Origin of the sequence: Pelagibacterium sp., assembly GCF_048264985.1 — a bacterium.
GTDB lineage: Bacteria > Pseudomonadota > Alphaproteobacteria > Rhizobiales > Devosiaceae > Pelagibacterium.
In genome coordinates this window covers 109,899-165,606 of the sequence record NZ_JBLXCL010000004.1, presented here as the reverse complement: position 1 = coordinate 165,606, position 55,708 = coordinate 109,899, and the positions used below count along the sequence as shown (strand labels likewise).

Here is a 55,708-nt window from a genome sequence, read left to right as displayed (position 1 = left end):
ACCCGAACCAAACCCGCCCAAACGTTCGTTGCGCTTGCGTCCATAAAAGCGGGTTCGTGAGAGAGAGTATGGGGGCGGATTTGAGTGGGGGGATAAGTTTTGGCACCAGGGCCGCAAGACGAGGGGCAAATAGTGTCGACGTGTTCGGATTCCGGCTCTAGCATGACGTGTCGGGAAAGGGAGCGGTTATGAGTCTGATCGGGTTTGAAGGGCAGGCGCCCGAGATTGCGCGCAACAGCGGCTATGTGGCGCCTTCGGCGATGCTGATTGGCAAAGTGCGTCTGGCTGAAGGGGCGAGTGTCTGGTTTGGGGCTGTCCTGCGCGGCGACAACGAATGGATAGCTGTTGGGCGCAATTCCAATGTTCAGGACAATGCAGTGCTGCACACCGATATGGGCTATCCGCTTGTCATTGGGGAAGGGTGCACGATCGGGCATCTGGCGTGCCTGCATGGGTGCACCATTGGGGATGGAAGTCTCGTGGGTATGGGCGCGACCGTCCTCAACGGGGCAAAAATCGGGCGCAATTGCATGATCGGCGCGAAGGCACTGGTCCCTGAAGGTATGGAAATTCCCGACGGTTCGATGGTGCTGGGTATGCCCGGACGCATTGCACGGGCGCTTTCTGCAGACGAGATCGGCCGGCTTTCCCAGGGCGCGAACGGCTATGTGGAAAAATCGGCTCGTTATCGGGACAGCGCAGTTTTTCTCAAATGAGATAGGCACAGACTCGATTGACTCTTGGTTCGATCTGAGTCCAAATAGAACAAAATAGGAACATTGAGCCATGAACAAAGCTCACCAAATTGGTGTGCTGCGGCAGGCTCTGGCCAGTCTCGATCCTTTTGGCGAGAGCGGGCGGCATGGCGTCTTCACTTTGGGCGCCGGCCCGGTCGATGCCGCTTTGGGGGGTGGGCTGGCGCGGGGCGCCGTGCACGAAATCTATCCTGCCCAGGCCTTCGATATTGCGGCGGCTGCGGGATTTATGACCGGTCTGACCCTTCGGGCAGCGCGGGAAAACTGTGTTGTCTGGATCCGTCACAGGCGGGTCGAGATCGAAACGGGCGGACTATATGCCCATGGGCTGGCGGAAATGGGTCTGGCCCCGAGAAACCTCGTCGTGGTTGTTGTCGATGATATCGTTGATGGGTTGCGCGCGGCGCTCGATGCGCTGCGCTGTTCGGGATTGGGCAGCATGGTACTCGAAAGTTGGGGGGCATCGCGCCATCTCGATCTGACGGCGAGCCGCAGGCTTTCGCTGGCAGCCCAGGAAAGTGGGGTGACGGGCTTTGTATTGCGGGCGATGGCCGCGCCAGAAGCAAGCTCGGCGATGACCCGATGGCAGATCGGGGCGGCGCCTTCGCTTGACGCGCCGGGGCTTGTGGGCAGGGGCGCGATTTATGCCCGCCTGCTGCGCCAGCGCAGTGGAAAGGCCGATGCCTATTGGACATTGGAGTGGAACCATGAGAGCCATCACTTCTCTCAGCAGGCGCTATCTGGCGCTCTATCTGCCCCTTATCTCGACAGACCGGCTGGCCCGCATCGAGCGTCAGGCTGGGCACGCGCCGGATGAGCGCCCGTTGGTTGTCGTTGCCCGGCGTGGCAATGTTCTGGCTGTGGTCGCAGCCGATCACGCTGCGCAGAAAAAAGGGCTTTATCCCGGCCTGACCTTTGCCGACGCCAAGGCGCGCGTGCCGCAAATTCGGGTGGTTGAGCACGATGAAGCCGCCGATGCCCAACTGCTCGAGGCGGTCGCAGATTGGTGCGAACGCTACAGCCCATTCGTTGCGAGCCAGGCCCCAGACGGCATTGTTTGCGATATCACGGGCGTCGATCATTTGTTCGGTGGCGAGGGTGGTCTTTTGTCCGATATGAGGCGTCGGCTGGGCGGACAGGGATTTGCCCTGCGCGCTGCCATTGCGGGAACGCCAGGCGCTGCGCGCGCCATTGCCCGGTTCGGCAGAAGCGCGATTGTGCCGCGCGGGGCCGAGGCCAGTCATGTTGGTCCATTGCCCATAGAGGCGCTCGAGGCCGAACCCAAGACGCTTGCAGCTTTGCGGCGGGCCGGGTTGATGACAATCGAGGACCTGGCGCGCCGGCCCAAGAAACCGCTTGCGGCGCGTTTCGGGCATGGACTTACCGATAGGCTCGCCCAGATGCTGGGCGCATTTGATCGTCCCATAACGCCGCGCCGGCCCTTGCCCCTGTTTGTCGCTGAGCAGCGTTTTGCCGACCCGATCGGGCTGCTGGGCGACATCTCGCTCGCTCTTGAAACGCTCACCGAACAATTGTGCGTCGAGCTTTCGCGGCACGGGCAGGGTGGGCGGTGTTTCGAGATCGTATTCTTCCGGGCAGACGGCAAGATCGTGCGGATACAATTGTTGTCCGGTCAACCGCTCAAGACGCCCAGGACACTCAAGCGGCTCATCGAAATGCGACTCGATGCGCTGGCCGATCCGCTCGATCCGGGGTTCGGGTTCGACATGATTCAGCTTTGTGCCCTGGCAGGGGATGCGGCGCCTGCGCTTCAGAATGCGCTCGATGGGCGTGCGGCAGCGGGCCAGGCTGTGGGAGAATTGATCGACAGGCTTTCGGCGCGCTTTGGAGCAGGCTCGGTTCAGCGATTCGTGCCCGAGGATAGCCATTTGCCCGAGCGGGCATCGCGCATCATGCCTGCAATTTCCGATGCCGCAGGGCATGGGGAGTGGCGCAGTGGTGGGGTGTTCGGGGTTCCGGCGCGGCCCCTGTTTCTGTTTTATCCGGCCCCGAAAATCGAGGTGATCGCCGAAGTGCCCCATAGCCCGCCGCGCAGTTTTCGCTGGCGGCAGATGTGGTTCGAGATCAAGCGGGCCGAAGGACCTGAACGGATTGCACCGGAATGGTGGCGGAGGACCTCCGATACGCGCACCCGCGATTATTTTCGTATCGAGGACGAAAAGGGGCGGCGCTTCTGGGTGTTTCGCTATGGGCTTTATGCTCAGGACATGGCGCCGGTCGAGTGGTTCTTGCAGGGCATTTTCCCATGACTTTTTATGCCGAAGTGGCCACGGCCACCAACTTTTCCTTTTTGCGCGGTGCTTCGCACGCTCAGGACATGGTGCTGGCCGCGCTGCTGCTCGGCCATGGCGGCATCGGCATTGCCGATCGCAATTCGGTGGCCGGTGTGGTGCGTGCTTTTGGGGCGCTCGAAGATCTGCGCAACGGCATAAAACCTGTCGAAAAGCTGCGCGAAGGCTCCGGGCCCGGAGAATATGTGGTGATCGACAGACATCCCGATCTCGACCTGTCCTTTACACTCCAGGAGCTCCAGGCGCGGGCCAAAGCGTTCAAACTGGTGGTGGGTGCACGGCTGGTATTTACCGACGGGACGCCCGATATCATCGCCTATCCTCAGGATATGGAGGGGTGGGGGCGGCTGTGTCGGCTTTTGACGCGGGGGAATCTCAAGGCAAAAAAGGGAGAGTGTCTGCTCAGTTTTCCCGATCTGCTGTTTTCTGCATCGGGACTGAGCCTTGTCATCATGGCATCCGATGATTTCGCAGCGCTCGATACCATCCTGCCCCAGCTCACCAAGGCGGCACCGGGGGCGGTGTGGTTGGGCGCAGCGATGAATTACCGCGGCGACGACGCCCGCAGGCTGACCTGGTTGGCTGCTGTTGGCCAACGTCATGGTGTGCCCCTGATCGCCACCAATGACGTGCTCTATCATGGTGCCGAACAGCGGGACTTGCAGGATATAATGACGTGCATCCGCGAAGGAGTGAATATCGAGACTGCTGGCGTTCTGCTCGAGGCCAATGCCGAGCGGCATTTAAAACTGCCCGGGGAGATGGAGCGGCTGTTTTGTAATTTTCCCGAAGCGCTGACTGAAATCGAGCGGTTGCTGCAGACCATCGATTTCTCCCTCGACCAGTTGCGCTACCAATATCCGGAAGAACCGGTGCCGCCGGGATGGGAGGCGCAGGACTATCTTGAGGACTTGACCTGGAAGCGGGCGCAGTTGCGCTATCCAGGGGGTGTTCCCGACAAGGTCACCAAACTGATCACTGGCGAACTCGCGCTGATCGCCGAGCTTCGATATGCAACTTATTTCCTCACCATCTTTGACATTGTGCGCGTGGCGCAGGACAAGGGGATTCTCTGCCAGGGGCGCGGCTCGGCGGCCAACTCGGCGGTTTGCTATGTGTTGGGGATCACCGCTGTGGACCCTGAAGAGCATGAATTACTGTTTGCCCGGTTTCTCTCGAAGAACCGTGGCGAGCCGCCCGATATCGACGTCGATTTCGAGCATGAGCGGCGCGAGGAAATCATCCAGCATATCTACACGACCTATGGTCGCGAGCGGGCCGGGATCGCTGCGACGGTGATCAGCTATCGCCCGCGTTCTGCCATTCGCGACGTGGGAAAGGCGCTGGGGCTGACTGAAGATATTACATCGCGGATTGCCTCGACAGTATGGGGAAGCTGGGGTGGGCAGGGCATTCCCGACCATCATATCGTCCAGGCTGGCCTTGACCCTTCAAACCCCAACATTTTGCGCGCCGTCAAACTGGCGATCAGGCTCCTGGGCTTTCCGCGCCATCTTTCCCAGCATGTTGGCGGGTTCATTCTGACCCAGAACAGGCTCGATACCTATGTGCCTATCGCCAATGCGGCTATGGATGCGCGCACCTTCATCGAATGGGACAAGGATGATATCGATCGGGTCGGCATGCTCAAGGTCGACATTCTGGCGCTCGGCATGCTCACCTGCATCCGCAAGGCGTTCGACCTTATCGAAAGCCATTATGGCCGGTCGGTTGCGCTGGCGGACGTCAATGCCAGCGATCCGGACAGTTCTGAAGTCGCCGGTGTCTTCGAGATGCTGCAAAAAGGCGATTCCGTCGGCGTGTTCCAGATCGAAAGCCGGGCGCAAATCAATATGCTACCGCGGCTCAAACCCAAAAAGTTCTACGATCTGGTCATTCAGGTGGCGATCGTGCGGCCCGGCCCGATCCAGGGCAATATGGTCCATCCCTATTTGCGCCGGCGCAATAAGGAAGAGGCTGTCGATTATCCCGAACCCGGACCGCCCCATGACCGGAACGAGCTGCGTGGCGTTCTTGCGCGCACGCTTGGGGTTCCCCTGTTTCAGGAACAGGCCATGCAATTGGCTATGGTCGCCGCCGAATTTACCGACGAACAGGCCAATGGGCTGCGCAAGGCGATGGCGACCTTCCGCAGCAAGGGTACGATCGGCCAGTTCCAGAAGATGATGGTCGAGGGCATGGTGCGGCGCGGATACAAAAGGGCCTTTGCCGAGCGCTGTTTCGACCAGATCAAGGGGTTCGGTGAATATGGCTTTCCTGAAAGCCATGCGGCCAGTTTTGCCAAGCTTGTTTATGTTTCGGCTTGGATCAAGAAATATTACCCCGACGTCTTTGCCTGTGCGCTGCTCAATTCACAACCTATGGGTTTTTACGCACCGGCCCAGATCGTGCGCGACGCGCGCGAGCACGGTGTTGTCGTCAATCCAGTCGACATCAATAACAGCACTCATGACAACATTCTCGAAGATCGGCCCGGCCAGACTTGCAGCTTGCGGATCGGGTTTCGCCAGATTGACGGCTTCAAGACGGAATGGAGCAAAAATCTGGTGGCGCAGCGGACAAGGGAGTACGGATCGATCGAAGATCTCTGGAAGCGCTCGGGCGTGCCTGTTCGGGCGCTTACACTGCTTGCCGATGCCGACGCCATGGGGTCGATCGGGCTTGACCGGCGCGAGGCGGCCTGGCGTATAAGGCGGCTGCCCCAGGACGATCCCTTGCCTCTGTTCGCTGCCGCCCAAGGCCATGAGCTGGGCGAAGAAGAGGATATGGAATTGCCCTCCATGGCGCTCGCCGAACATGTGATCGCCGATTATCAGACAGCGCGGCTTTCACTCAAGGCGCATCCGATGGTGTTTCTGCGCGAGACCTTTACCGAGCAGGGCGTTGTGAGTTGCGACCAGCTCAAATCCCTGCCCGATGGCAGACTGATCAAGGTGGCCGGCATTGTCCTGGTGCGGCAGCGACCGGGCAAGGGCAATGCGATTTTCATGACCCTTGAAGACGAAACCGGCATCGCCAATGGACTTATGTGGGCCAGCCGGTTTGAAAAATACCGGCGCGAAATCATGGCGTCGCGTCTGGCGGTGATCGAGGGGCAGCTGCAAAAGAGCAAGGAAGGGGTTATCCATGTGATCGCCACCGCTGTCCATGACCGCTCGGCCCTGCTCGATTCCCTTGCTGTCTCCCACCGCGCCACCCCCCAGCTGACACGGGCCGACGAAGCGAGCCATCCCGTGCCGCAGCGCCTGCATGGCCATCCGCGCAACAGCCGCGTCGTGCCTAAATCGCGCGATTTCCATTGATTGGCGGCAAGGATGTCAAACAGGTCGGCGGCCCCTGTGAAGCTGTGCGGGCCGGTGAAATTGACTTGCCGGAGCGCGACAGGTCAACACCTTAGGGGTTGCGCTGTTTCCGCGAAATGGTGGACTACTCTGGCTCAGGAGAGCGGAAACAAGGAGGGCGCAATGGCGAAAATGGTGGGATCGATTGACGGACACGCGGTCCACGAAGTGGTTCTGGCGTCAAAATCGGGGGTCAGGGTTTCCATTCTTAACTATGGCGCGCTGATCCGCGACTGGCGGGTGCCGGTGGGCGACGCATTGCGACCTGTCGTTCTGGGCTTTGACGACATCGAATCCTATCGCGCACACAGCCCCTATTTCGGCGCCATTGCCGGACGCGTGGCCAACCGGATCAGCGGGGCCCAATTCACCCTGGACGGGACTGCCTATCACCTGATGCCCAATGAAGGGCAAAACCAGTTGCATGGTGGCCCCAAGGGTCTGTCCCATCAGATCTGGACCATAAAGGAGGCGCGTGAAGACCAATTGAAACTGAGCCATTTCAGCGCCGATGGCGATATGGGATATCCGGGAAATCTCGATATCGAGTTGACCTATACGCTCACAGGTAATCGTCTCGAGATTGCGTTTTCCGCGCAAACCGACAAGCCGACACCGGTCAACATCGTCCAGCACAATTATTTCAACCTGATGGGCTCCGGTGATGTGCTCGATCACCGTCTTCGGCTTGCTTCAGGCGCATACACAGAAATCGATGACGCCCTGCTTCCGACAGGGGCCATCCTGCCCACCAAAAACACGACGCTCGATTTCCGGCAGGCGCGCGCGCTGCGGCAGGCCGATGGGTCGGGCCAGCCCATCGATCACAATTTCGTCCTCGACACCGGTCGTGACGTGAGCGAGCCGGTGGCCGTTCTTGAAGCGCCTGACGGCGCTCTGACGCTAAAACTCTATACCGACCAACCTGGCCTGCAGGTCTATGATGGCCTGAAACTGGACGTGCCGGTTCCCGGTATCGATGGCGTCAGCTATCCGGCCTTCGGAGGGCTCTGCCTTGAAGATCAGAATTTCCCCGATGCCGTGAACAACCCTCACTTCCCCTCGGCAATCGTGACCCCTGCGGTACCCTATCGTCATTGGTGCGCCATCGAGATCGGGTAGGCTGCCTTTGGCGCGCGGTTCCAACATCGCCGGGCGCAGCACAAGGTTGTGTCGCCCGGCATCGCGGCTACAGGCTGATCGCGTCAAGCCCGTTGGCAAGCAGGGTATCGAGCATGGCGATATCAGCGTCCTTAAGCGGAATGCCATGCGCGAGCGCCTTGTCGCGCGCCTGGTATCGGCGCTGGGAGGGCAAGCGGGCGCCTTGATCGAGAATGGCTGAAAAGATCGCTTCGGCGCGGTCGAACGGGTTGCCCGAACCGCCGCGGGCAAAAGTTTCCGGATCGAAGGCGAGAATCAATTCCCCATGATGAGGCGCCAACGTTGTGGTGCCCAGGTGATCGAGGGCTTCACGGCTGGTCATATCCCCGATCATTGCAGCGGCGAGAAGCTCGATCATCGTGGAGATCGCCGACCCCTTGTGTCCCCCAAATGGCAGCATGGCCCCGGCCAAGGCGGCTTCCGGCTCGGTCGTGGGGTTGCCTTCGGCATCAAGCGCCCAATCCTGGGGGAGTGGTTTCCCGGCACGGCGATGGAGTTCGATTTCACCACGGGCAGCAACGCTTGTGGCAAAATCAAAAACGTAAGGGGGTTGGCCCGGACGCGGCCAACCGAACGCCAAAGGGTTGGTGCCCAGAAGCGGTTTAGTGCCACCGGTCGGGGCTACAGTTGCGTAGCTTGGGCACATGGCCAGACCCGCAAGGCCCATATCGGTCAACAATTCGGCCTCGTACCAAAGGGCAGAGAAATGCGTGCAATTGTTGATGACCATAGCCGCCAGCCCGAATTTGCGGGCACGCTCGGCCAGAGCGGGCAGCCCCAGTTCGACTGCAGGACAAGAAAAGCCGTCATTGGCGTCGACGCGCACAATGGCCGTGTCGTCGGTCTTGATCGTGGGTTCGGCCCTTGGCGCGACCTTACCAGCCTTGACGGTTCGCAGGCAGCCTTCGATACGGTAAATGCCATGGGAGGCGCAGGCGTCGCGCTCTCCCGCCGCGATGACACGCGCTACGGCGCCCGCCTGGGTTTCGGACAGGCCGCCCTTTATGAAAATGGCTTCGATCTTGCGTGTAAGGTCCGCAATTGAGACGCTTTGACGTGTTGTCATCAATTTGCCCTCGGTCGGTGACGGTAAAGCTGAGCGCGCAGTGGCGCGACGTTTGCAAGCGGAGAAAGCTTGCCACCCGACCGCCTAGCATTTTGTATAATTTTTGTCGACGAATTGTCCGGGTTCCGAGAGCGCCTTTGGCCATGCCAACAAGGGCGCTTCGCAAGGAAAACCGACAATGAAAAAGACCGACATCGACAGCCCAACAGGGATTGAATCGGTCGGTAATGCTGTGCGCGCAGCAAAGCCGGTATTCAAGTTTAACTTCTACCCGCTGTAGTCATCGTCGCCAGTTTGCTGGGCAATTCAACTTGTGCGCAGTCCGATTTTTCAAAAATTACAGTTCGGAAAAAAGCCTAAGAATCAAAATCTTAATCCCGCACGGATCAAAAAGGTAAATACTTTGTTAGCAAGATGCTGGACACAAGTATAGATCCAGTGTAAAAATGCGTAGGGTTATAGTTGTAAGCAACTTTTTGGGGAATCCGTATCATGGCGACTCGGAATTCAGCGCTCTAGTAGCGTTCTCATAATATACCTTATATTTTATGGACTTGGAATGAAGTTGTTGGCTTTGTAGTCGGCAAGCGGCGCCTCTGTGCCGTTTCCAGGTCAATCCGGCCTTTATCCCTGATATCGCGATCGCCACTGGAGGCAATCTCCCTCATCTCGGATATTGACGCGCATCTGCTCAGCAGTGCGGCGGCGAATTCACGTCCGTAATTCCACGTTTTTCGGGCAATCCCGCTCGCTGCGTCTGTTCGGCGTTGCGCACCTAGACGTTTGCGACGGTCTGCAAGGGGCTCCATCTTAACGATGGCAGGCCAACGGGTACGGCTGCGCAAATACTTCAGCAATACTTCAAAGATGGAGAGTAAAATGAAGGTTCTATTTACAGCAGCTTTGGCCATTGGTGCGCTGGGCGCTTCTGTATCCGCGGCGCAAGCCTGGGATTGGAATTGGGACGATCCGGAATGCGATTGTGTGCCCAATGCGCTTGATGTGCTCCAGGATTTGTCAGCCGCACAAACAGCAAAGAACAAGATCGAAGGCTTCAAGTCGGTCAGCGATGTCACCCAGGAAGCCATCAACGTTGGCAACTCGGTCAGCTTTGATGACGATATTACGCTGCCCGATATGAGCAGCCTTATCCAGGATGCTACCGGCTTCCAGTTCGCAGCGAACTACATCGAGTTCGGCGCTGGCGGATATACCGGTCCCGAGTTCGCCTATGACGGCGAAACGCTGATCGACCAGACCCAGTCAGCGCTAAACGCTGTCAATCTGGTGAGCGTCCCGGCACTGGGCGCACCGGCAGAGCAGAACAGCTCGACTTGGCAGACGGCCCTCAATACTGCCGAATACGGCAGCATTCCGGGCTTCCCGTTCTATAGCGGCGATGTGACCAACATCTCCCAGTCGGCAACCAATGTTGCCAACTCGATCTCGGCGACCGAGTTCTTCACATTCGAAGATTGCGAATGCGTGGAAATCACACAGATCGCCACGGGTCCGCAATTAGCTGCCAATTCGATACTTGGCTCCGGCTACGGATTTGGTGCGATCGAAGGCGCCATCCAGAACGCCACCAACATTGCAAACTCGATCAGCGGTTCTATGCCCAGCGAGTAATATTGCAAATGCATCGCGCCGGCGGTTTTTGCCGGCGCGATGCCCTCAATGGAAATGGCCCGACCGGGCACGTTCAACGCCGAACACGAGGGGGAGGAGATGCGACGTACATTTATGCTGTCGATAGCACTGCTCTTCCCATCAGTGTCACTTGGTGCTGACGGGCCTTCTTCTCCGAGCGAGATGTGCAATCCCTCGCCTCAGGTGCAATCTTTCACAAGTATCGAAGCCACTGTCCGCGCTGCTGCCGAGCGTTTGCAGACCACATCAGTGGATATCTGTCAGGATTACGGTTCCGAACAGGCAATTGTTCAAACCATCGGGTTTGGCGGTGACCTGCCGGTCGCGGCCCAGGCAAGGACCGACACTGAAACGCCCGTGTTCGATATCGTTCAAACCGGCTCTAACACAGCCAATCTTGTCGATTACGAGACCGCCATCGGGTCTGTCGTCCAGCACTATCATGGCCTGCAACGGATCGATAATTTGATCGATCCGGGCGCGCCCGGACGTTGGGGCGCAGTTTCTCAAGAAGGTATCAACAGCGCCAATACGGCAAGCGGGGATACCATCAACCTGGCGATTCAAATTATGGGCGAAGGCGCCACACAGTCGATCGGCAACATTGCAGCGATTGGCGGCGCAGCCGAGAGTATTCGCCAGACCGGAACCAACATCGCAAACATGGCGGAAGCCGTGCATGCCATTGGTGTTGGCATTCAAGACATCGACTCAAGTTCGCAACAAACGATCGTCAATGAATTGGCGCTGGGCGCTGGCTCGGCCATCGATGGCGAGATTTCCCAAACAGGGACAAATATCGGCAATATGCTTCTGGCAGAGCGGGTCGATGAGGTCATTCGCCGGTTCAACGGCGCACAAGCAGTATCCAACACAGTCATTCTCAATGACGGCTACCGGCCCCATATCGTTCAATCGGGCAATAATATCGCCAATTTCATTGCCGCGGACTCGGTGGGCACCATCAGCCAGATTTCAAGTGGAACTCAGAGTGTCGTCAACAGCGTGCTCGGCGCTCGCGGTGAAAAGGTCACACACGCGAATTTCGACCAGTCGATTTCTGACGACATGGGCGCCTCGAATGTCATCAACTTGATGATTGTGGCGCCGCCCGCCGGTGCCAGCAAGAGCGGCGACCAAGATATGGTTATTACCCAGGACGCCAGCTTCAATCAGACAAGTCAAGGGAGTGGCAGTCCGTCGCAATCCGGCAACGTTCTTGTTGTAAACCGGTAGAAATAGCGCGCTTTGAACCAGTCATTGACAGCATCGGTCGCAGGTGAGAGGGTTTCACCCTCAATATGACAGCGAAATTATCCAGATGATGCGCAAGGCTGTTCTGCTTTCTTTTGTCTTCATGTTCGCGCCGTTTCAATTATCTGCCGAACAATTGCCGCAGGGCGAGACTCCTTCCGAACAACAGGCTGCAGAAGAGCTTGCCGATCAAGCTGGCGAGCCCGAATTTGATCCCGAGCCCTTTCTCAATTCAATGATAGCGCTGCGAAGCGTGACGTTGACCTGTGATCCGTTTGTCGGTGGAGACCCGGCGCGGCGGACCGATGGCCTGGTTGCCTATTTCGAGGCGCTAGGGCAGGAGCTGCCCGATGTCTCCGACGCTGAAACGCAAGCCAGCTTGCGCCGGTTTGTCGGATCGCAGGCGGCAATGCTCTGTCAGTCGATGCTCGAAGAGGCCTTTTCTCGATACGATGCGGCGGCCACTGCCTATGAAAACAATCGCCCCGATGTTTGGCCACCAGCGCCGGCGGCAACGCCCGGCCCCTGGTGCAGCGCAAACTACTGCCTGGACCGCTAAGCGCTGCCCGAAGGTGAGCGCGCTGGCGCGATCGGCGAAATAAATGCCAATATCCGCAATTACTTATCGGTCCTAAAAATGACCTGTGCCGTGCAAGCAACATCTCAAAATTAATGCAATTGCTGCAATTGACCATCCAGCGCGTTCAAGGTGATACTGTCTCTGCGTTGAATCGGAGAAGCAAGCTTGTGTCTTGGAACACGATTTTGATCTACGTCACAAGTTTTGGCGTGTTTGTCGCGTCAACAACCATTGCAGCCGCCAATGGAATTGGCGAAGGCTCATCGTGGCAGTTTCGAAGCGATAGTCAGAGACAAGTACTTTTGACTGTCGAGCGTACCCGGCTCGAATTGCTTGGTATGTTCCCCTCGACAGGGTCTGGCCTTGGGGGCGGATCGGGGCAGACCGGGAATGCGACGTCAATTGTCGTCAGTGGCGACAATAACAATATTTCGGTAACGCAAAGCAACAGCGGCGACCAGACGCAGACAAGTTCCTGCGACAGCAGCACATTTGACATTACCGGAGGAATGTACGGATGTTGATCTGGAAGACAGCAGGTTCCCTGGTCGCGCTGTTGGCGCTTTCGGGGTGTACGCTGTTTCCCCAAATGTCCCGGCCCTCCGCCCAGTTCTACGGTCCCGTCCCATTGGCGACCAAAACCCCTGCCGATGATGCGTTGTTCTGTCTGAGCCAGTCTCCCGAAGTGAAAAGACTCAATGCGGTATTTGCAGTTCACACGGTGAGCGATCAAACCAACAAGATTACGCAGGAAGAAGGTGGCGTTGTGCCACGCGATGCCGCGGGCATGCTGGTAACGGCGCTTCAGATGGCTGGCGTGGCGCAGGTCAACCGCTCAAACACTGTCGTTTCCGAATGGGAATTGGCGCGGGCGCGCGAGCAGGTGCTCGGCGATGGCGGTTCGGTGACCGTTGGCAATCAGACTGTTGATTTCCGGCCCATCACCCCTGGCTCGCTGCGCGGATCGGACTATGTGATTGATGGGGCGATCACCCAGCTCGATTTCAATACCTACTCGGGCGGTGCAGAGGCTACCATAGCCGGTATCGGCGGTGGGGCGCGAGTCTATGCACTGACGACAGCTGCCGATTTGCGAGTCACCGAGACGCAGTCCACTCGGATCGTGCGGGCAGGCACCTATTCAAAGCAGGCCGTCGGCACCGAAGTGTTTGCTTCAGTCTTCCGCTTTTTCGACAACAGTCTTTATGATGTCAGGATCGGGGACCGCTCCCAGGAGGGCCTGCATGCCGGCATACGCTGGCTTATGGCTGAAGCCGCCTATGACATTGTCTCATCAATTGCCCATCATGATGCCTCGTGCGACACGTTCCTGCCCGAAGCAACCCAGGAGCTCAGGGCTGAAGAAACCACACGCAGGATGACCATAGCCGCAACAGCCAGGTAACTCGGCATGCCAAGGCATACCAGGCCGAGCCGTAGGTCCCGTTAGTTTCGTCCGAACTCGTCCTCGATGCGCACGATATCGTCTTCACCCAGATAGGATCCGGTCTGCACCTCGATCAATTCGAGTACGATTTTGCCCGGATTTGAAAGTCGATGAAGGGCGCCTTGGGGGATGTAAACGCTCTCGTTTTCGCGCAGTGTTCTGGTCTCTTCGTTCACCTGAACTTCGGCAGTGCCGCGCACAACGACCCAGTGTTCGGATCGATGGAAGTGCTTTTGCAGGCTCAACCGCTTGCCGGGTTTTACGAACAAGCGCTTGACCTGAAACCGTTCGCCACTCAGCACCGAGGCATAACCGCCCCATGGCCGATAGCTGGTCTGATGGGTTTCCGTGAGCGGGCGTGTGGCCGGGTCGGATTTGAGGTGCTTGACCATCGCGCCCACCGATTGTGCCGACGACAGCTTGCCGACATAAACAGCATCTTCGCTGGCCAGCACCGCAACGTCATCAAGGCCATCGACGACTATATGGTGCTTTTCGGATATGACCAGCGATCCCGACATTGCGTTGAGCGTCACCGGTCCCAACTGCAGATTGTCCTGGGCATCGTGGACCCTGCTTTTCCAGACAGCATCCCAAGACCCAAGATCGGACCATGATATGGCAGCGGGAACGACTGCGGCCAAAGCGGTGCGCTCGAAAATGGCATAATCCACCGAGATATCGGGGGCCTTGCCGAAGGCTTCGCTGTCGAGGCGGAGAAAATCAAGATCCTTTACAGCGCCCTCGACCGCCGATTTGACGGCTGTTGCCGCTTCTTCAATCAGCGCCTCGCACTCAGTTATGAACACATTGGCTCCAAAGACGAACATCCCCGAATTCCAGAAAAAAGAGCCGGCATCAATCATTGATTGGGCGCGCTCCTTGTCGGGTTTTTCAACGAAACGCCGAACCGTTCTTGCTCCTGTCGCGTCTGCTATGCCTGCCTCGATATAGCCAAAGCCGGTGGCGGGTTCGGTCGGGGTAATGCCAAAGGTCACCAGCGCGCCGGCCCTGGCTGCGGCTTCGGCCGTATCGAGCGCGGCAATGTAGGCCGCATCGACCTCAATCAAGTGATCGGACGGCAAAACATGGACGATCCGGTCGTCATGCCCCTCCAGGGCGACAAGCGTGGCAGCGAGAATGGCAGGGGCTGTATTGCGCGCCACAGGTTCGAGCACGATCGAAGAGAGCGCCAGCCCCAACTCCGATGCCTGCTCGGCAACGAGAAACCGATAGTCCTGATTTGTCACAACGATCGGCGCATCATAGCGCGGATCCTGCGCCAACCGCAGCAGGGTATTTTGAAACAGGCTGTGTTCGCCAGTCAGCATCAGGAACTGTTTCGGTCGCGAGGATCGAGACATGGGCCACAGCCGAGTGCCGGTTCCGCCAGCCAGAACGATGGGCACAATCCGGTTTTTGCCGCTGGCCTCACTGTCGAATTCTGGCTCAGTCATGCGTTTCCCCCGGTGGACAAATGTCTTTCCAGCGCCGCCATCATGATCGACAGAGTTGCGCTTGTTTGATCGGCATTTGCCGTCTCGACATAGCACCTGAGTTCGGGCGCGTTGCCGGACGGTCGGAAATGGATAACATCTCCTGCTTCCGTCGTCAGCCGTGTGCCGTCTGTTGTGTCGATGGTGACAGGATGAGCCAAGTCCGCGGCAAAACCGGCCCGAAGCTCGGATGAACGGGCAAGGTTCTCGACGAGTTCAAGTGCATGATCGGGCACTATGTCTTTTAGACGAGCGGCGCGCATGACACGGCGGGGGAGTTCGGTAACCAGATCGGTGATCGAGACTCTCCGCGCCGCAACAGCGGCCAGAACCGCGACGATTGGGAGGACGGCATCTCGTGTCGGCAAACGCTTGAGCGTGCCGTGCGCCAACGCGAAATCGCTCTGCAACAGAAATCCGCCATTGGCTTCAAAACCTGCGATGGCGTCTGTGTTGATCTGCGCCATTTTCTCAACAACGAAGGGTGAGCCGATGCGGGTCCGGGCTATTGTATCGAACCATTGGCTCTGTTCGAGCGCGCTGGTGGACGTGAGGGGCGTAACAATCGTGCGTGCGCCAATGAACCGGGCAGTGAGTGCGCCAAGCAGATCGCCATTGATCTGCGTACCCGTAGCATCAACGATCAATGGCCGATCGCCATCTCCATCGGTGGATACCACAACGTGATATTGGCCCGTATCAAGTACGGCCTTGATCTGAACCATTGCTTCTGGTTCGAGGGCTTCGGTATCTACGGCAACGAATTCCTCGCTTCGGCCGACTGTTTTGACAATCGCACCCAGGGCCTCGAGCAGCTGGGCCAGCGCGTCCCGGCCAACGGCGGAATGCTGAAATACTGCGATGTTGAGACCTGCCAGCGCCGTGGGGGCGAAGGCATCGCGGTAACGCGCTCGGTACTCTGACTCTGCGGTTGGATCGGGGTCGGGGAGTGTAGGCTCGAGCGAGAGGGCGGCATTGAAACAGGCTTTGGCTTCAGCCTCGATTGCCGCCTCGTCGCTCTTGAGCAGTTCGCCATCCGGTCGATAGAACTTCAACCCGTTATAGTCCGCTGGAATATGACTTCCGGTGACCATGATAGCGGGGATGCGGCGCGCCAATGCATAGGCAGCAAGCGCTGGCGTGGGTACGGTGCCGCAATTGATCGGGTGCCAGCCCAGGGCGCTGATTGAGGCCGCAACGCGCGCCGCAATCAGTGGGCTCGAATCCCGAAGGTCGCGCGCGATAGCCACCTGGCGGCTATCGGCAGTGGCACAGGCGGTATCGAGAAAACCGCCGACGTAGGCACATACCAAATCGGCGCTGAACGCTTCGCTTCGCCCACGGAGCCCGGATGTTCCGAATTTGACGGATGGCACCGAAGAAAGACTCACGCCTCGACGTCCAGGTTCCGATCGGTGGCCTTGTAGGGCCCGTACCAGTCGATGAATGCCCTTATGCCATCATTGATGCCGATCTCTGGTTGAAACCCTGTTAGCGCTTTGAGCAGGCTGGCATCGGCGAATGTGGCGACCATATCCCCCTGCTGCATGGGCAGCATGTTCTTCCTGGCCGTCTTGCCCAAAGCGGTCTCGATCGATCCGATGAAATCGATCAATTCGACGGGTTGACCGCCTGCGATATTGACCACGCGCCATGGCGCGACGCTGGAGAGGGAATCGGTGATGCCGTCCGCAGCGATGGGCGCTCCTTGCTCGGGAACAGCATCAGCAAGTTGGACAATAGCTTCCACGAGATCGTCGATATAGGTGAAATCGCGCTGCATACGGCCATTGCCATAGACATCTATTGGGTCATCGTTTTCGATTGCATCAACGAATTTGTAGAGCGCCATATCCGGGCGCCCCCAAGGACCATAGACCGTAAAGAAGCGGAAACAGGTTGTGGGGATCTTCCACAGATGGGCGTAGGAATGGCTCATCGCTTCACCGGCCTTCTTGGTGGCTGCGTAAAGCGAAACGGGAAAGTCAGTGCGATCTGTTTCCTTGAATGGAAGCTCTGTGTTGCCGCCATAGACAGAAGAGGTCGATGCCATCAGAAGATGGCGTGCACCATGTTCGCGCACGGCTTCGAGCAGGTTGAATGTGCCGGCAAGATTGGAGTCGATATAGGTCTGGGGGTGTTCGATCGAATATCGTACCCCTGCCTGAGCGGCGAGATGGACGACAATTTCGGGGGCGAACGCACCGACGGTGTCGCAAAGCGTCGCCTTGTCCTCAAGCATGGCCTCAACGAATGAAAAGGCGTTCGAATTTCGCAGAACGCCGAGTCGTGCGCGTTTGAGAGCGGGGTCGTAATAATCGGTCATGCCGTCAAAGCCGAGCACTTCATGCCCATCGGCGATGAGGCGCTTGACGAGGTGAAAGCCGATGAAGCCGGCTGCGCCGGTAACAAAAATCTTCATTGCGTGGCCGCCGTTTGGTCGCCGTCATGGTCGCCGCTATCTGCGCCGCGACCGATCGAGACATAGCTTAGGCCAGCGTCCTCGATCTCCTTGCGACGATAGATGTTGCGCAGATCAACAAGTGCGGGCGTTGCCATCGATTGCCTGATGCGGTCCAGATCGAGCGAACGAAACTGGTTCCACTCGGTCACCAGAACGAGGCAGTCGGCGCCGGTGGCGACATCATAGGCGTCTGTAGCGTACTCAATACCCTCGATTATCGTCCGTGCCATATCCATGCCCTCGGGATCATACGCACGTATGGTTGCACCTGCATCGCGCAATGTCTGGATGATCGCTATGGAGGGGGCGTCGCGCATGTCGTCAGTATTGGGCTTGAAGGTCAGCCCCAAAATGCCGATCGTCTTGCCACGCACGTCGCCGCCGCAGGCCGCGATGACCTTGCGGCCCATAGCGCGCTTTCTTTGATCGTTGACCGCGACAGTGGTTTCAATCAGCCGCAATGGCGCATCGAAATCCTGCCCGCTTTTGACCAGCGCCAGGGTGTCCTTGGGGAAACAGCTGCCGCCATAACCGGGCCCAGCATTGAGGAATTTCGATCCGATGCGCTTGTCCAGTCCAATGCCGCGTGCCACCGCCTGCACGTCGCCGCCGGCTTTTTCGCAGAGGTCAGCCATTTCGTTGATGAAGGTGATCTTCATGGCAAGAAATGCGTTGGCAGCGTATTTGATAAGTTCTGCTGTGCGTCGCCCAGTAAACATCAGGGGCGCCTGATTGAGATAGAGCGGGCGATAGACTTCTTCCAGAACGGGGCGGGCGCGTTCATCTTCGATGCCCACAACAATGCGATCGGGGCGCTTGAAGTCTTCGATAGCAGCACCTTCGCGCAGAAATTCGGGGTTCGAGGCGACGACGAAATTGGCTTTTGGATTGGCTTGCGCGATGATGCGTTCGACATCGTCGCCCGTTCCGACCGGCACCGTGGATTTGGTAACGATCACTGTAAAGCCCTTGAGCGCGTTGGCAATTTCGGTTGCGGCTGCACGAACGTAGGAAAGGTCGGCATGGCCGTCGCCGCGACGCGACGGCGTGCCGACAGCGATGAACACAACATCGGCCTGGGCCACAGCACTGGCCAACGCAGTGGTGAAACTCAGGCGGCCAGCATTGAGATTATCAGCGACCAAGGCTTGAAGGCCGGGTTCGAAAATAGGGATCTCACCATTGTTCAACTGATCGATCTTGTCCTGGTTAACATCAACGCAGGTGACGTCATGGCCGTAGTCGGAAAAACATGCGCCGCTTACAAGGCCGACATATCCCGACCCGATCATTGCAATCCGCATTCCTATTCGCTCCGTTCGCCTTCTCGGCCTGTCTTGTCCCATTGCACGACAACTGTGCCTTGGAGGCTGGCGCTGTCGTTGGTTTGACCGGCAAGTGCCGCCTATGTGGTCACGTTCGCATTTACGTCTTGGGTGTCTCGTCAGTCACGCAGATCGTTTTGATCAAAGTGTCGTCACCGAATGCCCAGAAATGATGGTTTGCAAAATCACTATCATGGGACTGGTTACGCTTGCCGTAAACGAGGGGCGCGCCAGCGAGATCGAGCACCTGGCCACCCGCCGCGCGCAAAATTGCGTCTCCGGCCGCGGTATCCCATTCCATGGTGCGCCCGAAGCGCGGATAGAGATCGGCTGCGCCTTCAGCGATACGGCAGAACTTGAGCGAGGAGCCCATTGCGGCGAAATCGGTTATCGCAAGTCCGTCGAGCCGGGGGTTGTCTTGGCCGCTGCCATGGGAGCGGCTGCCCACCACCGTCAGACCCTCGGGCGGGGCGCCGCGCACAGTGATGGGCGTGGGTGCGACGAGAAGGTCTTGTTCTACCTTGGACACAAACGCCCCAGCGCCGACACGGCCCCACCAGATACATTTCAGGGCGGGCGCGTAAACGACGCCTGCTATTGGCATGCCGTCTTCGATCAGCGCTATGTTGACTGTAAACTCACCATTTCGCGCTATAAACTCCTTGGACCCGTCAAGCGGATCGACAAGAAAGAAAAATCGACCGCATTCGGGGACATTTCCGTTGGCCACGGCTTCTTCCGCCACAACGTCTATCTCAGGAAATGCTTTAGCCAATCGATCAAGGATCATCGCTTCGGCGGCCGTATCGGCCTCGGTCAGCGGGGAGTCATCGCTTTTGGTTGTAACTGTGAAATCGCGGCCGTAGATCTTGAGGATCAAGGCGCCCGCCTCGAGCGCTATGCGTGTCAAAACCTCGGTTATCGCACCGGCTTTGTCCCAGGACGCTGAATGGTTGAGAGACTTGGGCGTCATTTTTGAGGAGCTATCCGGTCGTTGTTTTCAGGCTGTCTTCAAGTGCGGCAAAGGCAATAGTGATATCTTGGGGTGTTCCGACGCTTACCCTGATGCAGCGATTGAGACCGGCAACTGCAGGTTTGCGGATGAAGACTCCCCGGCGCTGCAGGCTTTGCAAAAGTGCCATTGCGTAATCACTGTCGCCGCCGCAATCGATGGCGACGAAATTGGTTGCCGATAGGATCGGTTTTAGACCCAAACGACGGGCACGGCCAGCAATCTCGTCGCGTCCAGCGGCAATAGCTGCGATTGTGCTTGCGAGGTAGTCCTGATCGGCCAGAGCAGCGCCGGCGGCGATCTGGGACAGTTTGGTGACGCCGAAATGATTGCGGATGCGATCGAAGGCAGCGATGGTCTCAGTGATGCCGATGGCGTAGCCCACCCGCATTCCGGCAAGGCCATAGGCCTTGGAAAATGTGCGGTATCGCAAAAGGTTGGGACGCATCAGCGTTATCGGAGGCAGGGTACCGCCTGGCGCGGTTTCGCCATACGCTTCATCGAGGATAATCAGCGTTTCGGAGGGGATGGCATCGACGAATGCCTCGATGTCCGCAGCGCTCCACCATGTGCCCATCGGATTGTCGGGATTGGCCAGGTAAACGATTTTGGCGCTGTTGGCGCGAACGCTGTTCAAAAGGCCGTCGAGGCTTTCGCGATCGTCGTTATCATAGGGCACTGTAACCAGTTCCGCGCTCTGTGCTGCCACATGATAGTTGAATGTGGGGTACGCGCCGAGCGAGGTCACTACAACGTCGCCGGCTTCCAGAAAAAGGCGGCATGTGAGCCCAAGCAGGCCGTCGATGCCCTCCCCGATCGCGATGGTGTCCATCGGCGTTCCCAGATGACGCGCGAGGGCGTGTTTGAGGTCGTGATTTTCGGAATCGCCGTATGTCCAGACCGTTGGGGCTGCCGCTGCTATGGCGGCGATAACCTTGGGCGAGGGTCCGAAGGGGCTTTCATTGGCACCCAGCCGGGCCATGAACTTTTGGCCGCTATTGCGCTCGATAACCTCGGGGCCGACAAAGGGAACCGTTGCGGGGAGAGCTGCAATGTTCGGTGCAAGTTTTGGACCGCCATGAAATTCCTCTCTGTGGTGCCCATCAAACCCATGTGCCATGTCTGTTGATGTTCGGGCGCGCCTTTATTTACCGAAGCCGAGCATGGCGTCCTGGCGCTCTCTAAGTGCAAATAGTTTGGTTGTGGTGTCCGGTGTGGCATTTGCTGCGGTCAGCAATTCGCCCTTTTTGACCGGTGCGGTTATGCGCCCACCTTCAAGCAGGCCGACGGGGATGGCACGCGCGGCGCGGGCGTCTCCGACTGTCATCGTCCAGGAGCGATAGCAGGTTTCCCCTATTGCATCGAGTGCTTCACCCACAACGAGGTCGCGCTTGGCAAGCGCGCAGACCTCTGCAACGGGCGTGGCCAGCGGCACCATGTCGGGCTTGCCATAGAGCATGATGCGCGCTGCGGTGAGTGGAACTTCCAGGCTGGTCAGGTGGTAGGGGCGAAAGAACCCGTAATAGGGACCAATACCGACATGGAGATCATCCATGCGCTCGACGACGCGCGGGTGTGTGGCTTTGGCGACGACAAATACGCCCGGCGCTACACCTTTGCCGATCGTATAGTCGACGACACCGGATCTTTCGAGCACACCGCCATCGGCGCGTGGGATTAAAACCTTGGCCAGCGTTTCGCGGTCGGCATTGGGGCCGTGCATGCCCGGACGGTCTGGTATCAGCCCGGTCGCGTTGGCGATTGCGGCCATTTCCACCATGGTTTTCGAGCCGTCGATGAACTCGACAAGCATGCGTGGGTTCATGTTGCGACGAGTTGCTTCCTCGCGATAATCGTCGGGCACCGCATCGTGGTTGAGCGGATTGTTCTTGCCCTTTCCGGCAGCAACGATATCGAGTCCCAGCGCGGAGACGAACTCGATAAGTTCCATGCACGATGACGGCTCATCTCCGGCACCAACCGAATAGAACACGCCCAGTCTGTCCGCTTCGTGCTTGAGATAGGGGCCGATGGTAACGTCGGCTTCTACATTCATCATGACCAGATGCTTGCCGTGCTCCATGCCGAGCAGGTCGAAATCGGCGCCCACACCTGGCTTGCCGGTAGCATCGATGATGACATCGACCTCCGGGGCGGTGACCATCAATTCGGTGTCAGCGGTTACCGCGATCCGGCCCGTCTCAACAGCAGCGCTCATTGCCGAGCGGGTATTGACTTCGGTTGCATGGCTGGCGCCGTCGCCCGCGCCATAAGCAATATCCATGGCGGCCATGGCTGTGTGTGGGCGGCGCGTGGAGATGGCGGCAATCTCGATGCCATCCATTAGCGAAACCTGGGTCACCAGATCGGTGCCCATTTCGCCCGACCCAATGATGCCCAGACGCACCGGTTTGCCGCTATCCTTGAGGCGCTCGAGGTCGCGCGCGATACCCGTTTTGGAAATTGTCATGACCCTTTGGGGCTCTTTGTGCGTTTGGAAGTGTTTGTGTCGCGCCTGTCTAGATCATTTTGGCATGCATTGGAAATAGAGCGGGAAAGTCTTTCCTTAGCCGACACTTGGCATCAGTATGGATAATAAGGATAGGGGACAGGTTCATGGACGAGATTTCCATTTCAATCGAGGGGGCATGCGGGATTATCCGGCTGACCCGGCCCAAGACGATCAATGCGCTGACCCCGGATATGATCGGGGCGGTGCGCTATGCCTTGGATGAGTGGGATGAGAATGACGCGGTGCGCGCTGTCCTGATCGAAGGCGAAGGCGAAAAGGGGCTTTGCGCCGGTGGCGATGTCCGTCGCACGCGTGATATGGCGATGGCTGGTGAAACTCGCGCCGTCTTTTCATTTTTTGCTGACGAGTACGATATGAACGGGTTGATTGGCACCTATCGCAAGCCCGTCATTGCCCTCCAGCATGGGATTGTCATGGGGGGCGGCATCGGGATTTCATCCCATGCGCGCTATCGTATTGCCACGCCATCGAGCCGATTTGCCATGCCCGAAGGGGCCATCGGGTTCTTCTGCGATGTTGGCGTCAACGCCATTCTCTACAAGACCAGCCAAGCGCGGGCCCTGGCATTTTTGATGTCGGGTCAGACTGTCGGAGCGGCCGATGCGATTGCGCTGGGGCTGGCCGATACCGTGGTGCCGGAGGCAGCGCTAAGCGGTATACGCGCCCGCCTGATCGAGGCTGCCCAGGCCTCAGATCCCGACACTGCGATTACCACCCTGATCCAGTCGGAATCGGTGGACGCTGGAGAGGCTGATTTTTGTGAGCTTGCCGATTCTCTGGCGCCGATTTTTGCCGGCGCCGAGGTCAAAGATATCGTCGAAGGGCTGCTCGATTATTCCGAGGATGGCGATCCGGGCGCTGCTGCGCTGTACGCGTCGATCGGCCGGCATTGCCCAACGTCCTTGGCCGCAATTGTCCTTTCGCATCGGCAAGCGCGTCACAAACGGGATGTGCGCGCCATTCTCGAAGACGATCTTGGTCTGGCCCGTTACATGGCCATGCGCCCTGACTTTGCCGAAGGGGTGCGCGCTGTGCTCGTAGACAAGGACAAGGCGCCCAAATGGCAGCCTGCACGGCTGGCCGATGTGGATACCACGACGCTTCAACGCATTCTGGGAGAAGCTGAGTCCGTGGGCTAATTGCGCTCGTTGCGCCAACCAATTCTGGCTTGACCGGCACACTGACCGGTGGCGGATCGAATATTGAAATAGACGCCTGATTTCAGACCGACTGCCGTTTGCCGCGATGGTAGAGATGGACGATGTTGTTCGACTTTCCAGACCACGAAACCCTTTATCGGGCGCTGATCGAGCGTGATCCCGGTTATGACGGCCAGGCCTATGTCTGCGTGTCGTCAACAGGCATTTTCTGCAGGCTAACCTGCCCCGCGCGAAAACCACTGCCGGAGAACTGTACATTCAGGGCGACGATCGGGGACTGTATCGAGGCCGGGTTTAGGCCATGCAAGCGCTGCCACCCAATGCAGGCTGCTGCTGCGAACGATCCGACGATCAAGGACCTGCTTCGGGCGCTCGATGCGCAGCCCGGCCGGCGGTGGTCGGAGCGAGATGTCATCCGGATGGGGCATGACCTTTCCACAGTGCGCCGCAGCTTCAAACGTCATTTCGGAATGACGTTTCTCGAAATTGCCCGTCAACGCAGACTGCGAGAAGGTTTTGAAACGCTTGCCGATGGCGGCAAGGTGGTCACTGCGCAGCACGAAGCCGGATTTGACTCGCCCAGCGCATTCCGGGCCGCATTTGCCCGCATTCTGGGCTGTGCGCCAAGGGATTTGAGCAAGGATGGTCTGTTGCGCGCGAGTTGGATCGAGACCCCGCTTGGAGACATGATCGCCGTAGCGAGCCAGACCCACCTGCATTTGCTCGAGTTCGTGGATCGAAAGGCGCTGCCCAACGCACTCAAAAAGCTCAGGGCGGGAGCAAAGGGAAGTCTTGGGATCGGCCGTACCGATCCGGTTGAGCAGGCCCAAGTCGAGCTGAATGCATTTTTCACCGGGCGTTCCGCAAGATTTGACACACCGCTCCATCAGGAGGGCAGCGCTTTCACCCACGAGGTCTGGTCCCAGTTACGGCGCATACCGGCGGGTCATACGCGCAGTTACACTGACATCGCCATGGCGATTGGCAAGCCATTTTCGGCTCGGGCTGTCGCCCGAGCCAATGGAGCCAATACCATTGCGTTGATGGTGCCGTGCCATAGGGTGATCGGGGCAGATGGCGCGCTGACCGGGTATGGAGGCGGGTTGTGGCGCAAGCAGCGCCTGCTTGAGATCGAACGTCAATACCGGTTGGATGGACACGACCGGACGCCTGCATGTTCAGAGCAGACGCCGGGTCGCTGCGGTCAGCCGGTGTGCATCAAAGGCCCCAGCCCATCGGCTTGAACAGCATCCAGAGCGCCATAGCGACCATCATGAGATTTTCCGTCAGTGAAACAAATCCGAGGGGCACGTTGCTGTCGCCGCCGACGCAGGCGCATTTGAGTTCGCGCTTTTCAATGTAGACGGCCTTGAACACCGAGATTGCACCGATCGTGCCGATGAATAGAGCAACCGGGATCGACAGCCACATGAGCGCCCCCGATATCATCAACACACCGGCCAGGCCCTCGGCGAATGGGTAGATCTTCCCGTAGGGTACCCAGCGCTGGGCCAGCACGTCGTAATTGAGAAACATTGTGGCAAAGCCATCGACATCGCGAAGCTTCTGGAGTGCCAGGAGGGCCATGGAAAAAGCGACAAACCACTCGGCCGCTTCGAGCGTCACAAGGTTGCCGAACGCGGCCCAGCTTGTTGCCAGGGCCATGAGAAGGGCCATGGCAAACAGCGCGATAACCGGCGTGTAGGTTGTTGCGTTCTCGTCCTTTGGGGCCTTGCCGAAAAATGCCTCCAGATCGTCGTAGCCTCCGATCCGTTCGCCGTTGATGAATGTTTGCGGCGTTGTGGCTACGTCGTGGCTGGCCTTAAAGGCGTCGGTCTGCTCACGCGACGTCAATTTGTGGTCTTCGACCGCGTACCCCTTGCGTTTGAGCAGGTCGAGGGCCTTGAGTCCCCACGGACATGTGTGTTCGGGAGTAACCATTCGGTAGAGTTGCGCGTTTTTCTGGGCCATTTGAGCTTCCTGTTTTACATTCTTGATCGTGTCCGGGCCGACGTCGGTCGACTTTTGCAAGCTTGGCGATCGCCGTGGCGCGATCATCATGGAACCGATTTATCGATATCAGATAGGGCTTCCCATCATTGGAAGGTCAAGTGTGGCGCTTGATTTAAATGTTTGGCGCGAGCGCGGGGGGGGGGGCTGAGGCGGAAACAATCTGATCGGATGAGTGCGAAACCGGCGTCCTGTAACCGGTTTCATGGCTATGGTTAGGAATTCTTAAACGCTTCATGGACAAACTGCTCCAACCGAAAACCAAAGGGCGGGAGCCGGCCTTAAATGGCGAAATCGCAAGTTCAATCCGTAGCGCTGCCACGGATTGTCGATCTCGATGCACTTGACCACATCGCTGAGACGTTGATCGATGCCCTGTCGGCAGGGCCAGTCGATGTCGACGCTTCGGGGGTCGAACGCGTGTCCACAAACGCCCTGTTCATGCTTTTGAGTGCCGCGGAGACGGCCAAGAAAGCCAAGTTTGCCTTCACAATCTCGGGCGCGAGCGCATCAGTTGCCGCGGCCATCGAAAAGCTGGGTCTCAACCCAGCTTTCGAACCCGTTCTCAAGGGATAGTACCAAATGCGCGTTCTTACCGTCGACGATTCGCGAACCATTCTCGCGATGCTGCACCACACCCTCACCAATGCCGGCTTTGAGGTGCTTCAGGCTGAAAACGGCCAGGTGGGGCTCGATGTGCTGGGGCGTGAATCTGTCGACGTGGTCATCACCGACATCAACATGCCCGTCATGGACGGCATCGAGTTCATCAAAAACGTTCGCGCCACTGGCAAGCACCAAAGCCTTCCGATCCTGATCCTGACGACCGAGACAAGTCAGGACAAGCGCGACCAGGGGCGCGCGGCGGGTGGTACAGGCTGGATCGTCAAGCCATTCGATCCAGAAAAGCTCATTTCAGTCATCAACAAGGTCGTCCACTAAGTGAACGCGACCAATTCGCCAATGGGGGCCGTGGCTACAAGATGAGTGACCTCGACGAATTCAAAGCCACCTATTTCGATGAATGTTCGGAGTTGCTGCTCGAGCTTGAAGAGCAGTTTTCGGCCATCCAGGAAGGTGACAGGGACGGCGACCGGCTCAACGCCGTGTTTCGTGCAATCCACTCGATCAAGGGCGGCGGCGGGGCTTTCGGGTTCGATGCGCTTGTCAAGTTCGCCCACAGCTTTGAAACCCTGCTCGACTACGTGCGCGATGGCCGGGTCGAGTTGAGCGAAGACGTTGTTGTCCTGTGCATCCGCTCTATCGACATCGTTGCCGATTTTGTCACGGCGGCGCGCGAGGGTGAAACACTGGCTGCCGATTACGGCGCCGTGGAAAAAGCCCAGTTTGATGCCCTGGCTCGAGGCGAAGGGACAGGAGCTGCTTCGACGCTTGCCGAAGAGGAGTCGATGGACGATTTCGACATCGATTTTACGCCGGTTACGGTCAATTTCGACGCCGACAAACCCATGGCTTCGGTTGCGCCATCGGCCGATGGATCGAGTGTCTGGACCATCCGGTTCACTCCGTTTTCAACGCTTTACGAACGCGCCAACGATCCCTTGCTGCTGTTCCGCGAACTGAGTCTGCTCGGTGAGATGCGTGTTGAGCCTGATATGGCGCAAATTCCTGGCCTTTCAGCGTTCGAACCGTTCGGTGTCTATTGCGCCTGGACCATATCGCTGGTCTCGGACAAGGCGAGCGAAGAGACGATCCGCGAGGTTTTTGAATTCGTCGATGGCGATTGCGAAATTGCAATCGAAAAAGGCGAGGCGGCACCGTCGATGATCGAGGATGACCTGCCGAGCTTTGCCGCCCTGACCGAAGAGGCAGTCGCCGAGCGCAAGTTTGTGGCGAACGGTGAACCCGATGATATCGCAGTGCCCGCTACTGAACTTCCGGCAGATGCACCGGTTGCCAAACCGGCTGCTGACGCGCCGAGAGCAACTGCTGGCCCCAATGTCGTTTCGTTGGGTACGAAGCCTGCCGATACTGCTGAAGAGAGCGGATCGGGGCGACCGGTCGGCATGAGCTCGATCCGCGTCGATCTCGACAAGGTCGACCGCGTGGTCAACATGGTTGGTGAGCTTGTCATTACCCAGTCGATGCTGACCCAGCAGATGGATGACGCCATTCGCGACCGTTATCAGGAACTGGTTCGGGGCATTGAGGTTCTGGCCCAGACGACCCGTGGCTTGCAGGATGCCGTCATGGCGATCCGCGCCCAACCGGTCAAGTCGGTTTTTTCGCGCATGCCGCGCCTGGTGCGCGAGCTGGCGTCCAAGACAGGCAAAAAGATCAAGCTCGAAACGATTGGCGAAAACACCGAAATCGACAAGACGGTGATTGAGCAATTGTCCGATCCGCTCACCCACATGGTGCGCAATTCGGCCGATCACGGCATTGAAGGGCCTGAAAAGCGCTTGGCGCGCGGCAAGCCTGAAATTGGCACGGTTCGGCTTTCGGCTGAACAGGCTGGCGGCAATATCCTGATCATCGTCGAAGATGACGGGGCGGGGATCAACCGTGAGCGGGTGCTTGAAATCGCTCGCGATCGTGGTGTGGTGGGCCCCGACCAACAACTGACCGATGAGCAAATCGACAATTTGATCTTTGCGCCGGGCTTTTCGACGGCATCGGAAGTTTCCGATATTTCGGGGCGCGGTGTGGGCATGGACGTTGTCCTGTCCAACATCAAGAAGATCGGCGGATCGGTGCATGTGAAAAGCTGGATCGGCAAGGGAACGCGCATGACGCTGCGTTTGCCGCTGACGTTGGCCGTGCTCGACGTGATGTTGGTCAAAGTCGCCGGCAGCCCTTACGTCATCCCGCTCTCATCAATTGTCGAAACCATTCAGAATTCGCGGGCGGATTTTGGACACATGCCCTCCGGTGGCAAGGTTTTGCAGGTCCGTGGGGAGTATGTACAGGTCGTCGACCTTGCCGATCGTTTCCAGATGGCATCGCAGCAGGAAGACGCCGAGGGATTCGTCGTGCTCTGCGAAGCAGAAGGCAATTCCAAGATTGCACTTGTCGTTGACGATATCATCGGCCAGCAGCAGGTCGTCATAAAATCGCTTGAGGAGAATTTCGAACGCATCGATGGCATCGCGGGCGGCACGATCCTTGGCGATGGTAACGTTGCGTTGATTGTTGATGTGCAATCTCTCAAAACTGGAAATGCGCATCAGAATGCAGCATAGGGCCGCAAGGCTCGTTTTTTAGGGGGACAGAACGCTCCCCGGTCTTATGAGGTCACGGTATGGAAGCGCTTGGTCTTCGCGACGAGTATTCGGACACAACGGCAGGAGCCAGCCAGAATTCGCTGCAGCTCATTGCCTTTTCCATCGACGAACAGATCTATGGCGTCGAGATCACCACAGTGCGCGAAATCCGCGCCTGGAACGGGGCGACGCCTTTGCCCAATACGCGCGAATATGTGCGCGGGGTCATCAATCTGCGCGGCACCATTGTGCCGATCTTCGATCTGCGGGCCCGGTTCGGGGACGGCAAGACCAACCCCACAAAGAATCACGTCGTCGTGGTGATGAGCGTCGGTGACAAGTGGATTGGTATTCTTGTCGATGCGGTGTCCGACATCCTTACAGTTTCGAAAGACGACATCCACGCGGTGCCTGAAGGCAATTCGGTCGACACCGAACTCTTGAATGGGATCGTTACCCATGACAGCCGGATGGTCGGACTGATCGATCTTGCCGCAGTGGTTGCAGGCGCAAAGGTCGACGCCTAGACCCAACCGGCAATTCGCATTTGTCGTATGTTCAGTGCGCAAGCGAAGACGTTTTTGAGCCGATCATATGGCGAACGCCGTTCGCCTTGGCTGACAATAGACCCCGCCAGCGCTAGCCGGCGGGGGTTTTTATGCGCGATGTCCGCGCTCCCTGCTACGCGGGTGCCGCTTCCGCGCCTTTCTTTCCTTTTCGATGGCTTCGAGCTCATTGATGTCATAGCCGGTCTCTTCGGCATACAATTCGCCCACGACGCCTAGCGTTGCAGGCGCAATTGCCAGGGCGAGGCTTCCAGAGCATTCGGGGTGCGCCCGCAGGACATCTCGATATTGCCTCTTGAGCGCTTCGGCGGCCAATATGTCGCGTATGGCCAATATCCACTGAGCGGTAGTAGCGTTACGGCCTTCCAATGCTATTTCGATGCGGACAGACGGTTCTTGCGCTTACAGCGTTCGTGATTTTTTTCAGAGGATACGGCTATGAAGCAATATTTTATTGGTGCTACCGCGATGGTTGGGCTGGTGGCTGTGATGAGTCAGGCTGTCTTGGCGCAAATGGTCGTGGACACCGATCCTGTCGTATTCCCGGCGGGGGAAAACAGCGCGGTCATCGAGTATCGTCTAGAGGGCGAAGAGGTTCATGGCTTTACCTTTGAAGGCGCTGCGGGCGATCCGGTTTCGATTACTCTCGACGCAGGTACGACGTCGGCCAATTTCAATCTGTTGGTTGGAGGGGATCCGCAGGCGCTCTACAATAGTGCAATGGATGGCTGGTCCTATTCCGGTGTCCTACCGCAAGACGCCGAGTATGAAATTCGCATCTATCTTGTGGGGCAGGCCGCCAAGACCGGAGGCGCAGACGTGACGCTGAACGTCGCGGTGGGCGACGCAGCTCCGATGGCCTCAAGTGACATGAGTACAGAGGCGCCCGCTGCCGATTTCGCCGATGGCCTGGCCGGAGGGCCCGATTTTTGGGAAGTCCATGGTCTGAGTTCGGGCGACGCATTGAACGTTCGCTCAGGACCGGGCACCGATCACCGCGTACTCGGGCGTGTCCGGAGCGGGGATGTGCTGCGCAATCTTGGTTGCGAGCGGCCCAACACGACAGTCTGGTGCCAGATTGAAGCCACAGATGGCAGCGGACTGACCGGCTGGGCATCGAGTGCGTATTTGCGCGAAACGGGCATGCCGTCGCAAACCGGAGACGCTCTTGTCGAAGGCACAAATTACAACGCCGTTGGCGCCATTCCCTGTGCCATTGAAGCCAACAGTTCGGTATCGACCTGCGAATTCGGCGTGACCCGTGGCAGGCCCGGTCTGGCAACACTATTCATCACGCTGCCCAATGGCTTTGAGCGTGTGATCGATTTCAGCAACGGAGAAGTACGGCCGATGTCTGCGGTTTCGTCCTTTTCTGTATCAAGGTCGGGAGATGAAACCATCATCGATGTCGATCGGGGAGCTGAAATCTACACGGTGCCCGACGCCGTGGTCTTTGGGGGCTAGTGAACGCTCTACAGGAAAAACGCAGAAAAACGATGAAACTACGTGCATTCCTGATCCTTCTAGCCATGCCAGTGCTCGCAGCCTGCTTGACCAGCGGGGCGGCAGTTCGATTGATGTCGCCGGTTCCGGTAGCGCCATGAGTTCGAGCCAAATGGAGGCCTATTGCCGTGGCGAAGCCGCCGGCGATTTTGAGACCCGTCCCGATTACGTAGCTGTTGCTGCTGCTTTGCCGGCAGTTGGCGGCGGCTATGTCGCTACAGGTAGCGTGGACCGCGGCACCCAAGGCAATCCGCCGATTGAGTGCCGGTTCGATACGCTTGGCCGCTTCGAGATCTATCGTCGGATCTAGCTCAAGCAATCATACGATCTGTTTGTGCCGGGAGCCTTTGCCTGGCCCCGGCACATCCCAAGACCCATTTCGCAAACAGAAACGCACAATGACAAGCGGCGTGTCGGACTGAACGCGTGCGGTCTTCTTCAAGTATGCCTGGCCGAAATAGGGGGCGATTGTCGTCTCTTTCGGCGTGCGCAGCACCTTTTTGACGTGAGGGCGGACAGGCGCTTTCCGCTTCTTTGCAGTTGGGTGCGTCCAGCCAGATTTTTGCGATAGCGGCGAGCACTGAACCTGCGTTACGCTCGGGCGAGACACTACACAGGCAAGGACGCACATGCTTGGATTGAAAGTCGCACTGCCAAGTCATCTGTTTGTCTGCTTTATCGTAGCGCTGTCGCTCCTCGCCTTTCCGGGTTTCGCTCAGCAAACCCAGAGCAATGCCCTGCCCATGCTGACCGACGCTGAACAGGGCGCATGGTCCGAAGTCGCCGACCGGGCGGCGCAGCTTCTCGACGGCGGCGATGCGACCGAAGCCAATCTTGCCGATCTTCGGGCCGAGCTCGTCGAGCAGCGTACCGCTGCCTTCAATTTTGTACAACGCGGCAGCGCCGCCGTTCGATCGTTGCAGGCCCAGCTCGATGCACTGGGGCCACCTCCGGCCGAAGGGGAGGACGAAGCTGAGTTGATTGCGACGCAAAGGGCGTCCCTTGTCGATGCTTTAGCGCGGGCCAACGCTCCGCTCCTGGCGGCTCAGCAAGCTTATCAACGCTCGGAAGTGCTGATCCAGGACATCGACGGGCTGCTGCGGACGCAGCAATTTGATGCGCTGTTCAAACGGGCGCCGACTGCGATCAATCCGTTGAGTTGGGCGCCCGCTGCGCGCGAGTTGATCGATGCCTTCGGTGGGCAGGTCGATGCCGTGCTGACTGATCTTGAATCTCCAGAGCGCGCCGATGAAGTTTCCAGCGACCTCACGCAGGCTTTGATCCTTGCCGGTTTGGGGCTGCTCATAATCTTTGTTGTGCATCCGCTGGCGGCCCGAAGCATAGGGCGGCTGCTTCTTCGAACCGAGAGCGTGCGGCGCGCCGGCGGGCTGTTGTTTATCGGGCATTTGGAGCATTTGCTGTTGCCCTTTGTTGGCGGCATGCTGATCGTGCTCGGCATGACGGTGATGGGGCTGCCAGCTTCGGCGCCGGTTTTCGTGGCACTGGCCATTATCACACCGTTCGTTGTTGGCCTTGCCTACTGGCTCGGACACGCCGTCTTCTCACCATACTATCCTCCATCCCAGATCATTAGTCTCGAGCCGAAAAAGGCCTGGCTTGGCGCGCGGCTGTCGCAGGCCCTTGGGTGGGTGGTCGTTACCGAGATGCTCGTAGAAGCCATCGAGCAAGACATCACGCTTTCCCAAGTGACCCATTCGGTACTGGCGGCGGCCATTGTTTTTGTCGGTTGCGGATGTCTTTGGGCGCTGGGACAGACGATCCGGTCCCCGGCGCGGACTGACGATGAGTCCAGTCAAGTCTCGATCGGTGTTGGGCTGGCAAGACCGCTAGCTCTATTGGTGCAATTGGCAGCTGTCTCTGCGGCGTTGGCGGCAGCCATCGGGTATATCGAACTGGCGCGCCAGGCGATGATGCCGATGATCATGACATTGGGCATCGTTGCAGCAATTATCCTGCTTCATCGCGCCATTCTTGCGCTGCCTACGCTCGTTCTTGGCCGTGATCCAAGCCCGGACGGGGCCAAGGCGGCGCTAATCCCGGTTGTGCTGGGTGCGGCGCTAACCATAGTCAGCCTGCCGATCCTGGCGTTGGTGTGGGGTGCGCGGGTTACCGATATAAGCGAATTGTGGATGATCGCTATTCAGGGGGTGGAGCTTGGTGGCATCCGGTTCTCGCTGACCTCGACATTGCTGCTCATCGCCATCTTCGCCGTTGGACTGTTTGCAACTCATTGGCTCCAGGTTGTCGTTCGCACGAGCGTCTTGCCCAGGACGCGTGCCGATGTCGGTGTGCGCACCGCTGTCGTTACGTTCATCGGCTATATAGGCGTACTGTTTGCAGCTTTCATTGCGGCAGGCGTGGTTGGCCTGGACCTGTCCAACCTTGCAATTGTGGCCGGCGCCCTCTCGGTGGGCATTGGCTTTGGTTTGCAAGCGATCGTTTCGAACTTCCTCTCGGGTATCATTCTTCTGCTCGAGCGCCCGATCAAAGAGGGTGACTGGATTGAGGTGTCGGGCTTTTCGGGCACGGTGAAAAAGATTGCCGTCCGATCAACGCGTATCGAAACTTTCGACCGGCACGACGTGATCGTCCCCAACTCAGATATCATCGCAGGGGTCGTCAAAAACATGACGCTGGGGTCGCGAATCGGGCGGGTGACAGTACCAGTGGGCGTTGCCTATGGGAGCGATGCGGAACAGGTGCGCGACCTGTTGCTCGAGATCGGGAGGCGCCATCCGCTGACAGTTCACAAACCGCTGCCAGTCGTCCTGTTTCGCGGACTTGGCGATAGTGCATTGGAGTTCGAGCTGCGCTGCTACATTCGTGACGTCATGGAAACGATTACCGTCAAATCCGACCTGCTCTATGAAATCTACCGGGAGTTTCAGGCTGCTGGCGTTTCGATTCCGTTTCCCCAACGCGACGTCCATCTCCATGTCGAGGAGGCGAGCATGGCCCTCAAAGCCAGACCGTCAGATCCCTCCCAGATCCATGAGGGTTCCAAACGCTGATTCCTGCGACCGGCGATGGGCGTCCTTAAATCACGCCATTGCCTGCCCCCAAGACAACTCGAGGAGTAAGACAATGCGCGGCAAAAGATTACTCAAGCTTTCAAGGGCTTCGGCGGTGGCGGCGGCGTTGCTGTCGGCCACCGGGCCGGTCGGAATGGCTCAATCGGTCGAGGCGACCCCGCGCCTGCGTGCGCTCGATTTTTCGCCCTTTGAGGACGCGATGGCGACATTTCCAGCCGAAATTTACGCGGCGCTCGACCAGGTGCTGCCAAGTTCGTCTGTCATGGATGTGCAGGAGGCGCTGGAGGCAGGCGATATCAATTCGGAAATGCTCGTTACCTACTTCCTGCATCGGATTTCTGTTTATGACGATCGGTTGCGGACCTATATCGAGCTTAATCCCGAGGCGCTTGAGGACGCGCGTGAGGCCGACCGTTTGCGGTCTGACGGCACCATACTTGGATCGCTTCACGGTATCCCCGTCAGCCTCAAGGATAATATCGAGACTGCCGGCCCAATGCATACGACAGCCGGCGCCGAAGTTCTTTTCGACAATGTCGCGTCCGATGATGCCGAACTCGTGACGCAGCTGCGTGAAGCGGGTGCCATCATCCTTGGTAAGGCCAATCTTTCCGAATTCGCTGGGTCGATCGCCATCGGACCGATGCTGGGCGGGACGACCGCGGTCGCGGGGCAGGGCATGAACCCGTATGGCAGCTACCCCACAGGCGGTTCGAGCTCGGGATCGGCCGGCGGCGTTGCGTCAATGCTCGCCATGGTGAGTGTGGGCAGCGAAACCTCGGGTTCGCTGATCACGCCAGCGGCATGGAACAGCGTTGTTGGCATGAAGCCATCCAAGGGTGTGGTAAGCGGTGACGGCGTGATCCCGCTGCTCACCAATAATGATTCAGCTGGCCCCATTGCGCGTTCGGTTACCGACGCTGCCGTTTTGCTTTCGGTCATCGACACAGCCGAACACGATTATACCGCCGATCTTGCAGTTAATGCCTTGGATAGAGTTGCGGTTGGCGTACTGGCATCTGATCTTGCCGTCGAGGATGGAAACGCTGAATTGTTGCAGCGGATCGCAAGCATACTTGTGCTGACCGGAGCGGAGGTCAAACCCGCGCAAATGGAAGGTTCCGATGTTGCCATGGCGGATTTTTCCAAGTTTCTGGCGGGTGGTGTCCGGTACGACATGTTGCCCTACGTCGCAGCGGTCAATCCCGACGTCGTATCGCCGCAAGATCTTCGGGACTACAATGCCGCAGATGCCACGCGGCGCATTCCGTTCGGCCAGGATATTCTCGACATACAGGCCCAGGTGGCCGAGAGCGTGACCGTAGACGAGTTCGAAGCGCTAGCAGTTTCTTTGACAGCGACAGCAAAAAATCTGTTGGATACCGCATTTGAGCAAAGCGATGCTGAGGTTTTGGTCAGCATTGATAATTCGCATTCCATGATCTACGCGACTGCGGGCTATCCTGCGATTACGCTCCCTCTTGGTGCACGCCTCCGTGGCGGCTTTGCCGCACAGATCGGTCTGGATGCGGAGGGTATGCCGGTGGGCGTGACGCTGATCGGTAAGCAGGGAGAGGATGGCAAGCTTCTCGCATATGCCTATGCGTTCGAGCAGGTGTCCCACCTACGCCTGCAGCCAATGCTCGACGATTGATCAAATACGCTGGCCGTCGCGTTGAACCGATGAGCGCTTGCTGCATTTTCTGAGATGATCGGAAACAGTGGCGCTCGGGGCTAAGATGCCTGAACCCCTAGAAAAATTCGACTTCGCCCGAATTGGTGCGGGCGGCGATGCCGGAAAGCGATTCGTCGCGCAATTCGTCGAGCGCAAGTGTTGACCAGACGCCTTCTATGGCTTCTGCATCGGCGCCGTCTGAGATATCGGCAAGCTTGCGCGCGGCGTCGGCCATGTTGCGACAACGTTGCTCAATGCGGTCTTGCATTTGAAGCGCTACGACAATCTGGCGGATGGCTGTGGACCGCGCAGCGTTGCAGTCGATCGATGTGTCGCCCAGGGTGAGAAGGCTTGCTGTGATGCCGTCGACCATTTCTGCCGTCTGGCGAGCGGTTTCTTCCAACTCTCTAGCCAGTTTGTGCAAGCTCATGCACGTCACCCCATCTGATAATTATAGCGATTATACTGGCAGAGTTCTAAACCGATGCTTGCCGGTGTCCGCTATCCGTAGTCATCGCCGGTTAGGGTTAGCAAATGGCTAACGAATGACGGGATAAGTTTGGAAAAATTTCAATGGGCTCTCGGTTTGTACCGTAAGGCCACAAAAGCTCCAGGGAAGCGGTATATGCCGTTCGTATTGACTTGATGCCCGACACTTTTACCCGTGGCGTGGTGACAACAGTTCACCAGGGAGATTGTGTCACGTCCAACCAGCCCGACGCGACGTTGTCGACAATACTGGGGTCGTGCATTTCTGCATGCGTGCGCGATAAGGTGGCTCTGATTGGGGGCATGAATCACTTTCTTCTCGCCGCCCAGTCAGGGTCGTCCAAGGACAGGTTCGGCGAGTCCGCGCGCTATGGCGCGTTTGCCATGGAGCAGCTTATTAACCTAGTGCTCAGCCAGGGCTCCGGCCGAAAGAGCAATCTCGAATTTAAGGTATTTGGCGGCGGCAACATTCATGCGGGCATGCATGATGTGGGCATGAAAAACATCGAATTCGTTCGCGAGTTTCTCGCCAATGAAGGCTATGTTCTCGCCAGCCAGGACATGGGGGGCAGTTATGCCCGTCGGGTGATGTTCCAACCCCATACTGGCCGGGCGTTCGTCAAGCGGCTCGACTCGACCGACAATGCCCGGCTTGTGCGCGAAGAGCTGGCGATTGCCACCCAGCGCCCGGTCAAACCCGTACTCGACGATATCGAACTCTTTTAGAGGGGTGTTTCAGGCAAACCGGCGGGCCAGGGCGACGCACAAAACGATGACACCGGTGGCCACAAGCATCTGGGCGGCGATCGGTTCGCCCAGCACAAGGCCGGAAAGCGTCAGTCCGAAGAACGGTTGCAGCAATTGGAGCTGCCCGACGCTGGCGATGCCGCCCAGCGCCAGACCGCGATACCAGAAGACAAAACCGACCAGCATTGAAAATACGGACACATAGGCAAGGCCGAGCCATGCCGGCGTGCCGACGGCCAGCCAGGATGCAGGCAAGGCGATCAGCGCGATGAGCGCCATCGGCGGTGCGGAAAGCACAAGCGCCCAGCAGATCACCTGCCAGCCGCCAAGGTGCCGGGACAGTCTTGCACCCTCGGCATAGCCCAGCCCGCACACGATTATGGCGCCCAGCATATAGAGATCGCCCAACAGCGTTCCCGACGCACCTTCCGACATTGCGAACCCAATGACGATGGCGCTACCCATGCCCGAGAACAGCCAGAAAGCCGTGCGTGGTCGCTCGCCACCGCGCAACACGGCAAAGGCGGCCGTCGCGATCGGGAGCAGGCCGATAAAGACGATCGATCGCGCTGAGGTAATGTGCTCAAGGGCAAGTGCTGTAAGCAGCGGGAACCCTATAACCACGCCTATGGCCACGATTGCCAACCCGACGAGGTCTGAACGTTTTGGCCACGGCTGACCAAGCGCAATAAGACATGTCATGGCGAGCAGCGCGGCAATGGCGGCGCGGGCGGACGTGAGAAAGAGAGGCGAAAAATCGGCGACCGCAACCCGGGTTGCAGGAAGTGAGCCTGAGAAAATGATGACGCCAAGCAGCCCGCTCCCCCAGCCCTTGATTGAAGTTTTCACTGTGCAGCGTCCTATTGCAATTGTGGCATGAACCTAAGAGCACGGGGGTGGTCACAACAGATACAGAGCAGTACAATAACTTGAAACTGTATTGGTTTGATTGGGCATACATTGAACGTTATCGGGCAGGTTGGCAGGCGTACGGAAACTGTCATGCAGACGATCAAGAGCAGGGTGGCGAGCCGGGCTCTGGCCGCGGGCGAACGCTTGCCATCGATTCGTTCGCTCGCTGCCCAGGTCGGGGTTTCGCCGTCGACAGTCGTTGAGGCTTACGACCGGTTGGTGGCTGAAGGCGTGATAAGGGCGCGTCGCGGATCGGGGTTTTATGTCACTACATCGGCGGCGGCACCACTGGATTTGGCCCAGGAAATTGCGCCCCAAGAACGCGATATCGATCCATTCTGGGTCTCGCGGCAATCGCTCGATGCAGACCCAGTAGCGCTCAAGCCCGGTTGTGGCTGGCTGCCTCCCGAATGGATGCCTGCCGACGCAATTCGGAAAGGTATGCGGGCGTTGGCCCGGGGCGGGGCCGAAGCGCTAGTCGATTATGGATCGTCGCGAGGGTCGCCCGAGCTGCGCCGCATTATCGGAGGACGGTTGGCCGCCGATGGCGTGGATGCATCGCCAGATCAGATCGTTCTGACGCCATCTGGGACCAACGCCATCGATCTCGTGTGCCGGTTTCTGCTCAGACCGGGCGACACGGTGATTGTCGATGATCCGTGCTATTTCAACTTCCGGGCCCTGTTGCGCGCCCATGCTGTAAAGATCGTCGGTGTGCCTTTTACGTCGGACGGTCCTGATATTGAGCGTTTCGAAGCGGTGCTGGTTGCAGAACGGCCAAAACTCTATGTCACCAACAGCGCCCTGCACAATCCAACCGGGGCTATGGTTTCAGCCCGCGCCGCACATAGAGTGCTTTCGGCTGCGACAAGCCATGACGTTACGATTGTCGAAGACGATATATTCGCCGATCTTGCGCCCGAGCCTGTCCCCCATCTGGCCGGGCTTGATGGGTTGAGCCGTGTTATCCGTATCGGGAGCTTTTCAAAGACAGTTTCGGCGTCGTTGCGCTGCGGTTACATTGCTGCCCGGCGCGATTGGATCGAGGGTCTGATCGATCTCCAGATCGCTGCCGGATTTGGCGGGCCGAGCCCGGTTGCTGCACATTTGGTGGCCAGCGTTCTGGCCGGCGGGGGATATCGCAAGCATATCGAAGAGGTGCGCCGTCGGCTGGGGCGTGCTCAGGTCGAGACAGCAACTTCACTGTCTCGCATCGGGATCAAGCCATGGATCCGACCGCGCGGTGGGTTCAATCTGTGGGGTCAATTACCAGAGGGCGTCGATTCTGCGTTGGTCGCACAATCAGCGCTTGCCCAGAATGTGGTTCTGGCGCCGGGCAATGTATATAGCGCTTCACGGACGGCCGAGCGGTTTATGCGTTTCAATGTCGCCCAGTGTAGCGCCCCCCGGATCATGACCGTGATCGATGATGTCATGCGCAGCCAGCGGGCGCAGACAAAATCCTTCCCGTAATGTTACCGTGAAGGACGCGCGCTCACCAAGCGTTAACCATACGCTCTTAGGGTGACGCAACGCATTTGATTATTCGGCAGTCCCTTGGCTCGAACCCGCCTCGTTTCCGCATTGCTAGCGCTCTGGTCGGCCACACTGGCGGTGTGTGTGTGTCTGGCCGTCAATTTTTCCGCGCAATCATGGTGGCCGCTCGCGGTGAGCGGCGTCTGGGTTGCCGCAATGCTCGTGAGTTTTGCCAGCGCAATCTTTGCTGATCGGGCGCAGCGCCGTGTACTTTCGGCGCTTGGCGAGGCGGTGGGCAGCGGGCCGATCGGCAAAAGCGCCGAAATCGAACATATGCGCACAATTACCGCCAATCTGTGTCTGAGGCTCGAACGGGCAATGACTTATTGTACGGCTTTTGAGACGCTTGCGCGACCAGCCATGCTTGTCGATGGGCAGGGCAGTATCGTCAAAATGAGCGCAGGGCTGACCGCGCTTGCGCCGGAATGTGCAGAGACCGACACCGCCGCCGCCCTGCTGGGGGTCGCGGTCGCGCTCGACGTCAACCGTCAAAGTCATGCTGTTGCGCTATCGGGGCAACGCCATATGGCGATGGTCAGCCCGCTTGCGCCGGATCGTTGGCTCATTGAATTTGACCGTCCAGGACGCGTTGTCCCAGCGCACATTCTTGATGAAATCGGCCAGACACTGGCCGGTGGGCGAACCGGATACCGGATTGGGTCGGACCTTGTTGACGAGGTGCCTGAATTTGAACTTGTCAATTGCGGCCTTGCAACGCTCGACCAGGCGGCAGCTCGGCTCGATGCACTGGCGCAAGGCGAGCCGTTGGACCGGGACGGCGCAAATGACGGTCTGTCGGCGCGGATATCGGGGTTGGCGCGCCAGATGGAAAACATCGACACCGAACGCGAGAACGCTCTCGATTTGCACCGTCGGGCGCGGGAGCGGCTGGAGAAAGTAGGCGGGTTGGTCGAAGTTTGCCGGGAGGCGGCGCAGACCCTGACGCAATCGGCCAGTGACGCCCGTGCTCATATGGAGACGGCGCGCAGCGAGATCGATACTGGCAGGTCGCTGGTCGGCCGAACCGCAGCGGGTACAAACGGGCTCAGGGCCGATTTCGAGAAGGCCAGGGCATCTGCGGAGGTGACGAGCGAGCGCGTTGCTGCTGTCACCGGTCTTGTAGGGCAGATCGATACACTTGTCGCCAGTATCGAAGAGGTGGCTTTTCGCACAAATCTTCTCGCGCTCAACGCCGCGGTGGAAGCGGCGCGCGCCGGGGAAAAGGGGGCTGGCTTTGCCGTGGTGGCCAGTGAAGTGCGGGAACTGGCGCAAGCGAGCGCCAGGACATCCAAGGATATCAGGGCATTGGTCAAGACCGGTCTGGGAGAAGTCGACGCTGGCGCACAAGGCGCTCAGGCATTGGCAGAAACAATTGGTGTCGTCAGCACACATTTACTGAATTTAAGTGAGGAGACGGCCATGATCGGCGCCAGTCTTGCAAGCGGCGAAGAGGCACTGGCAGCAGCGCGCTCGGATGTCGATTTGATCGGTGATCGGGCAAAACAACAAGCCGAGGCGCTCAAAGCGCGGCCGGCAGGGCACTAAGCCGGCACAGCCTAGATATTTTCAGGGGCGCCGACCGGCATTGGGGAGTCGGAACTGGTATGGACAATTGTGAATTTCCGCTGAGCGAGAGAGAGTTCTCGCGGATACGCGAACGCGTCTATCGCGTGGCGGGCATCTCGCTTTCGGATGCCAAGCGCACGCTGGTCGTGTCGCGGCTTTCCAAAGTGGTGCGTGGGCTCTCTCTGGCCAGCTTTGACGCATACATCGACTTTCTCGATACACGCGGCCGGGCTGAGGACGATCAGGACTTCGTTAATGCGTTAACAACCAACCTGACGCGGTTCTTCCGCGAAGATCATCATTTCGATCATCTCGTCAGCCATGTTGCAGGGTTGGTTGCCAAGCCCCAGCGGATAACCAAAGTGGGCAAGCCACGTTTGCGCATCTGGTCGGCGGGCTGCTCGACCGGGCAAGAGCCTTACACAATCGCATTGAGTCTTCTTTCAGCGTTTCCTGAACTCAAACGCTGGGATTTTCGTATCCTTGCTACTGACATCGATTCCAATGTCGTGGCAAAGGCGGCCACAGGGATCTATCCGGCAAGCGAGCTTAACGGGCTTTCCGCGCAACGGAGTGCCCTATTCGAAAAGGCAGGGCCGGGCGAAGTCGCCATTCCGCGCGCTGCCCACGAGCTTGTGACGTTCAAGCTGCTCAATCTTATCGAACCCTGGCCGGTCAGCGGGCCGTTCGACGCGATTTTCTGCAGGAACGTGGCCATCTACTTCGACAAGCCGACCCAAGGCATGTTGTTCGACCGGCTCGGACAGGTCCTGGCGCCGGATGGGTTTCTCTATATCGGCCATTCGGAGAATCTCCAGGCCGTTTCCAAAGGTTTCAAGCTGGTTGGCAAGACGGTCTATAGACGCAAGGCCAATGCCGACGCAAAGGATGCAGCATGAGCAATATAAGGGTCCTTGTTGTCGACGATTCGGCGCTCATTCGAGACGTTCTTTCCAAAACTCTGTCTCAAGAGGGCGACATTACTGTGGTGGGCACCGCAAATGATCCGCTCGACGCGCGCGACAAGATCAAGGCGCTCAACCCGGACGTCGTGACGCTTGATATCGAAATGCCCAACATGAACGGGCTGGCCTTTTTGCAAAAGATCATGCGCTTGCGGCCATTGCCGGTTGTAATGGTCTCGACGCTGACCACCAAAGGCGCTTCTGAAACCATGCTCGCGCTGGAACTGGGAGCTGTCGATTTTGTCGCCAAGCCTGGCGCAGACATGGTGGGCGGGCTTGAAGCGTTCGGATCGACTTTGCGTGAGAAGGTGCGCTTTGCCGCGCAGTCCGATGTGCAGGCCCGGGCTCATCGCGCGCCGGCGCCGGACCTGCCGCTCAAGACGGCAGCTGCGCCAGAGGGTGCTCTGATTGCAATCGGAGCATCAACGGGTGGCGTGGAGGCAATTCGCCAGGTGCTGTCTTCCATGCCTCTTGATTGTCCACCAATCGTCATCGCCCAGCACATGCCCAAGGGGTTCACCGCCCGGTTTGCAGCGCGGCTCAATGAACTGATGCCGGTGCGCGTGGTCGAAGCCGCCGACCGCATGGTGCTTGAGCGTGGGACGGCCTATGTCGCGCCCGGTGATTTCCATCTGCGCGTCGAGAAGTCATCTGGCCAGCTGAAATGCCGGGTCACTCAGGATGAGGTGACATCGGGGCATCGGCCAAGTGTGGACGTACTTTTTGCATCGGTTGCAAAAGTTGTCGGCCCAATGGCCGTCGGGGCCATCCTTACGGGCATGGGACGCGATGGAGCGCTGGGCATGAAGGCGATGCGCGATGCCGGCGCCTTTACTATCGGCCAGTCGCAGGGCTCGGCACTCATCTATGGAATGCCCAAAGCTGCATTCGAACTGGGCGCCGTGATCGAGGAAGCGCCAGTCGAAAAGATCGCCGGCCGACTGGTTGCTGCATTGATGAAGGTCAGGGCTGCAGCTTGAGCCTTTGTATTGAGATTATTGTAACTGTTGTCGCCTAGTTTTGCAGACTGACCACTCCGGAAGAAGACCGGGATATCAAGGCGGAGAATCCATGCCAAAGGCCAGCGCTGTCAGCGTTCTCATCGTGGATGACCAGCAGTCTATGCGGGGCATCTGCAAATACATCCTCACTCAGCTTGGGTTCAAGGATATCGTCGAGGCCAAATCAGGTCGCGACGCACTTACCAAGCTTGAAAAAACCAGTGTCGATCTCATCATTTCCGATTGGAACATGGATGACGTGGACGGACTGACACTGCTCAAGGTGATCCGCAAGCATCCGCGTACGCAGGGCATGCCATTCATTATGGCCACTGGGCGCTCGGACAAGGAGCAGGTCAAGGAAGCCATCGAAAGCGGCGTAAACAACTACATCATCAAGCCCTACGATGCTGGCACCATGAAAAAACGCATTGAGGCGGTTATCGGCGCGCTGAGCTGAGCGATTCCGCAATCACATCCGCAGGGGCGTCCAATAGGGCGCCCTTTTGCGTGCCAGGTGTGGAGCACACCGGTCTTGGCATCCGGACGCTTGCGTGGTTGTACTAAAGAACTGTGCTTTTCCTGGAGTGGTCATGGATCATAAGACAATCGGGCTGGTGGCCCATGACGAAAAAAAGGACGATATGGTCGCCTTTGCCACTGGGCACAAGGCGCGATTGAGCCAGTTCACGCTGGTGGGGACTGGGACGACAGGAGGGCGCGTCGCTGCGGCGACAGGACTTGAGGTGTTGGCGCTGAAAAGTGGACCTTTGGGGGGCGATGCGCAAATCGGCGCTATGATCGCGGAAGGGCGGCTCGACGCCCTGATCTTTTTCATCGACCCGATGAGTGCACTGCCGCACGATGTCGATGTGAAGGCTCTAACCCGGCTGGCGACGCTTTATGACATCCCCGTCGCTTACAACAAGTCCACAGCTGAAGCCGTTTTGGCAGCGCTTTGAGTTGACCGAAAGGCGCTGTTGTGACCAGATGCCGCATCTTTTTTTGGGGCTTTTGGCCAGTCGGTTCAACACGAAAATCAGGGGCAGAGCACAAGCGTGGCGTTTGACGCGGTAATCGAGGTGCGTTCCGTTTCAAAACGGTTCGGCGGACTTCTGGCTGTTTCCAATTGCTCGCTCGAAGTCGAGCGGGGGTCGATCACGGGGTTGATCGGGCCGAATGGGGCGGGAAAATCCACCCTGTTCAATATGGTAGCTGGTAATTTTGCGCCCACAAGCGGGCAGATCATTTTCGACGGCCAGGACATCACGGGGCTCAAACCGCACCAATTGTTCGGCCGGGGCATGTTGCGGACATTCCAGATTGCCCATGAGTTTTCCCAGATGACGGCGCTAGAGAACCTTATGATGGTCCCTGGCGATCAACCTGGCGAAAGCCTGGCCAATCTCTGGTTCAAGCCGGGCAAGTCCGCAGCGCGCGAAACCGAAGTGCGTCAGAAGGCACTCGATGTCATCGATTTTCTAAAGCTCGGTCACGTCAAGAACGAGCTGGCGGGCAACCTGTCGGGCGGACAGAAAAAGCTGCTCGAACTCGGCCGCACGATGATGGTCGACGCCAAGATCGTGTTGCTCGATGAAGTTGCAGCGGGAGTCAACAAGACACTGCTCAACGATCTGGCCGGCAACATCGAGCGCATGAATAAAGAGCTCGGCTACACATTCTTTGTCATCGAGCACGACATGGACCTGATTGCACGGCTTTGCGATCCGGTGATCGTGATGGCGCAGGGCGAAGTAATCGCCAAGGGCAACATGGAAGAGCTGCGCGCCAACCCCATGATCGTCGAGGCCTATTTCGGCGGTCCTGTGGAGGCCGTGCAATGAGCCTGATCGACCTTAAAGACATTATAGCGGGTTATGGCGGCGCGCCGATTCTGAATGGCGTCAGTATGGCGATCGATGCGTCCGATATCGGGGTTATCGTTGGGCCCAATGGGGCAGGCAAATCAACGACGTTGAAGGCTATCTTCGGGCTTTTGACCGTTACCGGCGGCACAGTCACGTTCGACGGGCAGGACGTTACCAATTTCGAGGCCGACAGCCTGGTTCCGATGGGGCTGTCGTTTGTTCCCCAGGAGCACAACGTTTTCACCTCGATGTCGGTACACGAGAATTTCGAAATGGGCGCATTCGTGCGGCGCGACAACATCTCGGACAGCCTTGATATGGTCTATGAGATGTTTCCCGATCTCAAGGCAAAGCGCAAACAGCCTGCGGGGGAGTTGTCGGGCGGCCAGCGCCAGATGGTGGCTATGGGGCGGGCCCTTATGAGCCAGCCCAAGCTCTTGATGCTCGATGAGCCATCCGCAGGCCTTTCGCCGCGCTACATGATGGAAATCTTCGAGCAAGTTGTCAAAATCAACGCCGCTGGCGTGGGCATCCTGATGGTCGAACAAAACGCGCGTCAGGCGCTTGCGTTCGCGACCAAGGGGTTCGTTTTGACCAGTGGACAGAACAGGTTCACCGGAACCGGGCAGGAACTGCTTGACGATCCGGATGTGGCCAAGAGCTTTCTTGGGGGGTAGCCCGGGGAGCGAGACCTGCAAATCCGGCAACCGGCTTTGTGCTACGGTCGCGCGACGAGGACAAAAAGAACATGAATGATCTGATCTTTTTCTTCAATCAGGCGGTGATCGGCGGAGTGGTGCTCGGCTCGATCTACGCGCTGGGCGCCGTTGGGGTAACCCTGATCTTCGGCATCCTGCGGTTTGCCCATTTCGCTCATGGCGACATGATGACGATGGGCGCGTTCATCACCTTTGTTCTGGCCGGAGCGCTGGCGACGATGGGGGTCGTGACGCCCATCCCAATCGGGGTGCTGGTCGTCCCGCTGGCCATGGTGCTGGCGGCGGGACTGGCGCTGGGGATCGACAAGGGATTTTATGCGCCTCTGCGCGCAAGGGGAGCCAAGCCCGTGACACTGTTGATCGCCTCGATCGGCGTGACGATGATGATCCAGGGGTTGATCCGACTGTTTTTCGGCGTGGAAACGCGTTCGTTCTTTGACACAGAGCCCAAGCAGATATTCCGCATCGAATTGCCTTTTGAGGGCGTGACGCGGCCGATCACATTCACCGAGCCGCAGATCTGGCTGGTGCTCTCAACGGCGATTGCAGTGATCGCACTCCATTATTTTCTCACCCGCTCGCGACTGGGCAAGGGCATGCGCGCGATGGCCGACAATCCTGACCTCGCCAAAGTTTCGGGCATCAATACCAAGCTCGTCGTACGGGTCACGTGGGTGATCGCGGGCGCGTTGGCGTGCCTTGCAGGGACCATGCTGGCGCTTGACGTAACGCTCAAACCTGACCTCGCCTTCAATATTGTCCTGCCGATATTTGCCGCGGCCATTCTGGGTGGGCTGGGGCATGCCTATGGAGCGATCGCAGGTGGATTCGTGCTGGGATTTGCCGAAACGCTGGCTGTGTTCAACTGGTCGGTGTTGCTGCGACCGTTCCGCGATATCTTGTGGTTCGATATTCCCAGTTCGTTGACGCTGGTGCAGTCTGAATACAAGCTCACCGTGGCCTTCCTGATACTCGTCGTCGTCCTTCTGGTTCGACCCACCGGCATCTTCAAGGGAGCTTCGACATGACCGTGCGTTATATCGGACTGTTTGCCGGACTTTTTGCACTGATCGTGTTCGTGGGTGTGATGATGGGCACCCCTTTTACAGTGCGCTTGATGGTTGAGGCCTTCGCCTTCGCGCTGATCGCCATGGGTCTCAATATCCAATGGGGTTTTGGCGGACTGTTCAATTTTGGCATTCTGGGCATGCTGATGGTGGGTGGTTTTGCCGTCACCTTCATCTCGTTTCCGGTCAACGAATTGTTCTGGCAATCCGAGGGCCCGGCGCTTCTGGGACGCACGGCAATTGCCGCAGCCATCGGTGCGGTCATCATCTTCTTTGCCCATAAGGTGCAACGGTGGGGGATCACAGGCAAATGGCGCGGGGCGGTCATCGTTCTCGCTTGGTTTGCCGCCTATGTGATATTCCGTTCACAGATGGATCCGGCGGCCAATACGATCACCTCAACCGCAGGGTGGGTCGGCGGACTGGGGCTCCCGGTCATTTTGGGTTGGGCCTTCGGAGGGATTCTGGCTGGGCTTGTCGGCTTTCTGGTCGGCAAGGTTAGCCTGGGGCTGCGGGCAGATTATCTTGCCATCGCCACTATCGGGATTGCTGAAATCCTGCGGGCCGTGATCCGCAACATGGAATGGCTGACGCGTGGTACGCTGACGGTGTCGCCAATTCCCTGGCCAGTGCCCAATCCGCAATATTATCAGGCGCAAGGCGCATCGATTACCGACAGTTTCGTTTATGCGCGCGGTGGTTTTCTGGCGCTGGTCGTCGTGATCGTGATCATCGCGCTATTTTTGATCCACAGAGCCTATCAAGGACCGTGGGGCCGCATGATGCGCGCCATCCGCGACAATCACATCTCGGCAGCGTCGATGGGCAAGGATGTGACAGGTCGGCAGCTGGAGATATTTGTATTTGGCTCGGTGCTGATGGGCATCGGCGGGGCGATCCTCGTTTCATTCGTCGGGATCTATGATCCCTCGAGCTATCAACCTATCAATCACACCTTCATTATCTGGGTGATGTTGATCGTGGGTGGCGCCGGCAACAATTTCGGGGCGCTGTTTGGCGGACTGTTTATCTACATTGTATGGATGTTGTCCGAGCAGCTGGCGACTGGTCTATTCGGTACACTGAGCAATTGGTCTTCGGCAATCGGTTGGGGTGAAATCCCTGATATCGAAACCCGCGCCGTGCAAATGCGCATTTTCGTGCTCGGACTCGTGGTGACCATTGCCCTGAGGTTTGCGCCCAAGGGTTTGCTGCCAGAAAACATCAAACGCACAAGCTAAAGCAAAGGCCGTCGCTTGGGGCGGCTCTTTCTTTCGGACCTGCCCCTCCGCCCGTGACCATGGCGAAAGCGAAGTCGGTTTTGTGAGAGGGATGTGCTGATTGGCAAGGTAGATGCCGCGCGTTGCGCAGGAGCGACGGCGACTGCGCGCATTTGCATTGCATAATCGGTCCTGAAGGCGTCTGGCACTGACGACATGTGCTTTCGTGCGATGAACCATGCAGCGATCAGCCACGGGGAGCGCTAAAGTCCAATGAGAATGAAGACGTAGTTACTGACCGAAATTGTCTTTTTTCGGTGATTGGGTCGTTCGATCTTTTCTCCATGCGGCAAGAAAAAAGGCCCGGGATCGCTCCCGGGCCTTTCAGTGCCGTTCTGAGCTGATTACTCGATGACGCCGACTTCGACGAACTCGCCGCCTTCAACTGTCAATTCGACGATCACGCCGTCAACATCGCCTGCATCGTCAAAATCAAGGTCGCCGCCAGCGCCCTGGTAATCGATGTCGGTACCAGCTGCGATGAGCTCCTTGGCTTTTTCCCATTCACCCGGAAGGATGGTTTCGCCCGGAGCCGAAGAGACTTCGCGCAGCGCGGCGGATAGGCCTTCGCGGCCGCCTGACCCGTTCTTTTCAATGGCCAGCGCCAAAAGGAAAGCCGCGTCGTAGGACTGAGGAGCATACACATCGTTCGGTGTCAGGCCAGCGGCCGTTGCCAGGTCTGCGTAAATCGTGGCGCTTTCACCTTCGAACGCACCGGCGCGCGTGGCAATCATGCCTTCAACGCTGCCTGCATCGATGCCGGTGAACAGGTCGCTGCCGACCATGCCGTCACCGCCAGCGAAGGTGAGGAAGTTGCCCGACTCAAGAGCCTGGCGCAAGATTGTCTGCCCCGAGGAGTTGGCATAGGCAAGGACTACAAGGGTCTCGGCGCCCGAGGATGCCAGGTTGCCAAGCTCGGCACGGTAGTCTGCCTTGCCGTCTTCATGCGCCAGATTGGCTGCGATTGTGCCGCCACCGGCTTCATAGGCTTCAGCGACAGCGGTGGCAAAACCCGAACCGTAATCATTGTTGACATAAGTCAGCGCGATTTCGGTGATGTCCTTGGAGAGCAGCAGCTCGGCAAGTTTTTGGCCCTGGAAGGCGTCGGACGGGGTGGTGCGGAAGACAAGATCATTGTCCTCAAGGCTTGTCAGGGCCGGGGCCGTGGAGGCGGGCGAAATCATGACGACGCCGCCGGGGATGGCAGCGGAGTTGGCGCCGCCAATGGTTTCACCGGTGCAAAGCCCGCCAACAATAGCTGTGACCTGATCGGTGTTGACCAAACGGTCGGTGGCGTTGGCTGCTGCTGTCGCGTCGCAGGCGCCATCGGCTGAGACCAGCACGAGTGTGCCGCCATCGAGGATCCCACCTTGTTCGTTGATCTGTTCGACAGCCAGTTCGGCGCCAGAAAATATGGGGGGTGCAAGGCTTTCGATGGGGCCGGTAAAGCCGCCCATGAAGCCGAGCGTGACGTCTTGTGCGACGGCTGGCGATGCAGCGGACAGAACGCCTGCAGCGACCGCAAGGGTCAAAGATTTTTTGATATGACGCATGATATCCCTCAAGAGTTTGTTCGTGCCGTGCCCCTCCCGTGCCGCTTGGCGATCTCTCGGTCCGGACAGCCCAACAGGAAAAGGCCCAGTCTCTGGACCCGTTCCGGACGGTACCATTGCACAGGACAGTTTATGGAGTCACCAGATATTGAATCGAATTTTCGAGGGGCTGCAGTTGCTTAACCGACAGGCTTTTGCGAGTTATCGTTGTTTCCCCAATCCAAGGAGGCCGGGACAGCCGATGCGCATGAATATCGTCATTATCTCGGCTTTGGCGCTTGGCATAGCGCCGGTCGGCGCGTTGGCGCAGATACAGGTCCTCGATGCGATCGGCGGAGGCGAGCCGGTCGATGTGGCACCCTCGGTCGAGGCTAGCCCGGTTGCCGAGACCGAGCCGTCAACGCCATGTGGCACTGCGGACATAACGATTGCGGAGATGGGATGGCCGTCGGCAGCCATCCTTGCCAATATTCATGCCACATTGCTGCGTGTAGAGTATCAATGTTCAGTTCGCTTAGTGCCTGGTGAACCGGACGCAACATTGTCCTCGATGGCAACCACCCAGCAACCGGCAGTGGCGCCCGAACTCTGGGTGTCGCGGCAGGCCGAGGTGTGGAATGGGGCGATGCAGGCGCGCAGCGCCAGAGCGGCTGCCCCTGCTTTTGCAGACGGGCCGCTCGAAGCCTGGTTCGTGCCATCTTACGTCATCGCAAACAATTCCGGCCTTGAGGCCACAAGCGACATCCTCGATCATTGGCAAGTGTTTGCGCCAGAAGGCGAGAGCAGAGCCGAGTTTCATTCTTGCCCGTCGGACTGGGCGTGCGCGATCATCAACAAGAACATGGCTGCGGGGCTCGGATTGGGTGAGCGCTTCGATATCGTCGAACCGCTCGATCGTTTTGCAATGGACGGGGCTCTGACGGATGCCGTCAGTCAGCGGCAGCCCGTGCTCACCTATTACTGGCAGCCCAATGCGATCATCGATCGGCTCGATCTGGTACCGCTCGACATGGGCGGTTTCGATGCTGGCAACGCGCAGTGCATGGCGATCCGTGACTGTGTGCCGTTCGGCAGTTCGGGGTTTGCGCCAGACAGTGTGGTGATCGCTGTCGCTGAATGGGTCTTTTCCGATACCCCCGATGTTGCCGATTACTTTGCAAAAGCGTCGATGCCATTGCCTGAAATGAATCGTCTGCTGGCTTGGCAGGCCGAGAACGAGGCCGGCCCGGACGCGGTTGCGCAGCATTTTCTCATCACCGGGCGTGATATCTGGCAGAACTGGGTCGGCGATGACGGAGAGAACGAGGCGGACCAATAAGGCATTGCTAACCATGGCCGTGATGAGAGACGACATTGTCGCACGACTGTAACAAAGCAAGCAGACACTGAGCGTTTGACCGGTTTTTGATCTTTTGGTCTGTTAAGCTGTTGATTTCATGGAAATAATTTTTGTCTTGTTCACTTCGCATTAAAGCGGGGTTCGTAGTGTCTGGCCGAACAATCGGTCACGGCCAACATGCGTACTGAACTCTCACTCGACAACATACTTGCCGTTTATCGCGGCACAGCTCTCGGTGCTGGCGCCGCCGGCTGCCTTATTGTCTTTGCGGCGAGTGAGGCGATTGTGGCGCGATGGTTCGGGGTGGGCCATGAAAGCTTAGTGCTGCCGATTGTCGTCGGGAGCGGCTTGGCGCTCATGTCCATCGTCGTCTGGGGGTATTTTTCGCTACGCAGAGCGTTGGTAATTGCCGAGACAAGGCGGTGCGAATTGATCGCTTCGCTCAATCGCGATGCACTGACCGGTGCTTTCAACCGAAAGTATTTTCTCGACCAATTGCGTGAAATGGTCCGCGCGGCCGAGAGGATGCCTGTCGCCTACATGCAAATCGACATGGACCACCTCAAGGCCATCAATGACGGATCGGGCCATGCTACAGGCGACCAGGCTTTGGTTCGGCTGGTGCGAACCCTTCAGGAGCTTGTTCCGGGCGCCGTGATCGGGCGGCTTGGCGGGGATGAATTTGCCTTGGCCCTGACCGGGGTTAGCTCCAAAGCCGCCTTGAAGCGCGTTGGGGAGCGGGTGCTTGAAGCGCTTGATCGGCCTGGGCCGCTGGCGGGACGCGATGTGCGGCTGTCTGCCACCATGGGTATCGCTATCGCGCCAGCCGACGCCGGTGACGCAGATACGCTGATTTCCAAGGCGGATCTTGCGCTTTACAAGGGCAAGAATGGCGGGCGGGGACAGGTGATTGCCTTTGAACGGGAATTGCTGAGCGAGGAACGCTACCAGCGGTTTATCGAGCGCGAATTGCGCGCAGCAATCCTGATGGACGAACTCGAGGTTCACTATCAGCCCGTATTCGGGCGAGACGGTCGGAAGCGTTCGGTGGAAGCGCTGGTTCGCTGGCGACATTCGGTGCGCGGTATGATCTCGCCCGGTGTTTTCGTCCCGATCGCCGAACAGTCGGACCTGATCGCCAAGCTTGGGCAGTGGGTGTTGCGGCGGGTGTGCAGCGATGTTGCAAGGCTTCCGACCGAAATGGTCGCGATAAACGTTTCGGCGGCCGAGTTGCGCCAACCCGATTATGCTGCGCGATTTGCTGAGGAGATTGCCGCTGCCGGGCTTTTGGGCGCACGCTTTATCGTCGAAATCACCGAGACAGCTCCGTTGCACAAGAATTCGACCGAACGAAAGAATCTCGAATTTCTGCGAGCTTTGGGCGTGCTTATCGCCGTTGACGACTTCGGAGCAGGGCATGCGAGTCTTGGCTATTTGCGTGACCTCTCGTTCGACATATTGAAAATCGACAGGGTCTATGTTGCCGAGATCACCTCGCGGCCTGTGGATTCCATGATCGTTGAATCGATCTGCAAGATTGCCCAGAGCCTGGGGGTCGATGTGATCGCCGAAGGTGTGGAAACCCCTGAGCAGCATGCCGCTCTCCTCGACTTGGGATGTACGGGGTTTCAGGGCTTTCTGCTTGGCCGTCCGCTTTCCCTTGGCGCCGAGATCGCTGCACAGACCGGCGCGGTCCAAGCAGCCTAACCGAGATGGCTATGTTGCGCATGAGCGGACTTGATGGCTATAAGTGCGACAAGTGATGGGAACTTATCGACGTCAGGGAGACCGGGATTGGATATCAGAAAGATAAATGACCGCGTGAGTGTTTCGGGGCAGATCCTGCCGAAAGATGTCGAAACGATAAAACAGGCGGGCTTTGTCTCGATCATCAACAACCGGCCCGACGGCGAAGCACCAGATCAACCCACAAGCGCAGAAATTGCATCAGCGGCGCAGGCTGCGGGTCTTGGCTATTATGATATTCCGATGGGGCGCGAGGGTGTGACACCCGATATGGTGGCTGCAACGCGAACTGCGCTCGAACAGAGCGAGGGACCCGTCTTTGCATTTTGTCGCTCGGGCACGCGATCGACGACGCTCTGGGCCCTTAGCCAGGCTGGCAATGACACATCGGGTTCAATCATCGATTCAGCTGCCAAGGCTGGCTATGACATGAGCCATCTGGCTGCGCACCTGGACAAGCCCATCTCCTGACCGCCCGGTCGGTGGGGCTTTCCCTTTGACAGTTTTTTCCGGCCATATTCTGGCTGGTTTTAGTGACGGCAAAACGTTCTGCGGGCGCGTGTCCCGATGCGCCCGGCAACCGGCAAGCAGGGGGTCTCCCAGTCCATGGCCATCAAGAAGATACTCGTCGCCAACCGCTCCGAGATTGCGATCCGCGTGTTCCGCGCCGCCAATGAGCTTGGACTGAAAACGGTTGCGGTCTTTGCTGAAGAAGACAAGTTGGCGCTGCATCGTTTCAAGGCCGATGAGGCCTACCTGATCGGTCAGGGCAAGGGGCCGGTTGAAGCGTATCTGCAGATCGATGAGTATATTCGCGTGGCGCGAATTTCTGGCGCCGACGCAATCCATCCCGGCTACGGCCTGCTTTCGGAAAGCCCAGAGTTTGCCGATGCCTGCGAGGATGCAGGGATCATCTTTATCGGGCCCAAGGCGCAGACAATGCGCGACCTGGGTAACAAGGTTGCTGCGCGCAACATGGCGATCAAGGCGGGTGTCCCGGTGGTGCCGGCGACCGAACCTTTGCCGGACGATCTCGACGAAGTGGCGAAGATGGCCGACGCGATCGGGTATCCGCTGATGCTAAAGGCAAGCTGGGGCGGGGGCGGTCGCGGCATGCGGCGCATTACCGACCCCAAACAATTGCGATCGGAAGTTTCCGAAGGCAAGCGCGAGGCCAAGGCGGCCTTCGGCAAGGACGAGATGTATCTCGAGAAACTTGTCGAAAAGGCGCGCCATGTCGAAGTTCAACTTCTTGGCGACGATCACGGAAACCTCGTACATCTGTTCGAACGGGATTGTTCGGTGCAACGGCGTAACCAGAAAGTGGTCGAGCGAGCACCGGCGCCTTATCTTTCGGAAGCTACCCGCAAAGCTTTGACCGACGCGGCGCTCAAGCTGGGCAATGAAGCGCGGTATCGCTGTGCTGGCACTGTCGAATTTCTAATGGATGCCCAGACCGACGCGTTCTATTTCATCGAAGTCAATCCGCGCATCCAGGTCGAGCATACAGTGACCGAGGAAGTGACAGGTATCGATATCGTCAAAGCGCAGATCAAGGTCATGGACGGGGCCGTGATCGGGTCGCCGCAATCGGGCGTGCCCGAGCAAAAAGACATTGTATTGCACGGCCATGCCCTCCAGTGCCGGGTGACGACCGAAGATCCGGAAGAAAACTTCATTCCCGATTATGGCCGGATCACCGCCTATCGTGGGGCCACGGGATTCGGTGTGCGCCTTGATGGTGGGACCGCATATTCGGGCGCGATCATAACGCGGTTCTATGACCCGCTTTTGGAAAAGGTGACCTGCTGGGCGCCGACACCGGAAGAGGCTATTGCCCGGATGGATCGCGCGCTGCGGGAGTTCCGTATTCGTGGGGTGTCGACAAATCTGGCGTTTCTCGAAAATATTATCTCGCACCCCAGTTTCCGAGATAACACCTACACGACGCGGTTCATCGATACGACGCCGGAGCTTTTCGATATCGAAAAGCGCAAGGACCGGGCGACCAAGCTTTTGACCTATATTGCCGATGTTACGGTCAATGGGCATCCCGAAGTACGTGACCGGCCTCGGCCCCCGGCCAATGCCGCAGCGCCAGTGGTGCCAGAATACCCGCAGCTCTCTGTCGTTGAGGGCAGCCGACAAATTCTCGATCGCGATGGCGCCAAGGGGCTTGCCGACTGGATGAAGGCGCAAAGCCGGGTTCTATTTACCGATACGACAATGCGTGATGGACATCAGAGCCTGCTGGCGACGCGCATGCGCACCTTTGACATGGACAAAATCGCCAAAGCCTATAGCCGGGGACTGCCGAACCTGTTCTCGCTCGAATGCTGGGGCGGTGCGACTTTCGACGTGTCCATGCGATTCCTGAACGAAGACCCATGGGAGCGGCTGACAAAGATCCGCGAGGGCGCGCCCAATATTCTGACACAGATGCTGCTGCGTGGCGCCAACGGCGTGGGATACACAAACTACCCCGACAACGTTGTGCAGTTCTTTGTCAAAAAGGCCGCCGAAGGCGGCATCGACATCTTCAGGGTGTTCGATTGCCTCAACTGGGTTGAAAACATGCGTGTCGCCATGGACGCGGTAATCGACAGCGGCAAGGTTTGCGAAGGCGTCGTTTGCTACACAGGCGATATGCTCGATCCTGACCGGGCAAAGTATGACCTCAAATACTATGTGGGGCTTGCCAAGGAACTCGAGGCAGCGGGCGCGCACGTCCTGGGCATCAAAGACATGGCCGGGGTCATGAAAGCGCCGGCTGCAAAAAAGCTGTTTGCGACCCTCAAGGAAGAAATCGGTCTACCCATCCATTTCCATACCCACGATACCTCCGGGGCATCTGCGGCAACCGTTCTTGCAGCATGCGAGGCCGGCGTGGACGCTGTGGATGCGGCAATGGACTCGTTTTCGGGGACTACCAGCCAGCCTACGCTTGGCTCGCTTGTTGCCGCACTTGAGGGCACTGAGCGCGATCCCAACCTTTCGCCCAAGGCAATCCGGGAGATCTCGTTTTACTGGGAGGCCGTAAGGACGCAGTACCGAGCCTTCGAGAGCGACCTCAAGGGCGGGGCTTCGGAAGTTTATCTTCACGAGATGCCAGGCGGCCAGTTTACTAACCTCAAGGAACAGGCGCGTTCAATGGGGCTGGAAACCCGCTGGCACGAAGTTGCCCAGACCTATGCCGACGTGAACCAGATGTTCGGCGATATTGTCAAAGTAACGCCCTCATCAAAGGTGGTTGGCGATATGGCGTTGGCAATGGTCTCCTCGGGCCTCAAGCGGGCTGACGTGGAGAAC

At 58.3% G+C, this 55,708-nt stretch carries 48 protein-coding genes (1 of these 48 running past the window's edge); 35 read left to right on the top strand and 13 right to left on the bottom strand.

The window, feature by feature from the left end; translation table 11 throughout:
* Positions 1-188: 188 nt before the first annotated feature.
* From ACN0TA_RS13650 to ACN0TA_RS13630, 5 genes are all read left to right on the top strand, one after another.
* Positions 189-716 carry a gamma carbonic anhydrase family protein gene (locus ACN0TA_RS13650; RefSeq protein WP_417583835.1) on the top strand — a complete coding sequence of 176 codons (528 nt, stop codon included), beginning with the start codon at positions 189-191 and terminating at the stop codon, positions 714-716.
* Positions 717-786: 70 nt separating this feature from the next.
* Complete coding sequence (locus tag ACN0TA_RS13645; RefSeq protein WP_417583833.1) at positions 787-1,572, top strand: ImuA family protein; 786 nt, start codon at positions 787-789, stop codon at positions 1,570-1,572.
* Positions 1,463-3,025 carry a Y-family DNA polymerase gene (locus ACN0TA_RS13640; RefSeq protein WP_417583831.1) on the top strand — a complete coding sequence of 521 codons (1,563 nt, stop codon included), beginning with the start codon at positions 1,463-1,465 and terminating at the stop codon, positions 3,023-3,025. The genes ACN0TA_RS13645 and ACN0TA_RS13640 overlap by 110 nt, the downstream gene beginning before the upstream one ends.
* Positions 3,022-6,390, top strand: coding sequence for an error-prone DNA polymerase (locus tag ACN0TA_RS13635; RefSeq protein WP_417583829.1), 3,369 nt, complete (start codon positions 3,022-3,024; stop codon positions 6,388-6,390). The genes ACN0TA_RS13640 and ACN0TA_RS13635 overlap by 4 nt, the downstream gene beginning before the upstream one ends.
* Positions 6,391-6,552: 162 nt before the next feature.
* The gene (locus tag ACN0TA_RS13630; RefSeq protein WP_417583827.1) at positions 6,553-7,551 is read left to right on the top strand and encodes an aldose epimerase family protein; all 999 of its coding nucleotides are present in this window, start codon (positions 6,553-6,555) and stop codon (positions 7,549-7,551) included.
* Between the two features lie 67 nt (positions 7,552-7,618).
* Here the strand turns inward: ACN0TA_RS13630 and ACN0TA_RS13625 are convergent, their stop codons facing one another.
* Positions 7,619-8,656 carry an Ldh family oxidoreductase gene (locus tag ACN0TA_RS13625; RefSeq protein ID WP_417583825.1) on the bottom strand — a complete coding sequence of 346 codons (1,038 nt, stop codon included), beginning with the start codon at positions 8,654-8,656 and terminating at the stop codon, positions 7,619-7,621.
* 879 nt (positions 8,657-9,535) lie between these two features.
* Between ACN0TA_RS13625 and ACN0TA_RS13620 the strand changes: the two genes are divergently transcribed.
* The 5 genes from ACN0TA_RS13620 to ACN0TA_RS13600 all read left to right on the top strand — a co-directional run bounded on the left by ACN0TA_RS13620 (position 9,536) and on the right by ACN0TA_RS13600 (position 13,548).
* A complete protein-coding gene (locus tag ACN0TA_RS13620) occupies positions 9,536-10,288 on the top strand; it encodes a hypothetical protein (protein ID WP_417583823.1) in 753 nt (250 codons plus the stop codon).
* A 99-nt stretch (positions 10,289-10,387) separates the two neighbouring features.
* Entirely contained in the window at positions 10,388-11,545 is a 1,158-nt protein-coding gene (locus tag ACN0TA_RS13615) for a hypothetical protein (RefSeq protein WP_417583821.1), read from the top strand.
* Between the two features lie 85 nt (positions 11,546-11,630).
* The gene (locus ACN0TA_RS13610) at positions 11,631-12,122 is read left to right on the top strand and encodes a hypothetical protein (RefSeq protein ID WP_417583819.1); all 492 of its coding nucleotides are present in this window, start codon (positions 11,631-11,633) and stop codon (positions 12,120-12,122) included.
* Between the two features lie 113 nt (positions 12,123-12,235).
* A complete protein-coding gene (locus ACN0TA_RS13605) occupies positions 12,236-12,667 on the top strand; it encodes a hypothetical protein (RefSeq protein ID WP_417583818.1) in 432 nt (143 codons plus the stop codon).
* The gene (locus ACN0TA_RS13600; protein ID WP_417583816.1) at positions 12,661-13,548 is read left to right on the top strand and encodes a CsgG/HfaB family protein; all 888 of its coding nucleotides are present in this window, start codon (positions 12,661-12,663) and stop codon (positions 13,546-13,548) included. Before ACN0TA_RS13605 ends, ACN0TA_RS13600 begins: the two co-directional genes overlap by 7 nt.
* A 41-nt stretch (positions 13,549-13,589) precedes the next feature.
* Here the strand turns inward: ACN0TA_RS13600 and ACN0TA_RS13595 are convergent, their stop codons facing one another.
* The 7 genes from ACN0TA_RS13595 to ACN0TA_RS13565 all read right to left on the bottom strand — a co-directional run bounded on the left by ACN0TA_RS13595 (position 13,590) and on the right by ACN0TA_RS13565 (position 22,357).
* Complete coding sequence (locus ACN0TA_RS13595) at positions 13,590-15,047, bottom strand: mannose-1-phosphate guanylyltransferase/mannose-6-phosphate isomerase (protein ID WP_417583814.1); 1,458 nt, start codon at positions 15,045-15,047, stop codon at positions 13,590-13,592.
* A complete protein-coding gene (locus ACN0TA_RS13590) occupies positions 15,044-16,477 on the bottom strand; it encodes a phosphomannomutase (RefSeq protein WP_417583812.1) in 1,434 nt (477 codons plus the stop codon). Before ACN0TA_RS13590 ends, ACN0TA_RS13595 begins: the two co-directional genes overlap by 4 nt.
* Positions 16,474-17,508: an NAD-dependent epimerase/dehydratase family protein gene (locus tag ACN0TA_RS13585; protein WP_417583810.1), complete on the bottom strand. Its 1,035-nt coding sequence runs from the start codon at positions 17,506-17,508 to the stop codon at positions 16,474-16,476. Before ACN0TA_RS13585 ends, ACN0TA_RS13590 begins: the two co-directional genes overlap by 4 nt.
* Positions 17,505-18,854: a UDP-glucose dehydrogenase family protein gene (locus ACN0TA_RS13580; RefSeq protein WP_417583808.1), complete on the bottom strand. Its 1,350-nt coding sequence runs from the start codon at positions 18,852-18,854 to the stop codon at positions 17,505-17,507. The genes ACN0TA_RS13585 and ACN0TA_RS13580 overlap by 4 nt, the downstream gene beginning before the upstream one ends.
* 121 nt (positions 18,855-18,975) lie before the next feature.
* Positions 18,976-19,848: a 3'(2'),5'-bisphosphate nucleotidase CysQ gene (gene cysQ, locus ACN0TA_RS13575; protein ID WP_417583806.1), complete on the bottom strand. Its 873-nt coding sequence runs from the start codon at positions 19,846-19,848 to the stop codon at positions 18,976-18,978.
* Positions 19,849-19,858: 10 nt separating this feature from the next.
* Positions 19,859-21,007, bottom strand: a complete 1,149-nt coding sequence (locus ACN0TA_RS13570; RefSeq protein ID WP_417583804.1) for a pyridoxal phosphate-dependent aminotransferase — start codon at positions 21,005-21,007, stop codon at positions 19,859-19,861.
* A 24-nt stretch (positions 21,008-21,031) separates the two neighbouring features.
* Positions 21,032-22,357 (bottom strand): NAD(P)H-dependent oxidoreductase, encoded by a 1,326-nt coding sequence (locus ACN0TA_RS13565; RefSeq protein WP_417583802.1) that lies wholly within the window; start codon positions 22,355-22,357, stop codon positions 21,032-21,034.
* A gap of 146 nt (positions 22,358-22,503) precedes the next feature.
* On the opposite strand from ACN0TA_RS13565, the gene ACN0TA_RS13560 reads away from it, so the two are divergent.
* Both ACN0TA_RS13560 and ACN0TA_RS13555 read left to right on the top strand, forming a co-directional pair.
* On the top strand, positions 22,504-23,559 hold the full coding sequence (locus ACN0TA_RS13560) for an enoyl-CoA hydratase/isomerase family protein (protein ID WP_417583800.1): 1,056 nt from the start codon (positions 22,504-22,506) through the stop codon (positions 23,557-23,559).
* A gap of 122 nt (positions 23,560-23,681) precedes the next feature.
* Complete coding sequence (locus ACN0TA_RS13555; protein WP_417583798.1) at positions 23,682-24,824, top strand: bifunctional transcriptional activator/DNA repair enzyme AdaA; 1,143 nt, start codon at positions 23,682-23,684, stop codon at positions 24,822-24,824.
* Here the strand turns inward: ACN0TA_RS13555 and ACN0TA_RS13550 are convergent.
* Complete coding sequence (locus ACN0TA_RS13550) at positions 24,799-25,551, bottom strand: MauE/DoxX family redox-associated membrane protein (RefSeq protein ID WP_417583796.1); 753 nt, start codon at positions 25,549-25,551, stop codon at positions 24,799-24,801. The genes ACN0TA_RS13555 and ACN0TA_RS13550 overlap by 26 nt on opposite strands.
* A 324-nt stretch (positions 25,552-25,875) precedes the next feature.
* Here ACN0TA_RS13550 and ACN0TA_RS13545 point away from each other — a divergent pair, with 324 nt between their 5' ends.
* Genes ACN0TA_RS13545 through ACN0TA_RS13530 form a run of 4 tightly spaced genes read left to right on the top strand, consistent with a single transcriptional unit; the run spans position 25,876 to position 29,341 of the window.
* On the top strand, positions 25,876-26,166 hold the full coding sequence (locus ACN0TA_RS13545; protein WP_417583794.1) for an STAS domain-containing protein: 291 nt from the start codon (positions 25,876-25,878) through the stop codon (positions 26,164-26,166).
* 6 nt (positions 26,167-26,172) lie between these two features.
* Positions 26,173-26,532, top strand: coding sequence for a response regulator (locus ACN0TA_RS13540; RefSeq protein WP_417583792.1), 360 nt, complete (start codon positions 26,173-26,175; stop codon positions 26,530-26,532).
* Between the two features lie 41 nt (positions 26,533-26,573).
* Positions 26,574-28,793 (top strand): chemotaxis protein CheA, encoded by a 2,220-nt coding sequence (locus ACN0TA_RS13535; RefSeq protein ID WP_417583790.1) that lies wholly within the window; start codon positions 26,574-26,576, stop codon positions 28,791-28,793.
* 59 nt (positions 28,794-28,852) lie between these two features.
* Positions 28,853-29,341, top strand: coding sequence for a chemotaxis protein CheW (locus tag ACN0TA_RS13530; protein WP_417583788.1), 489 nt, complete (start codon positions 28,853-28,855; stop codon positions 29,339-29,341).
* Between the two features lie 129 nt (positions 29,342-29,470).
* Here the strand turns inward: ACN0TA_RS13530 and ACN0TA_RS13525 are convergent, their stop codons facing one another.
* Entirely contained in the window at positions 29,471-29,749 is a 279-nt protein-coding gene (locus ACN0TA_RS13525; protein ID WP_417583786.1) for a hypothetical protein, read from the bottom strand.
* A gap of 69 nt (positions 29,750-29,818) precedes the next feature.
* Between ACN0TA_RS13525 and ACN0TA_RS13520 the strand changes: the two genes are divergently transcribed.
* From ACN0TA_RS13520 to ACN0TA_RS13505, 4 genes are all read left to right on the top strand, one after another.
* Complete coding sequence (locus tag ACN0TA_RS13520; RefSeq protein WP_417583784.1) at positions 29,819-30,844, top strand: SH3 domain-containing protein; 1,026 nt, start codon at positions 29,819-29,821, stop codon at positions 30,842-30,844.
* A 136-nt stretch (positions 30,845-30,980) separates the two neighbouring features.
* Positions 30,981-31,193 carry a hypothetical protein gene (locus ACN0TA_RS13515; protein ID WP_417583782.1) on the top strand — a complete coding sequence of 71 codons (213 nt, stop codon included), beginning with the start codon at positions 30,981-30,983 and terminating at the stop codon, positions 31,191-31,193.
* A 319-nt stretch (positions 31,194-31,512) separates the two neighbouring features.
* Positions 31,513-33,915, top strand: a complete 2,403-nt coding sequence (locus ACN0TA_RS13510) for a DUF3772 domain-containing protein (RefSeq protein WP_417583780.1) — start codon at positions 31,513-31,515, stop codon at positions 33,913-33,915.
* 73 nt (positions 33,916-33,988) lie between these two features.
* Entirely contained in the window at positions 33,989-35,590 is a 1,602-nt protein-coding gene (locus tag ACN0TA_RS13505; RefSeq protein WP_417583779.1) for an amidase family protein, read from the top strand.
* Positions 35,591-35,687: 97 nt separating this feature from the next.
* On the opposite strand, the gene ACN0TA_RS13500 is transcribed toward ACN0TA_RS13505, so the two are convergent.
* A complete protein-coding gene (locus ACN0TA_RS13500) occupies positions 35,688-36,041 on the bottom strand; it encodes a hypothetical protein (RefSeq protein ID WP_417583777.1) in 354 nt (117 codons plus the stop codon).
* Positions 36,042-36,256: 215 nt separating this feature from the next.
* On the opposite strand from ACN0TA_RS13500, the gene ACN0TA_RS13495 reads away from it, so the two are divergent.
* Positions 36,257-36,826 (top strand): hypothetical protein, encoded by a 570-nt coding sequence (locus ACN0TA_RS13495; protein ID WP_417583775.1) that lies wholly within the window; start codon positions 36,257-36,259, stop codon positions 36,824-36,826.
* 9 nt (positions 36,827-36,835) lie between these two features.
* Here ACN0TA_RS13495 and ACN0TA_RS13490 read toward each other — a convergent pair whose 3' ends face one another.
* Positions 36,836-37,696 (bottom strand): DMT family transporter, encoded by an 861-nt coding sequence (locus ACN0TA_RS13490; RefSeq protein ID WP_417583773.1) that lies wholly within the window; start codon positions 37,694-37,696, stop codon positions 36,836-36,838.
* Positions 37,697-37,849: 153 nt separating this feature from the next.
* On the opposite strand from ACN0TA_RS13490, the gene ACN0TA_RS13485 reads away from it, so the two are divergent.
* The 10 genes from ACN0TA_RS13485 (at position 37,850) to ACN0TA_RS13440 (ending at position 47,722) form a co-directional block, all read left to right on the top strand.
* Complete coding sequence (locus ACN0TA_RS13485) at positions 37,850-39,232, top strand: PLP-dependent aminotransferase family protein (protein ID WP_417583771.1); 1,383 nt, start codon at positions 37,850-37,852, stop codon at positions 39,230-39,232.
* An 84-nt stretch (positions 39,233-39,316) separates the two neighbouring features.
* Positions 39,317-40,840, top strand: coding sequence for a methyl-accepting chemotaxis protein (locus ACN0TA_RS13480; protein WP_417583769.1), 1,524 nt, complete (start codon positions 39,317-39,319; stop codon positions 40,838-40,840).
* Between the two features lie 59 nt (positions 40,841-40,899).
* Positions 40,900-41,760: a CheR family methyltransferase gene (locus ACN0TA_RS13475; protein ID WP_417583767.1), complete on the top strand. Its 861-nt coding sequence runs from the start codon at positions 40,900-40,902 to the stop codon at positions 41,758-41,760.
* Positions 41,757-42,806, top strand: coding sequence for a protein-glutamate methylesterase/protein-glutamine glutaminase (locus tag ACN0TA_RS13470; protein ID WP_417583765.1), 1,050 nt, complete (start codon positions 41,757-41,759; stop codon positions 42,804-42,806). The genes ACN0TA_RS13475 and ACN0TA_RS13470 overlap by 4 nt, the downstream gene beginning before the upstream one ends.
* A 91-nt stretch (positions 42,807-42,897) precedes the next feature.
* Positions 42,898-43,287 carry a response regulator gene (locus ACN0TA_RS13465; RefSeq protein ID WP_014132207.1) on the top strand — a complete coding sequence of 130 codons (390 nt, stop codon included), beginning with the start codon at positions 42,898-42,900 and terminating at the stop codon, positions 43,285-43,287.
* Between the two features lie 133 nt (positions 43,288-43,420).
* Entirely contained in the window at positions 43,421-43,789 is a 369-nt protein-coding gene (locus ACN0TA_RS13460; RefSeq protein ID WP_417583762.1) for a methylglyoxal synthase, read from the top strand.
* Positions 43,790-43,885: 96 nt separating this feature from the next.
* Entirely contained in the window at positions 43,886-44,671 is a 786-nt protein-coding gene (locus ACN0TA_RS13455; protein ID WP_417583760.1) for an ABC transporter ATP-binding protein, read from the top strand.
* Entirely contained in the window at positions 44,668-45,372 is a 705-nt protein-coding gene (locus ACN0TA_RS13450) for an ABC transporter ATP-binding protein (RefSeq protein WP_417583758.1), read from the top strand. Before ACN0TA_RS13455 ends, ACN0TA_RS13450 begins: the two co-directional genes overlap by 4 nt.
* Positions 45,373-45,443: 71 nt before the next feature.
* Entirely contained in the window at positions 45,444-46,442 is a 999-nt protein-coding gene (locus tag ACN0TA_RS13445) for a branched-chain amino acid ABC transporter permease (protein ID WP_417583756.1), read from the top strand.
* Positions 46,439-47,722, top strand: a complete 1,284-nt coding sequence (locus tag ACN0TA_RS13440; protein ID WP_417583754.1) for a branched-chain amino acid ABC transporter permease — start codon at positions 46,439-46,441, stop codon at positions 47,720-47,722. Before ACN0TA_RS13445 ends, ACN0TA_RS13440 begins: the two co-directional genes overlap by 4 nt.
* Before the next feature lie 383 nt (positions 47,723-48,105).
* Here ACN0TA_RS13440 and ACN0TA_RS13435 read toward each other — a convergent pair whose 3' ends face one another.
* Positions 48,106-49,314, bottom strand: a complete 1,209-nt coding sequence (locus tag ACN0TA_RS13435) for an ABC transporter substrate-binding protein (protein ID WP_417583752.1) — start codon at positions 49,312-49,314, stop codon at positions 48,106-48,108.
* Between the two features lie 247 nt (positions 49,315-49,561).
* Between ACN0TA_RS13435 and ACN0TA_RS13430 the strand changes: the two genes are divergently transcribed.
* The 4 genes from ACN0TA_RS13430 to pyc form a co-directional block, all read left to right on the top strand.
* Positions 49,562-50,632 carry a glycine betaine ABC transporter substrate-binding protein gene (locus tag ACN0TA_RS13430; protein ID WP_417583750.1) on the top strand — a complete coding sequence of 357 codons (1,071 nt, stop codon included), beginning with the start codon at positions 49,562-49,564 and terminating at the stop codon, positions 50,630-50,632.
* Positions 50,633-50,830: 198 nt separating this feature from the next.
* Positions 50,831-52,360 (top strand): putative bifunctional diguanylate cyclase/phosphodiesterase, encoded by a 1,530-nt coding sequence (locus tag ACN0TA_RS13425; protein ID WP_417583748.1) that lies wholly within the window; start codon positions 50,831-50,833, stop codon positions 52,358-52,360.
* Between the two features lie 87 nt (positions 52,361-52,447).
* Positions 52,448-52,870, top strand: a complete 423-nt coding sequence (locus ACN0TA_RS13420; protein ID WP_417583746.1) for a TIGR01244 family sulfur transferase — start codon at positions 52,448-52,450, stop codon at positions 52,868-52,870.
* Positions 52,871-53,005: 135 nt separating this feature from the next.
* On the top strand, positions 53,006-55,708 hold the 5' portion of the coding sequence (pyc, locus tag ACN0TA_RS13415) for a pyruvate carboxylase (protein WP_417583744.1). 738 nt of this gene lie beyond the right edge of the window; the window shows 2,703 of its 3,441 coding nt (coding positions 1-2,703); the start codon lies at positions 53,006-53,008; its stop codon lies off the right edge, out of view.

Bases quoted from the DNA above. Each gene is read 5' to 3' on its own strand.
- ACN0TA_RS13650 (WP_417583835.1), top strand. From the start codon at position 189: ATGAGTCTGATCGGGTTTGAAGGGCAGGCGCCCGAGATTGCGCGCAAC.
- ACN0TA_RS13645 (WP_417583833.1), top strand. From the start codon at position 787: ATGAACAAAGCTCACCAAATTGGTGTGCTGCGGCAGGCTCTGGCCAGT.
- ACN0TA_RS13640 (WP_417583831.1), top strand. From the start codon at position 1,463: ATGAGAGCCATCACTTCTCTCAGCAGGCGCTATCTGGCGCTCTATCTG.
- ACN0TA_RS13635 (WP_417583829.1), top strand. From the start codon at position 3,022: ATGACTTTTTATGCCGAAGTGGCCACGGCCACCAACTTTTCCTTTTTG.
- ACN0TA_RS13630 (WP_417583827.1), top strand. From the start codon at position 6,553: ATGGCGAAAATGGTGGGATCGATTGACGGACACGCGGTCCACGAAGTG.
- ACN0TA_RS13625 (WP_417583825.1), bottom strand. From the start codon at position 8,656: ATGACAACACGTCAAAGCGTCTCAATTGCGGACCTTACACGCAAGATC.
- ACN0TA_RS13620 (WP_417583823.1), top strand. From the start codon at position 9,536: ATGAAGGTTCTATTTACAGCAGCTTTGGCCATTGGTGCGCTGGGCGCT.
- ACN0TA_RS13615 (WP_417583821.1), top strand. From the start codon at position 10,388: ATGCGACGTACATTTATGCTGTCGATAGCACTGCTCTTCCCATCAGTG.
- ACN0TA_RS13610 (WP_417583819.1), top strand. From the start codon at position 11,631: ATGATGCGCAAGGCTGTTCTGCTTTCTTTTGTCTTCATGTTCGCGCCG.
- ACN0TA_RS13605 (WP_417583818.1), top strand. From the start codon at position 12,236: ATGCAATTGCTGCAATTGACCATCCAGCGCGTTCAAGGTGATACTGTC.
- ACN0TA_RS13600 (WP_417583816.1), top strand. From the start codon at position 12,661: ATGTTGATCTGGAAGACAGCAGGTTCCCTGGTCGCGCTGTTGGCGCTT.
- ACN0TA_RS13595 (WP_417583814.1), bottom strand. From the start codon at position 15,047: ATGACTGAGCCAGAATTCGACAGTGAGGCCAGCGGCAAAAACCGGATT.
- ACN0TA_RS13585 (WP_417583810.1), bottom strand. From the start codon at position 17,508: ATGAAGATTTTTGTTACCGGCGCAGCCGGCTTCATCGGCTTTCACCTC.
- ACN0TA_RS13580 (WP_417583808.1), bottom strand. From the start codon at position 18,854: ATGCGGATTGCAATGATCGGGTCGGGATATGTCGGCCTTGTAAGCGGC.
- cysQ (WP_417583806.1), bottom strand. From the start codon at position 19,848: ATGACGCCCAAGTCTCTCAACCATTCAGCGTCCTGGGACAAAGCCGGT.
- ACN0TA_RS13570 (WP_417583804.1), bottom strand. From the start codon at position 21,007: ATGGCACATGGGTTTGATGGGCACCACAGAGAGGAATTTCATGGCGGT.
- ACN0TA_RS13565 (WP_417583802.1), bottom strand. From the start codon at position 22,357: ATGACAATTTCCAAAACGGGTATCGCGCGCGACCTCGAGCGCCTCAAG.
- ACN0TA_RS13560 (WP_417583800.1), top strand. From the start codon at position 22,504: ATGGACGAGATTTCCATTTCAATCGAGGGGGCATGCGGGATTATCCGG.
- ACN0TA_RS13555 (WP_417583798.1), top strand. From the start codon at position 23,682: ATGTTGTTCGACTTTCCAGACCACGAAACCCTTTATCGGGCGCTGATC.
- ACN0TA_RS13550 (WP_417583796.1), bottom strand. From the start codon at position 25,551: ATGGCCCAGAAAAACGCGCAACTCTACCGAATGGTTACTCCCGAACAC.
- ACN0TA_RS13545 (WP_417583794.1), top strand. From the start codon at position 25,876: ATGGCGAAATCGCAAGTTCAATCCGTAGCGCTGCCACGGATTGTCGAT.
- ACN0TA_RS13540 (WP_417583792.1), top strand. From the start codon at position 26,173: ATGCGCGTTCTTACCGTCGACGATTCGCGAACCATTCTCGCGATGCTG.
- ACN0TA_RS13535 (WP_417583790.1), top strand. From the start codon at position 26,574: ATGAGTGACCTCGACGAATTCAAAGCCACCTATTTCGATGAATGTTCG.
- ACN0TA_RS13530 (WP_417583788.1), top strand. From the start codon at position 28,853: ATGGAAGCGCTTGGTCTTCGCGACGAGTATTCGGACACAACGGCAGGA.
- ACN0TA_RS13520 (WP_417583784.1), top strand. From the start codon at position 29,819: ATGAAGCAATATTTTATTGGTGCTACCGCGATGGTTGGGCTGGTGGCT.
- ACN0TA_RS13515 (WP_417583782.1), top strand. From the start codon at position 30,981: ATGAGTTCGAGCCAAATGGAGGCCTATTGCCGTGGCGAAGCCGCCGGC.
- ACN0TA_RS13510 (WP_417583780.1), top strand. From the start codon at position 31,513: ATGCTTGGATTGAAAGTCGCACTGCCAAGTCATCTGTTTGTCTGCTTT.
- ACN0TA_RS13505 (WP_417583779.1), top strand. From the start codon at position 33,989: ATGCGCGGCAAAAGATTACTCAAGCTTTCAAGGGCTTCGGCGGTGGCG.
- ACN0TA_RS13500 (WP_417583777.1), bottom strand. From the start codon at position 36,041: ATGAGCTTGCACAAACTGGCTAGAGAGTTGGAAGAAACCGCTCGCCAG.
- ACN0TA_RS13495 (WP_417583775.1), top strand. From the start codon at position 36,257: ATGCCCGACACTTTTACCCGTGGCGTGGTGACAACAGTTCACCAGGGA.
- ACN0TA_RS13485 (WP_417583771.1), top strand. From the start codon at position 37,850: ATGCAGACGATCAAGAGCAGGGTGGCGAGCCGGGCTCTGGCCGCGGGC.
- ACN0TA_RS13475 (WP_417583767.1), top strand. From the start codon at position 40,900: ATGGACAATTGTGAATTTCCGCTGAGCGAGAGAGAGTTCTCGCGGATA.
- ACN0TA_RS13470 (WP_417583765.1), top strand. From the start codon at position 41,757: ATGAGCAATATAAGGGTCCTTGTTGTCGACGATTCGGCGCTCATTCGA.
- ACN0TA_RS13465 (WP_014132207.1), top strand. From the start codon at position 42,898: ATGCCAAAGGCCAGCGCTGTCAGCGTTCTCATCGTGGATGACCAGCAG.
- ACN0TA_RS13460 (WP_417583762.1), top strand. From the start codon at position 43,421: ATGGATCATAAGACAATCGGGCTGGTGGCCCATGACGAAAAAAAGGAC.
- ACN0TA_RS13450 (WP_417583758.1), top strand. From the start codon at position 44,668: ATGAGCCTGATCGACCTTAAAGACATTATAGCGGGTTATGGCGGCGCG.
- ACN0TA_RS13445 (WP_417583756.1), top strand. From the start codon at position 45,444: ATGAATGATCTGATCTTTTTCTTCAATCAGGCGGTGATCGGCGGAGTG.
- ACN0TA_RS13440 (WP_417583754.1), top strand. From the start codon at position 46,439: ATGACCGTGCGTTATATCGGACTGTTTGCCGGACTTTTTGCACTGATC.
- ACN0TA_RS13435 (WP_417583752.1), bottom strand. From the start codon at position 49,314: ATGCGTCATATCAAAAAATCTTTGACCCTTGCGGTCGCTGCAGGCGTT.
- ACN0TA_RS13430 (WP_417583750.1), top strand. From the start codon at position 49,562: ATGAATATCGTCATTATCTCGGCTTTGGCGCTTGGCATAGCGCCGGTC.
- ACN0TA_RS13425 (WP_417583748.1), top strand. From the start codon at position 50,831: ATGCGTACTGAACTCTCACTCGACAACATACTTGCCGTTTATCGCGGC.